General features: G+C 42.5%; 55 protein-coding genes and 3 pseudogenes. 25 read left to right on the top strand and 33 right to left on the bottom strand.

The window, feature by feature from the left end:
• Positions 1-372: 372 nt before the first annotated feature.
• From VXP95_RS12570 to ftsY, 4 genes are all read right to left on the bottom strand, one after another.
• A complete protein-coding gene (locus VXP95_RS12570; RefSeq protein WP_064102653.1) occupies positions 373-1,035 on the bottom strand; it encodes a DUF2057 domain-containing protein in 663 nt (220 codons plus the stop codon).
• Between the two features lie 210 nt (positions 1,036-1,245).
• Entirely contained in the window at positions 1,246-1,839 is a 594-nt protein-coding gene (locus tag VXP95_RS12565) for a nitroreductase family protein (protein ID WP_416680501.1), read from the bottom strand.
• Positions 1,840-2,034: 195 nt separating this feature from the next.
• On the bottom strand, positions 2,035-2,724 hold the full coding sequence (locus VXP95_RS12560) for a nitroreductase family protein (RefSeq protein WP_064102655.1): 690 nt from the start codon (positions 2,722-2,724) through the stop codon (positions 2,035-2,037).
• Between the two features lie 176 nt (positions 2,725-2,900).
• Positions 2,901-4,004 (bottom strand): signal recognition particle-docking protein FtsY, encoded by a 1,104-nt coding sequence (gene ftsY, locus VXP95_RS12555; protein ID WP_064095325.1) that lies wholly within the window; start codon positions 4,002-4,004, stop codon positions 2,901-2,903.
• A 177-nt stretch (positions 4,005-4,181) separates the two neighbouring features.
• On the opposite strand from ftsY, the gene VXP95_RS12550 reads away from it, so the two are divergent.
• Together VXP95_RS12550 and VXP95_RS12545 are read left to right on the top strand one after the other, a co-directional pair.
• Entirely contained in the window at positions 4,182-5,579 is a 1,398-nt protein-coding gene (locus VXP95_RS12550; protein ID WP_416712130.1) for a M16 family metallopeptidase, read from the top strand.
• 12 nt (positions 5,580-5,591) lie between these two features.
• A pseudogene (locus tag VXP95_RS12545) lies at positions 5,592-6,200 on the top strand (insulinase family protein); the annotation flags it as partial.
• Here the strand turns inward: VXP95_RS12545 and VXP95_RS12540 are convergent.
• A pseudogene (locus VXP95_RS12540) lies at positions 6,163-6,243 on the bottom strand (hypothetical protein); the annotation flags it as partial. The pseudogenes VXP95_RS12545 and VXP95_RS12540 sit on opposite strands and share 38 nt — an antisense overlap.
• A gap of 89 nt (positions 6,244-6,332) precedes the next feature.
• Here VXP95_RS12540 and VXP95_RS12535 point away from each other — a divergent pair.
• On the top strand, positions 6,333-7,166 hold the full coding sequence (locus VXP95_RS12535; RefSeq protein ID WP_404793632.1) for a M16 family metallopeptidase: 834 nt from the start codon (positions 6,333-6,335) through the stop codon (positions 7,164-7,166).
• Here the strand turns inward: VXP95_RS12535 and VXP95_RS12530 are convergent.
• Both VXP95_RS12530 and VXP95_RS12525 read right to left on the bottom strand, forming a co-directional pair.
• Positions 7,090-7,413, bottom strand: coding sequence for a hypothetical protein (locus tag VXP95_RS12530; RefSeq protein WP_191730609.1), 324 nt, complete (start codon positions 7,411-7,413; stop codon positions 7,090-7,092). The genes VXP95_RS12535 and VXP95_RS12530 overlap by 77 nt on opposite strands.
• A 99-nt stretch (positions 7,414-7,512) precedes the next feature.
• Positions 7,513-7,875 carry a hypothetical protein gene (locus VXP95_RS12525; protein WP_064095323.1) on the bottom strand — a complete coding sequence of 121 codons (363 nt, stop codon included), beginning with the start codon at positions 7,873-7,875 and terminating at the stop codon, positions 7,513-7,515.
• A 221-nt stretch (positions 7,876-8,096) separates the two neighbouring features.
• Between VXP95_RS12525 and VXP95_RS12520 the strand changes: the two genes are divergently transcribed.
• The 3 genes from VXP95_RS12520 (at position 8,097) to VXP95_RS12510 (ending at position 9,398) form a co-directional block, all read left to right on the top strand.
• Complete coding sequence (locus VXP95_RS12520; protein WP_064095322.1) at positions 8,097-8,330, top strand: hypothetical protein; 234 nt, start codon at positions 8,097-8,099, stop codon at positions 8,328-8,330.
• A gap of 151 nt (positions 8,331-8,481) precedes the next feature.
• The gene (locus VXP95_RS12515) at positions 8,482-8,862 is read left to right on the top strand and encodes a DUF2750 domain-containing protein (protein WP_064095321.1); all 381 of its coding nucleotides are present in this window, start codon (positions 8,482-8,484) and stop codon (positions 8,860-8,862) included.
• A gap of 104 nt (positions 8,863-8,966) precedes the next feature.
• On the top strand, positions 8,967-9,398 hold the full coding sequence (locus tag VXP95_RS12510; protein WP_064095320.1) for a CBS domain-containing protein: 432 nt from the start codon (positions 8,967-8,969) through the stop codon (positions 9,396-9,398).
• A gap of 143 nt (positions 9,399-9,541) precedes the next feature.
• Here VXP95_RS12510 and trpB read toward each other — a convergent pair whose 3' ends face one another.
• From trpB to VXP95_RS12465, 9 genes are all read right to left on the bottom strand, one after another.
• Positions 9,542-10,750: a tryptophan synthase subunit beta gene (trpB, locus tag VXP95_RS12505; RefSeq protein ID WP_416705748.1), complete on the bottom strand. Its 1,209-nt coding sequence runs from the start codon at positions 10,748-10,750 to the stop codon at positions 9,542-9,544.
• Positions 10,751-10,857: 107 nt separating this feature from the next.
• Entirely contained in the window at positions 10,858-12,045 is a 1,188-nt protein-coding gene (locus tag VXP95_RS12500) for a vWA domain-containing protein (RefSeq protein ID WP_416712129.1), read from the bottom strand.
• A 13-nt stretch (positions 12,046-12,058) separates the two neighbouring features.
• A complete protein-coding gene (locus tag VXP95_RS12495) occupies positions 12,059-12,910 on the bottom strand; it encodes an AAA family ATPase (protein ID WP_064102657.1) in 852 nt (283 codons plus the stop codon).
• A 20-nt stretch (positions 12,911-12,930) separates the two neighbouring features.
• Positions 12,931-13,314: a hypothetical protein gene (locus tag VXP95_RS12490; RefSeq protein ID WP_064102658.1), complete on the bottom strand. Its 384-nt coding sequence runs from the start codon at positions 13,312-13,314 to the stop codon at positions 12,931-12,933.
• Positions 13,315-13,335: 21 nt separating this feature from the next.
• Positions 13,336-13,641, bottom strand: coding sequence for a YcgL domain-containing protein (locus VXP95_RS12485; RefSeq protein ID WP_064095315.1), 306 nt, complete (start codon positions 13,639-13,641; stop codon positions 13,336-13,338).
• 130 nt (positions 13,642-13,771) lie between these two features.
• Positions 13,772-14,914: a ribonuclease D gene (locus VXP95_RS12480; protein WP_416680511.1), complete on the bottom strand. Its 1,143-nt coding sequence runs from the start codon at positions 14,912-14,914 to the stop codon at positions 13,772-13,774.
• 178 nt (positions 14,915-15,092) lie between these two features.
• The gene (gene recR, locus VXP95_RS12475) at positions 15,093-15,689 is read right to left on the bottom strand and encodes a recombination mediator RecR (protein WP_416680512.1); all 597 of its coding nucleotides are present in this window, start codon (positions 15,687-15,689) and stop codon (positions 15,093-15,095) included.
• 13 nt (positions 15,690-15,702) lie between these two features.
• Positions 15,703-16,032: a YbaB/EbfC family nucleoid-associated protein gene (locus tag VXP95_RS12470; protein WP_004731251.1), complete on the bottom strand. Its 330-nt coding sequence runs from the start codon at positions 16,030-16,032 to the stop codon at positions 15,703-15,705.
• Between the two features lie 28 nt (positions 16,033-16,060).
• Positions 16,061-17,248 carry an O-succinylhomoserine sulfhydrylase gene (locus VXP95_RS12465; protein ID WP_416712128.1) on the bottom strand — a complete coding sequence of 396 codons (1,188 nt, stop codon included), beginning with the start codon at positions 17,246-17,248 and terminating at the stop codon, positions 16,061-16,063.
• A 142-nt stretch (positions 17,249-17,390) separates the two neighbouring features.
• Here VXP95_RS12465 and VXP95_RS12460 point away from each other — a divergent pair, with 142 nt between their 5' ends.
• The 10 genes from VXP95_RS12460 to VXP95_RS12415 all read left to right on the top strand — a co-directional run bounded on the left by VXP95_RS12460 (position 17,391) and on the right by VXP95_RS12415 (position 25,388).
• Positions 17,391-18,488 carry an alpha/beta fold hydrolase gene (locus tag VXP95_RS12460; protein WP_416712127.1) on the top strand — a complete coding sequence of 366 codons (1,098 nt, stop codon included), beginning with the start codon at positions 17,391-17,393 and terminating at the stop codon, positions 18,486-18,488.
• A 69-nt stretch (positions 18,489-18,557) separates the two neighbouring features.
• Positions 18,558-19,430, top strand: coding sequence for an NAD(P)-dependent oxidoreductase (locus VXP95_RS12455; RefSeq protein WP_064095310.1), 873 nt, complete (start codon positions 18,558-18,560; stop codon positions 19,428-19,430).
• 86 nt (positions 19,431-19,516) lie between these two features.
• A complete protein-coding gene (locus tag VXP95_RS12450; RefSeq protein WP_064095309.1) occupies positions 19,517-19,786 on the top strand; it encodes a YARHG domain-containing protein in 270 nt (89 codons plus the stop codon).
• Positions 19,787-19,817: 31 nt separating this feature from the next.
• Positions 19,818-20,231, top strand: coding sequence for an HIT family protein (locus tag VXP95_RS12445; protein WP_064095308.1), 414 nt, complete (start codon positions 19,818-19,820; stop codon positions 20,229-20,231).
• A 314-nt stretch (positions 20,232-20,545) separates the two neighbouring features.
• Positions 20,546-21,598: a porin gene (locus tag VXP95_RS12440; protein ID WP_064095307.1), complete on the top strand. Its 1,053-nt coding sequence runs from the start codon at positions 20,546-20,548 to the stop codon at positions 21,596-21,598.
• Positions 21,599-22,035: 437 nt separating this feature from the next.
• Positions 22,036-22,227 (top strand): cytochrome oxidase putative small subunit CydP, encoded by a 192-nt coding sequence (gene cydP / locus VXP95_RS12435; protein ID WP_004645265.1) that lies wholly within the window; start codon positions 22,036-22,038, stop codon positions 22,225-22,227.
• Positions 22,227-23,813 carry a cytochrome ubiquinol oxidase subunit I gene (locus tag VXP95_RS12430; protein WP_416712132.1) on the top strand — a complete coding sequence of 529 codons (1,587 nt, stop codon included), beginning with the start codon at positions 22,227-22,229 and terminating at the stop codon, positions 23,811-23,813. The genes cydP and VXP95_RS12430 overlap by 1 nt, the downstream gene beginning before the upstream one ends.
• Positions 23,810-24,955 (top strand): cytochrome d ubiquinol oxidase subunit II, encoded by a 1,146-nt coding sequence (gene cydB / locus VXP95_RS12425; RefSeq protein WP_004645267.1) that lies wholly within the window; start codon positions 23,810-23,812, stop codon positions 24,953-24,955. Before VXP95_RS12430 ends, cydB begins: the two co-directional genes overlap by 4 nt.
• 25 nt (positions 24,956-24,980) lie before the next feature.
• Positions 24,981-25,082 (top strand): cytochrome bd-I oxidase subunit CydX, encoded by a 102-nt coding sequence (gene cydX, locus VXP95_RS12420; RefSeq protein ID WP_004278713.1) that lies wholly within the window; start codon positions 24,981-24,983, stop codon positions 25,080-25,082.
• 3 nt (positions 25,083-25,085) lie between these two features.
• Positions 25,086-25,388 carry a cyd operon YbgE family protein gene (locus VXP95_RS12415; protein ID WP_004278714.1) on the top strand — a complete coding sequence of 101 codons (303 nt, stop codon included), beginning with the start codon at positions 25,086-25,088 and terminating at the stop codon, positions 25,386-25,388.
• 152 nt (positions 25,389-25,540) lie between these two features.
• Here VXP95_RS12415 and rodA read toward each other — a convergent pair whose 3' ends face one another.
• The 6 genes from rodA to VXP95_RS12385 all read right to left on the bottom strand — a co-directional run bounded on the left by rodA (position 25,541) and on the right by VXP95_RS12385 (position 31,743).
• Complete coding sequence (rodA, locus tag VXP95_RS12410) at positions 25,541-26,680, bottom strand: rod shape-determining protein RodA (protein WP_064095303.1); 1,140 nt, start codon at positions 26,678-26,680, stop codon at positions 25,541-25,543.
• A gap of 113 nt (positions 26,681-26,793) precedes the next feature.
• Entirely contained in the window at positions 26,794-27,507 is a 714-nt protein-coding gene (gene ispD, locus VXP95_RS12405; protein ID WP_416680520.1) for a 2-C-methyl-D-erythritol 4-phosphate cytidylyltransferase, read from the bottom strand.
• Positions 27,476-27,871, bottom strand: coding sequence for a cell division protein FtsB (ftsB, locus tag VXP95_RS12400; protein WP_081406324.1), 396 nt, complete (start codon positions 27,869-27,871; stop codon positions 27,476-27,478). Before ftsB ends, ispD begins: the two co-directional genes overlap by 32 nt.
• 7 nt (positions 27,872-27,878) lie before the next feature.
• A complete protein-coding gene (eno, locus tag VXP95_RS12395) occupies positions 27,879-29,168 on the bottom strand; it encodes a phosphopyruvate hydratase (protein ID WP_416680521.1) in 1,290 nt (429 codons plus the stop codon).
• A 45-nt stretch (positions 29,169-29,213) separates the two neighbouring features.
• Entirely contained in the window at positions 29,214-30,071 is an 858-nt protein-coding gene (gene kdsA, locus VXP95_RS12390; RefSeq protein ID WP_064102662.1) for a 3-deoxy-8-phosphooctulonate synthase, read from the bottom strand.
• Between the two features lie 31 nt (positions 30,072-30,102).
• The gene (locus tag VXP95_RS12385; protein ID WP_416712126.1) at positions 30,103-31,743 is read right to left on the bottom strand and encodes a CTP synthase; all 1,641 of its coding nucleotides are present in this window, start codon (positions 31,741-31,743) and stop codon (positions 30,103-30,105) included.
• A gap of 228 nt (positions 31,744-31,971) precedes the next feature.
• Here VXP95_RS12385 and VXP95_RS12380 point away from each other — a divergent pair, with 228 nt between their 5' ends.
• The gene (locus VXP95_RS12380) at positions 31,972-32,397 is read left to right on the top strand and encodes a hypothetical protein (RefSeq protein ID WP_416705751.1); all 426 of its coding nucleotides are present in this window, start codon (positions 31,972-31,974) and stop codon (positions 32,395-32,397) included.
• 57 nt (positions 32,398-32,454) lie between these two features.
• Here the strand turns inward: VXP95_RS12380 and VXP95_RS12375 are convergent, their stop codons facing one another.
• The 3 genes from VXP95_RS12375 to VXP95_RS12365 form a co-directional block, all read right to left on the bottom strand.
• On the bottom strand, positions 32,455-33,567 hold the full coding sequence (locus tag VXP95_RS12375; protein WP_416712125.1) for a YheT family hydrolase: 1,113 nt from the start codon (positions 33,565-33,567) through the stop codon (positions 32,455-32,457).
• A gap of 70 nt (positions 33,568-33,637) precedes the next feature.
• Complete coding sequence (locus VXP95_RS12370) at positions 33,638-34,048, bottom strand: nuclear transport factor 2 family protein (RefSeq protein ID WP_416712124.1); 411 nt, start codon at positions 34,046-34,048, stop codon at positions 33,638-33,640.
• Between the two features lie 180 nt (positions 34,049-34,228).
• Positions 34,229-36,253: an FAD-dependent oxidoreductase gene (locus VXP95_RS12365; protein ID WP_416680530.1), complete on the bottom strand. Its 2,025-nt coding sequence runs from the start codon at positions 36,251-36,253 to the stop codon at positions 34,229-34,231.
• A gap of 165 nt (positions 36,254-36,418) precedes the next feature.
• Here VXP95_RS12365 and VXP95_RS12360 point away from each other — a divergent pair, with 165 nt between their 5' ends.
• The 4 genes from VXP95_RS12360 (at position 36,419) to VXP95_RS12345 (ending at position 39,637) form a co-directional block, all read left to right on the top strand.
• Positions 36,419-36,961: a PadR family transcriptional regulator gene (locus VXP95_RS12360; protein ID WP_416712123.1), complete on the top strand. Its 543-nt coding sequence runs from the start codon at positions 36,419-36,421 to the stop codon at positions 36,959-36,961.
• A gap of 20 nt (positions 36,962-36,981) precedes the next feature.
• A complete protein-coding gene (locus VXP95_RS12355; protein WP_144725217.1) occupies positions 36,982-37,914 on the top strand; it encodes an alpha/beta fold hydrolase in 933 nt (310 codons plus the stop codon).
• A gap of 19 nt (positions 37,915-37,933) precedes the next feature.
• The gene (locus VXP95_RS12350; protein ID WP_064095291.1) at positions 37,934-38,638 is read left to right on the top strand and encodes an SIR2 family NAD-dependent protein deacylase; all 705 of its coding nucleotides are present in this window, start codon (positions 37,934-37,936) and stop codon (positions 38,636-38,638) included.
• Between the two features lie 87 nt (positions 38,639-38,725).
• Positions 38,726-39,637: a LysR substrate-binding domain-containing protein gene (locus VXP95_RS12345; RefSeq protein WP_064095290.1), complete on the top strand. Its 912-nt coding sequence runs from the start codon at positions 38,726-38,728 to the stop codon at positions 39,635-39,637.
• 267 nt (positions 39,638-39,904) lie between these two features.
• On the opposite strand, the gene map is transcribed toward VXP95_RS12345, so the two are convergent.
• Complete coding sequence (gene map, locus VXP95_RS12340) at positions 39,905-40,699, bottom strand: type I methionyl aminopeptidase (RefSeq protein WP_064095289.1); 795 nt, start codon at positions 40,697-40,699, stop codon at positions 39,905-39,907.
• A 350-nt stretch (positions 40,700-41,049) separates the two neighbouring features.
• Here map and brnQ point away from each other — a divergent pair, with 350 nt between their 5' ends.
• Positions 41,050-42,336, top strand: a complete 1,287-nt coding sequence (gene brnQ, locus VXP95_RS12335; protein WP_064095288.1) for a branched-chain amino acid transport system II carrier protein — start codon at positions 41,050-41,052, stop codon at positions 42,334-42,336.
• A 587-nt stretch (positions 42,337-42,923) separates the two neighbouring features.
• Positions 42,924-43,142, top strand: coding sequence for a hypothetical protein (locus VXP95_RS12330; RefSeq protein WP_004645284.1), 219 nt, complete (start codon positions 42,924-42,926; stop codon positions 43,140-43,142).
• Between the two features lie 113 nt (positions 43,143-43,255).
• On the opposite strand, the gene VXP95_RS12325 is transcribed toward VXP95_RS12330, so the two are convergent.
• Complete coding sequence (locus VXP95_RS12325) at positions 43,256-43,714, bottom strand: hypothetical protein (RefSeq protein ID WP_064095287.1); 459 nt, start codon at positions 43,712-43,714, stop codon at positions 43,256-43,258.
• Positions 43,715-43,831: 117 nt separating this feature from the next.
• Between VXP95_RS12325 and VXP95_RS12320 the strand changes: the two genes are divergently transcribed.
• Together VXP95_RS12320 and VXP95_RS12315 are read left to right on the top strand one after the other, a co-directional pair.
• Positions 43,832-44,695 carry an alpha/beta fold hydrolase gene (locus tag VXP95_RS12320; protein WP_191730602.1) on the top strand — a complete coding sequence of 288 codons (864 nt, stop codon included), beginning with the start codon at positions 43,832-43,834 and terminating at the stop codon, positions 44,693-44,695.
• 366 nt (positions 44,696-45,061) lie between these two features.
• Complete coding sequence (locus VXP95_RS12315; RefSeq protein ID WP_416712122.1) at positions 45,062-45,877, top strand: hypothetical protein; 816 nt, start codon at positions 45,062-45,064, stop codon at positions 45,875-45,877.
• A gap of 217 nt (positions 45,878-46,094) precedes the next feature.
• Here VXP95_RS12315 and VXP95_RS12310 read toward each other — a convergent pair whose 3' ends face one another.
• From VXP95_RS12310 to VXP95_RS12285, 6 genes and pseudogenes are all read right to left on the bottom strand, one after another.
• Positions 46,095-46,466, bottom strand: coding sequence for a hypothetical protein (locus VXP95_RS12310; RefSeq protein WP_416712121.1), 372 nt, complete (start codon positions 46,464-46,466; stop codon positions 46,095-46,097).
• Positions 46,466-47,011, bottom strand: coding sequence for a glycoside hydrolase family 108 protein (locus VXP95_RS12305; RefSeq protein ID WP_416712131.1), 546 nt, complete (start codon positions 47,009-47,011; stop codon positions 46,466-46,468). Before VXP95_RS12305 ends, VXP95_RS12310 begins: the two co-directional genes overlap by 1 nt.
• Complete coding sequence (locus VXP95_RS12300; RefSeq protein ID WP_164543244.1) at positions 47,001-47,294, bottom strand: hypothetical protein; 294 nt, start codon at positions 47,292-47,294, stop codon at positions 47,001-47,003. Before VXP95_RS12300 ends, VXP95_RS12305 begins: the two co-directional genes overlap by 11 nt.
• A complete protein-coding gene (locus VXP95_RS12295; protein ID WP_004646469.1) occupies positions 47,275-47,601 on the bottom strand; it encodes a hypothetical protein in 327 nt (108 codons plus the stop codon). The genes VXP95_RS12300 and VXP95_RS12295 overlap by 20 nt, the downstream gene beginning before the upstream one ends.
• Before the next feature lie 80 nt (positions 47,602-47,681).
• Entirely contained in the window at positions 47,682-47,915 is a 234-nt protein-coding gene (locus VXP95_RS12290; RefSeq protein ID WP_416712120.1) for a hypothetical protein, read from the bottom strand.
• A pseudogene (locus VXP95_RS12285) lies at positions 47,896-48,726 on the bottom strand (hypothetical protein); the annotation flags it as partial. The gene VXP95_RS12290 and the pseudogene VXP95_RS12285, both read right to left, overlap by 20 nt.

Raw genomic sequence — 48,726 nt, 5'->3', positions numbered from 1 at the left:
CAATGAAAATAATTTCGATCAATCAACCAGTAAAAATCCACACAAGTTGTTCTTCATAATCTCTTAATGATCTTCTTAAAACTTCGTCAGCTTTAAGCTCCAACCCAATCACTTAACGTTTCGTTTCATGCATTGCGTTGGTGTGTTGCGTATTCTATACAGTTTCAAAACAAGCGCAAGAGCTTTTCTTGAAAATATTCAGAAAAAACCATCGTACGTTTATTTTTTAACCTGAAACTCTATTTTTAACACTTTTTTTGAGTTTTTCTACCTATTTCAGCATGCAAATTTTAAGGAAATGTTAATTTTACTCTTCTGCCTTCATAAAAAAAGATCACCTAAGAGTGATCTTTTTGATTCTTGAAAGATTATTTAATTTGCCTGTTCAACAAGCCAAGTCATGAATTTTTGACGCTCAACTTTAGATGCTTTCTGCCATACCTGAATCAATTGCTGATCAAGCTGATTGCCTGTCATATTTTCCGCTATTTTCACATTTACAGTCTTCGGCGCTACCGTTACCTGAGTATAAACTGCTGCAGACTGATTGACGGGAGTCACAGCTTTACTAGTTAAATCTACAGACCTGGTTAAAATACTTTTTCCAAATAATGGCCTGGCTGTCTCTTTTGCTCCCATCTGCTGAACCAGCAGCTGATTTTTTGCATCATAAAGCCCAATAATCGGCTGGTCTTTATAATTTTTTGCTTCCTCAAAATCTTTAGGAGCGTTCATCAAAGTTAACCTATAAGTTTCACCCTCGATCAGCTCAGGTGTTTTTACAGTAACTACGCCAGATTTCAAGATGTCATGTGAATTATCTGAGTGCTGGAAAAATTCGTTATAACGTACGCTAATCGCATTTACCCCCGCATTCAAGGTATAAGCCTGATTTGAACGCAAGAAACCTGATTTTACCTCCTGATCATTTACGGCAACAATTTTTATTTCTTCAGGTACTGTAACGGTTACAGCTGAAAAAGCCGATGTACTAAATAAAAACACTGCTGCTGTTGCCGCAATACCTAAATCCATATCCATTACTCGTTATTGGTTGTTTATTAAAAATAAGCACTATCTGCCTTTTAAATGACAATCCAATGACAAAAGTTGAAAATAATACAGCCTGAACTTCTAGAATTTATTCAGCTAGATATATTAGATAGTAGGTAAACACAACTCCAATATATAAAAAAAGAAGCATTACTCTGCTTCTTTTAATCTGGTTTTTTTAATTAAAGCTGATTAGGTAAAGGTCTTGAATCGCTCCGCATCATCTATAAAGGTTTTCTCACCTGCAGGTGCTTCTATTGAACCAAATACTAGTTGAGCGCGAAGTTTCCAGGAAGGCGGTATATCGAAAGTTCGTGCGACCTCTTCATCAATAATTGGGTTGTAATGCTGTAACGAAGCACCAATATTTACTTCTGCCAAAGCAGTCCAGGTTGCAAACTGTGCAATCGCAGAAGAATGCTCTGACCAGACCGGAAAATTATCGGCATAGAGTGCGAACTGCTCCTGCATCGACTTCACTACATCCTGGTCTTCATAGAATAGCGCAGTACCGTAACCTGCAGCAAACGCATTGATCTTGTTATTGGTTGCCTCAAATGCATCTGCTGACACGAGGTCACGCAAAGTTTCGCGTACAATATGCCAGAAGGTATCATGTGATTGACCAAATAAAATGACCACACGTGAGGTTTGCGAATTAAAAGCTGAAGGACTGAATTTCACTGCATCTTTAATAATTTGTTCGATTTCTGCCTGATCCAGTTTTACATTTTTTCCAATCGAATAAATGCTACGGCGTTTCTTCATCTGATCTAAAAATGTCATGAATTCACCTCTGTATACCTTGATTATTAATAAATCGATCAAGTCATACTACGTGTTTTAAGCACCCATAACAGGTGCATTTCGATAACATTGTGTTTCATTTATATAACGCTTGGATTTATATCTGAGTAGCAGGTATGGATCTGACTTCATCACAGCCACCATGCTATTCACTACCACTCTATTCACAGTGTTTTAATTCAATATTTTAAAACGGTACTGATCCAACTGTTGCAATTTTTCTTCTACCGTTTGCTCAATTGATCCAAAGCACAGCTGGGCACGCAACAACCAATTCTTGTCGATGTCAAAATGCTCAGCGACTTTTTCATCAATTAGGGGATTATAATGCTGCAAGGAGGCTCCCAAGCCAGAATCTGCCAATGTCGCCCATACAGCAAATTGTGCCATACCGGAAGTTTGTTCAGACCATGCTGGAAAATCTTCACTATTTAATGGCATTTTCTTTTGCAATTGTTGAATCACGGACTGATCTTCATAAAATAAAATCGTGCCATAGGCTTCAGCACACTGATTCAGTTTCAGCTCCACTCCTTCATAAATATGCTCTGGTACATGCTGGCGCTGAACCTGTTTCACAATTTCCCAGAATTGATGATGAGAATCTGCAAATAACACGGCAATGCGCGTACTTTGGGAATCGTAGGCGGAAGGACAACTGCGCACTGCTTCCTGAATGATTTCGCAAAGATAGGCCTGACTATAATGCACCCGTTTACCCAACGCATAAATACTACGGCGCTTTTTTAACTGATCAATAAAGGTCAGCTCCAGATCATCATTCAGTTTGTTTTTTTTTGAAAACTTAAAGTCCTTGGTTATATCGCTTGTTAATACCTGACCAATCTTATCTAGCAATGCCATTTTCTACCCCACAAAACCAAGCTAAAACAGCCTGAATAATCCCGTAGAATTATAATGGTTTTATTAAGCTAAATAACTTTGCTTAATTTTTTCAAGCTGCTTTTTAGAGCATTCAAACCCGCTAAAAACAACAAACTCCGCACTTGGCGAAGTTTGTGTGAACTATAACGCATTATTTATTTTTCAGTTTCAAACAATGCAGCGACAAATGACTTAGCGGAAAATGGACGCAAATCATCAATTTTTTCACCGACACCAATAAACCGGATCGGCACATGGGTACGACTGGCGATATTAAACAGCACACCACCTTTGGCAGTCCCATCCAGTTTGGTAATGGTCAAACCTGTCAAGCCGACTGCCTCATCAAACATTTCAACCTGATTAATGGCATTCTGGCCAGTACCGGCATCCACCACCAACATGACTTCATGCGGTGCAGTTGCATCAATTTTCTGCATGACACGTTTTACTTTGGTCAATTCCTGCATCAAATGACCTTTATTATGCAAACGACCCGCTGTATCTGCAATCAATACATCTACACCCTTGGCCCGGGCACTTTCAAAAGCATCGAAAATGACCGAAGCCGAGTCAGCACCATGACCTTGAGCCACGACTGCAATATTATTACGCTCACCCCAGATCTGTAGCTGTTCCGTTGCAGCTGCACGGAAAGTATCACCTGCTGCCAGCATAACAGTCTTGCCTTCACCTTGTAGGCGTTTGGCCAGTTTGCCAATCGTCGTGGTTTTACCGACACCATTTACACCCACCACCAGAATTACATAAGGTGATTTGTTTGGATCAATATGCAGCGGTTTTACCCGTGGTGCCAATAAAGCCACCAACTCTTCCTGAAGTGCTTTATAGAGTGAATGCGAATAGATCAAATCACCACGTGCCGTACGTTCAGTCAGGTTAGTAATAATGGTCTTGGTTGCATCGACACCAATATCAGCCACCAGAAGCTGTTCTTCAACTTCTTCTAATAATTCATCATCAATTTCTTTACCACCGATCAGGATATTGACCATCCCATCGGCAAGGTTCTTACGGGTTTTGGTTAAACCCTCTTTCATACGGCTAAAGAAGCCACCTTTTGCCGCAGAATCTTCATTTTCAGTTTCTGTGGTAACAGGTGCAGAAACTACAGCTGCTTCGCTTGGCGTTTCTACGATAGGCACATTGACCGCAGGTAAGCTCGGTAATGTGACATCATCATCTCCGATATCAGCATCAATCAAAAATTTGTTTTGCCCATTAGATTGCTGTTGCATGCCGAATCCTTGAAAAGCATTGCGTTAAAAACCCAGATTCTACCATAACTTGCCTGCTTTGCAGCTAGCAATGCAATTACTGGACAAACATACCAAAAAGCTACAGCTCTCGGTTGCTTTCAAGCACGCATTTATTAAAAATAAGTCTAAATACAAATGCCTATTTTGGGAGATCTAGTGTTCACTACCTTTTTTACTGTCTCCTCTTTCTCTCAAATGATCCAACAGATGATCTATCCATTCGGTGCAGCGGTCTTGTTTAGCCTGAGCTTTAACCCGGCTCAGGCACAAACCCGAAGTGAATTGTCACGAACTACTTTTGAAACCACGTTAAGTAACGGTTTAAAAGTCATTATTCGGGAAGACCATCGTGCGCCCATGGTAATGACACAAATCTGGTATAAAGTCGGTAGTAGTGATGAGTCCGGAAATATTCTAGGGGTTTCTCACGCACTTGAACATATGATGTTCAAAGGCACCCATAAAGTGCCGAATGACGAATTTACCCGCCTGAGTCGGATTTATGGCGGCAGCATCAATGCCGCTACCTTTACCAATTACACCAATTATTATCAGCTCTATCCTAAGGCCTATTTTCCTATGGCACTGGAACTTGAGTCTGACCGTATGAGCAATTTACTACTGCGGCAGCAGGACTTCGAGCCAGAAATTAAAGTCGTCATGGAAGAACGGCGCCAGCGCACAGATGACAATCCGCGGGCGCAAGCCTTTGAACGGTTTAAATGGATCAGTTATCCGACCAGTCACTACCGTCAGCCAGTGATTGGACATATGAAAACCCTAAATAATATTCAGTTGAATGATGTCAAAAAATGGTACCGGGACTGGTACAGCCCGAATAATGCTATTTTGGTGATTGTCGGAAATATCGAATCTGAAGCTGCTTTGGCTCAGGTACAAAAATATTTTGCTGACATTCCCGCACGCCTAACCCCAGCACGCAATGATGTACTGGAGTTTGAACGCCTAGGCTATCGGCATATGGAGATCAACAGCAATGTTCAAGTACCCAATCTTTATATGACCTGGAACGTAAAATCATTAACCACAGCTAAAAACCCGCAAGATGCCTATGCATTGAGTATTATTCGCAGCCTTTTGGACAGTGGGATTTCTTCCCGCCTGCAAGATCGCCTGATAAGAGATCGTAAAATTCTAACCTCTGTCAGCGTGTCTTATGATCCTTATAATCGTGGTGACAGCCTGTTTGGTATTTCAGCACTTCCTGTTTCAGGTGTTAGCCTGGCAGAAGCACAAGCTGCAATTCAGGATGAAATTGATTTACTAAAAACTGAATCTATTTCCGAGCGAGAACTGGAGCGCATCAGCACACGTTTTATTTCAAGTCTGATTTATAGTCAGGATGATCTGGCTGGACAGGCCAGAATGATTGGAAATCTGGAGGTCAATGGCTTGAGTTATCGCCTGATGGATGAGTTACCAAAACACTTTGAAAGCGTCAGTACTCAAGATATCCAGCGCGTCGCCAATGCCTATTTTGTCAGAGAAAATCTCAGTACACTTTATCTCTCACCCGAACAAAACACCCAGTAACGGGGATTATAAATGCTTCAAGTTTATCCAATTTTGCTTATGTATGTTTTAAGTTTGAGTACGGCTATTCATGCAGAAAACTATCTGGACCATCAGCCTGACCAAAATGATAATCCGAGTCAGTTACAGTCTATTCCTCTGTTACAAAGTCTTAAAAATATCAATCCGCAACGTGAATTTCAGGCCCCTTATATTCACGATCTGAATAATCGCTACAAGGTACGTACGCTATTTGTTGAAACTCAAGATCTTCCAATGGTAGATATCCAGCTGACCTTCAATGCTGGCTCGGCCCGTGATCAGGAAATTGCTAAAGGACTGTATGGTCTGTCAAATATGGCAGCCAAACTGATGCGTGAAGGCACAGATAAATATAGCGCAAATCAGGTAGCGGCTGTTTTTGACCAAACTGGTGCACAATTCAGCGTACAAGCATATCGGGACATGTTCGTAATTCGTCTACGTACGCTCTCAGACCCAAAAAAATTAGAACCCGCCTTAGCAATGATGATGGAAGTTATAAAGAATGCGTCATTTAAACCGTCCAGCATCAATTTAGCCTTAAGTAATACCCAAGTAGGGCAAAAGCAACTACAGGAAAACCCCAGCCGGCTGATGGATATCCGTTTTTATCGCACCCTTTATGGTCAACATCCTTATGCAGAACCAGTCACTGGCACCCAAGGCAGTACCAAAAAAATTAACGCAGAGTTATTAAAAAAATTCCGTGATCAATTTCTGGTAGCACAAAATATGAATATTGCCATTACCGGAAAACTTAGTCCTAAACAGGCACTCGAGCTATCTGAACGAATTGCCGGCAATTTACCTCAAGGACAAAAAGCAGCAGCATTACCAATGCCTGAGATTAAATCTGGTTTTGAAGTAGTACATTTACCCTATAAATCGTCTCAGGCACATGTCATCTTTGGACATCTAGGACCGACCCGCTTTACTACGGATAAACTGGCTTTAGAGATCGCTAATCGAATATTTGGGGGGGGTGGTTTTAATTCAGTACTCATGCAGGAGCTTCGGGTAAAACGAGGTTTTACCTACGGAGCTTATAGTTCAATCAGCTTTACTCAGTCGCCCGGAGTATTCAGCTTCAAATATGCTACACGTCAGGATCAACTGCTAGACAGCATTCAGGTCGCACATCGGGCATTTATCAACTTCGTTAGCCAACCCATCGATGGTCAGCGTCTGGAAGAAACCAAAGCCGGCATGCTGCGTGCCTTCCCTAACGTTTACAGCAGTAATGCCACTATCAATGCCCAGTTAGGCAATATGGGCTTTTATAGCGAGCAAAGTAATTATCTATCCAGTTATTCAGAACGTTTGGCTCAAGTCACGGCTACAGATGTACAAAATGCCATACGCAAGCACTTCCATCCTGATCGCTTAATACTAATCGTGGTCAGTAAAGAACTGGATAAAACTGCATTGGAAATGCGTTTAGAACAAAATTTGATTGATGCAAATTTTTACTTGCCCGCTCGTCCTCTACCTAGCGCATCTCCACAGAGACCGGTGGAAGCTGACGTACCCGTAACGACTCCTGCTGATAAGCCTGCATCAATTTAAGATATTGCCCACGACGGATATGCTGCTGCTCTAACAGAGCGAGTGCCATATCCTGAGTTTGGGGAAGATTTTGCTGCTTAGACAATTGCTGAATTTGAGTAACTTGCGACATGCTCAACGGACGATATAAAGCAAATGCGGCTAAAAACAGGATCACCGCAACAATAAAGATAACAACACTATTATAAATCTGTTCCAGATTAATTCTGCTGAAAATTTGATTTAGTTTTTCTGACTCTATAGACATACACTACCTCAGGTTAAAGGTAGTGTATGATTGCCATTGCACAAGTTCAAGTCAGCACACCGAATATTCATAAGGACTGAAAATCTGCTTATGCCAAGCTTAATTCATTGCTTTGGTTAAAATTGTAGAATAGAGTACCGCCGCTACCACTGCCAGTACGAGTAGAATCGCAAATTTACTTAAACCTGCTTCTGCTTCAGGTGGATGCAAGCGGTCTTCATCTGCAATACGGACTAATTCGCCATTATAGAGTTTATAAAACTGCTCACGCTGGTTTTCGTCCAGCTCACGAGTAAAATCATATACTTCTTTGCGCTGTGCCAGACCATATTCACCCAAATGGGTGTATTTACTAAATATAGCAGCATCAAGCTTTTTGCGATGCAAATCTGCAAGCTCCATAATTTGTCCTGCAGTCGGCGGCATATCAAATTTCACACCATCTAAAGTTCTTGTCGTCATGGCTTTCTCCTTGTTGTTTGCTATCCATTTACAATGTAGCTTAATAATATTTATAATTGTGTATAGTTTAATCAGTTAAACTATAACTGAAGTAAACAGACAAATTCGAATAGTTGACTTTTCCATTATTTTGTAATATTAGTTTAACAATACTAATTTATATTTGTATTTAGACTCATAAGTCTATCCTGAAATCATAATTAAAATTAAGGAGTTTATATATGATTCAACAATTCTCTCAGCATGACCTGGAACATCTGTATGCAGATGCCGTGAATACCATTCAATCACAAATGAACTTTGTCGATGCGGTAAAACAGCTTGAAGAAGCAGCTCGCGCCGGCCATGGTAAAGCAGCACTTTTTTTAGCAGAACTTTACTATCAAGGTTTCCGTGTAGAACGAGATTCACTCAAAGCCCAGTACTGGCAAAACATGGCCACGATGAAAGCATAAAAGAACGTCACCTAGGTGGCGTTTTTTTCAGCCATATTTTCAATAAACCGCAATCAATACATATTTTCTTACGATTACTTGCAAAGCTGAAACAGTAATTACTTATAAAGTTTCTAGAATAGGGGCTGTCATCCAATAGCACTTAATTCCAATGAAACCACGAACAATTATTCAAATTGATCCGATCTGCAAAGAATTTCTTCTGAAGATTACAATGCTGAAATCCATGATGAATTGTGGCGAGCTATGGGGCGCATATCATAAAGGTTGGGCAATGATGCGCGACCACGAAGACTGCATCTTTCCATTTTGGCTTAATCCACTCGATGCCCAAAATTACGCTCAACAACATTGGCCACATTACATTCCACGTAAAATCAATTCTGAAGATTTTGAAAATGCATTATTACCAACCTTATCACGACTGAATGTTACACCCGCCCTATGCAATACCAATGGCACCAGACTTAAACTAACTGCTGCACAAATGCGTCACCTATTTTTTTCGCAACAAAGACTGCACATTGCTTAAATAACATGCTATTTATAAAGAGTAAAACTTAAAAACCTAGAGATGTTCAGGTTGAATACATACTCAAGGATTAATAATAAATTGACCGATAAGGATGATTAAGCATGACCAATGTGGCACAGGTGCTCAGTGAAAAAATGCATCAAGCTATTTATACCATCCGTCCAGATTCTACAGTTTTAGAGGCCATCACCTTGATGGCCGAAAAAGGAATCGGGGCGCTGGTAGTCACCCATGAAGACAGCGTGGTGGGGATTTTGTCAGAACGGGATTACACCCGTAAGATTGCCCTGATGCAAAGAACCTCATTTGATACTACAGTCAATGAGATCATGACTTCTAAAGTGATTACCGTGACATCAGCCACTACGGTAGAAGACTGTTTATCGCTGATGACTGATCGTCACCTGCGTCACTTACCTGTGGTCGAACATGAAAAACTGATCGGTTTGATTTCAATTGGAGATTTGGTCAAAGCGGCTATGGAGGACCAACGCAAACTGATTGAGCAATTACAGCAATATATCTCAGGTTAAAATAATATCACCACTCCCCCCAACATAGAAAGACCATGTAAATATCCAAAATTTAAACAACACAAAGATAAACCATCATATTTGAGATATAAAAAATCCCGGCACATGTACCGGGATTTTTTATATCAACATTTTGAATACAATCAGTTTAAACCGAGTTTTTCTGCTACATAATCTGAGTCTTTATCACCACGGCCCGATAAGTTCACCACAATCTTGGTATCTTTTGGCAGTTTCCCTGCTTCACGAATGGCCCAAGCCACCGCATGCGAACTTTCCAGTGCAGGTACAATACCTTCTACGCGTGACAGTGTCATAAATGCATCCAGACATTCCTGGTCGGTCGCAGTCGTATACTCGACCCGCCCCAAATCTTTCAGCAAACTATGCTGTGGTCCCACACCTGGGTAATCCAGACCAGAAGCAATTGAATGCACTGGCAATGGCTCGCCTTGTTCATCTTCCAGAACATAACAGGCCATACCATGTAACTGGCTCGGCTTACCTAGAGTTAAAGTAGCTGAATGCATATCGGTATCTAAACCATGACCTGCTGGCTCAACGCCAACCAGCTTCACATCCGGTTCATTTAAAAATGCAGTGAATGCGCCGACTGCATTAGAACCACCACCAACACAAGCAACGATATAATCAGGATTTGCACCAAAACGTTCATTGGTCTGAACTTTAATTTCATCGCCAATAATCGACTGAAAATCACGTACCATCATCGGGAATGGGTGCGGTCCAACCACTGAACCGATAGCATAGATGTAATTTTTCGGATCTTTCAAATATTCTTCAAAAGCGCTATCGACTGCATCTTTAAGCGTAGCTGTACCGCGAGTCACAGAAATCAGTTTGGCACCCAGAATTTTCATCTTGACGACGTTTGGATGTTCTTTTTCGATATCCACTTGCCCCATATGAATTTCACATGGGATACCCACCAAGGCACATGCAGTTGCCAAAGCAACACCATGCTGGCCGGCACCAGTTTCTGCGATGACTTTGGTCTTGCCCATATATTTGGCCAGTAAAGCTTCACCCAGACAGTGATTGATCTTGTGCGCGCCGGTATGATTCAGATCTTCACGTTTCAGATAAATCTGCGCCCCGCCAAGCTGTTCAGAAAGGCGTTTGGCATGAAATAGTGGACTTGGACGACCGACATAATGAGCAAACAGGTCTTTCAGTTCATTCTGAAATTCTTCAGTCTGATGAATTTCCTGATAGGCCACATTAATATCATCCATGGCCTGTTTCAGATCGGGTGGAATAAACTGACCGCCATATCGACCAAAAAAACCCTCTTCATTGGGTAATGCAATACCATTAATTTGATGAGTCATAATCATGCCTGAAATTTTAAATAAGAGATAATGAGTGACTTTATACTAGAATAATTTATTTTAAATCACTAATAACTCTAACTAAAGTCACTTATAGATAAATGGAATTAACGCGCCAGATATTTGGTCATGTCTTCAATGCCTTTCAGTGTCATTGGAAACATATGATTTTCAAATATTTGCTGGATCAGACCAATGGTATGGGTGTAATGCCAGTATTTTTCTTCTTCCGGATTCAGCCAGGCAGTTTTATCAAAATGCTGACGCAGACGCTGTAACCAAACCTGTCCAGCTTCATCATTCATATATTCAACAGAACCACCGACAGAATTCAGCTCATACGGTGCCATACTGGCATCACCGACCACAATCACGCGGTAATCACGGCCATAGGTATTGAACAAATCCCAAGTATTCATGCGTGAACTGGAACGACGGACATTATCTTTCCAGACATAGTCGTACAGACAGTTATGGAAATAAAAATATTCCAAGGTTTTGAATTCGGTTTTCGCAGCACTGAACAGCTTTTCACACTGGGCAATATGCGCATCCATCGAACCACCGACATCGAACAGCATTAAAACTTTAATACGGTTACGACGCTCGGGCACCAGTTGTACATCCAGAATACCCTGCTTGGCCGTTTCACGAATCGTACCATCAATATCCAGCTCTTCGGCTGCACCCTGACGGGCAAACTTACGCAAACGGCGCAATGCCATCTGCATCTGGCGGCTACCCAAAATCTGTTCATCATCCAGATTGCGGTATTGACGCTGCTCCCAGACTTTCACCGCAGAACGCTTACGCCCCGGCCCACCAATACGCACACCCTCAGGATGATCGCCATAGGCACCAAAGGGTGAAGTGCCACCGGTACCAATCATCTTGTTGCCGCCCTGATGTTTTTTATGCTGTTCGCGCAGACGCTCTTCCAGCATTTTCATCAGTTCTTCTAGCGATTCGGCTTTTTTCAGCTCTTCGCGCTGCTCCGGGGTCAGATGCTTCTCGAGTAATTCGAGATCGAACCAGTCTTTGGGCAGCTTATGCACCTGATTTAGCAGTTCATCCAGATCAAAGGTCGCGATACCATCAAAATAATCTTTCATGGCGCGATCGAACTTGTCGAAATAGCGCTCGTCCTTGACCATTACGGTTTTGGCCAGCTGATAGAACTCGTCCTGATCGGCAAACACCAGACCTGCAGAAACTGCCTGATTCAGGTCAATCAATTCGCGAGTCGATACCGGTACACCATATTTGCGTAAGGTATAAAACAGTCGCACAAACATGCGTGTTTCTCCCTTAACGACGTGACATAAATGCTAGACGTTCAAGCAACTGCACATCTTGCTCATTTTTAATCAAGGCGCCGTATAGAGGTGGAATTGCTTTGGATTTATCAGTATTGCGCAGAATATCTTCCGGCATATCATCTGCCATGAGCAGGCTGAGCCAGTCGATCAGTTCAGAAGTTGAAGGTGGTTTTTTTAAACCCGGAACTTTACGAAGTTGGAAGAATACCTGTAAGGCTTCATTCACCAATGTTGCAGAGATATTAGCAAAATGCACATCGATGATTTCACGCATAGTGGCTTCATCCGGGAATTCGATGTAATGGAAGAAGCAACGGCGCAGGAAAGCATCTGGCAATTCTTTTTCATTATTTGAGGTAATGATTACGATTGGACGCTGTGTTGCCGTAATGGTTTCGCCTGTCTCGTATACATAGAACGACATTTTATCAAGTTCATGCAGCAAGTCATTTGGAAACTCGATGTCTGCCTTGTCAATTTCATCAATCAGCAGGACACAGCGCTCTTCACTGGTAAAGGCTTCCCACAATTTGCCAGGCTTAATGTAGTTCTTGATGTCATAGACACGATCATCACCCAACTGACTATCGCGCAGGCGCGATACTGCATCGTATTCATACAGGCCTTGCTGTGCTTTGGTGGTGGATTTAATGTGCCAGGTGATCAATTTTAAACCCAGACTTTGTGCGACTTGCTCGGCCAGTAAAGTTTTACCTGTACCCGGCTCACCTTTGACCAACAACGGTTTTTGCAAACTGCGTGCAGCTTTCACCGCAAGTTTTAAACTGTCAGTCGCAATGTACTGATCGGTACCTGAAAATTGTTGAATATCAGCAGACATGATTGAACCTTATTTTTTACTTACAGCGGTGAACTTTTCTCGTGAACACGAATATTGCTTTTGTTCGACACATAAGTCGACCAGCAATAGCCAATCACAGAACCGATCCCAATGACAAATAAAATAAGTGACGCATTAATCCAAACTAAAGGCTGCTCTTTGGTCAGCATCCCGAATAACAGCCCAAAAATCGCGGGTGCAATGGAAGCATTCGGTCCCTCAGACACAGTAGGTGTCAGCAAAACAGCGAAGGCCATAATCCACAAAAAACCACCCATAGGTTTAGGCAAGCGTTTGGTCACACCATACCAGCACCATAAAGCAATCAAGCTGCCGAGCAGGTAAACTGCTACGGCAATGCTCTGTTCAGGAATTGAGTCTAATACAGCGACATAACCATTCATTTCACAACTCCTGAATTAACATTAAGCACCACGAAGCCCTTCTGGCTCTACAGCATTCGGGTCAATTAAACCTTCGGGCGGCATTTGCAGAAAGAAACCGCGGGTTTCAATAGAATCCATCACATGCAGAACATTGGCACGTGCCAGTTTACGTGATTCGCTTAATTCAAGATGCATGACAAAAGTCGCACGCCCAAATGCTGCCTGTACCGCTTCAGTTAATACACTTAAAGGCTCGAATGTTTCAGCTTCGCTTTCATTCGCAGGACGCGCCACATACAGATACATTTCACTTTTTTTGCTGGATTTGTAGATAGACACTTGCATATTTCAAACGACTTTTCTGGAAAAACAACCGCAAGGATACATCAAAAAAAAGACAGAAACATTAGCCACGTCTCATGCATCAGTCGTGATTTTGTATAATTGCTTTTTCTTTAACCAATCTTGCAGCCAATCACTCGCTGGCTTTCATCTGTGTAGACAGATAAGATTCATCCTGATGCAATACCTCAATCAGGGGCCGAGTTAATAACTCATAGCGCCACCCAAGCAGATAATCCGGCAGATCCTGTTCATCCTTGTGAAAGACTACATGCTGATACAATGCATTCAACCATTTCTTGCGCATCAACACTTCTTTGGGAATTGAGGTTTCATTGACCACATGTTGAATAATTGCATCAATTCTGTCGCCGATATCTCTGGAAGAGTGGCGGATTGGACGTGCCAGGCGTAAGGGCCATTCGGCCTGGTCAGGCAGGAATTTCAATAGATCTAAAATCGTTTTGCCATGTTCGCGTAAAATATTGCCCCGAATATCTTTAACATGGCTAAGCTGAAAATTATTGCGCGGAAACTTTTCGACCAGATCAATCATGCTCGAATTTTTCAGGATAAAACTGCGTGGCTGATTCAATGCTTTGGCAATCTGATCACGCCAGACCATCAATTGCTGCAATTGCATCAGTTGACGGCGTGAATGCCGGTAATTTCCGACATCCTGATACAACAAGGCCGTAGGTGTATCTTTACCAATTTCCCGTGTCAGGAAACGACAATCCTGTAAGGCAAAATCCAGCAGATCTTTCGCATCTAGCTCGTGTTTGATTTTTTCCGACAGTTGTACCAGATAATGCACATCATTGGCCGCATACAGTAATTGGTCGGAGCTGAGTGGACGTGCCAGCCAGTCAGAACGGGTCTGGTCTTTTTCAATATCCACTTCCAGCATCTGCTTGAGTGCATTTTGATAGCTAACTTGCAAACCATGTCCCAGAAATGACATACCGATCTGGGTATCAAATACATTACTCAGCGATTTTTTCTGGGTATAGTGGTAGATCAGGTCGATATCTTCACTACAGGCATGAAAAATATTTTGCTGTGCGTCAAAAATTTTATTGAGGAACTCAGTCAGATCCAGTGTGGTGCCATCCAGCAAATAAACCTGGTTGTCTACATTAATCTGGAACACACCCAGCTTAGGCCACAAGGTGTCGACCTTGATAAACTCGGTATCCAGCCCGTAAACTGAATTCTGGTCCATTAGTTTCAGTACAGGAGTTAAGTCGTGCTGGTGTTGAATAAATTGGAACATAGAACTGAGTCTAAGATTAGATTCTTGATATATCTATATTAACTGATCTATAGAATTTTTGTATAAAAAATAACGTCTATTCCACCCTATTTCTTAAGAAACAACCCTTATCCATATGATTTTTTATTTCAATTAATATCTTTTTTATATTAAAACTAACAAGATTTTTAAGTAAAACTTACTTCATGCGCATCCGGTTATGTACCGCCTGACTCAAGGTATGACTATCGACATATTCCAGCTCACCACCTTGCGGTACCCCTTGGGCAATTCGGGTCATCTGGATTGGCAAATGTTTACTGGCTTCTACCAGATAATGTGCCGTGGCCTGCCCTTCAACTGTCGCATTGGTGGCCAGAATCACTTCTTTGACCTGCCCCTGACTCAAGCGTTGCAACAAAAACGGAATACCAATTTCTTCCGGACCGATCCCGTCAAGTGGAGACAGATGTCCGCCCAATACATGATATTTACCACGGAAACTGCCACTTTGTTCAATCGCCATCACATCTGCCGGAGATTCCACCACGCACAGCAGTTCATCATCACGATCAAGAGACGTACAGATATTGCAGACTTCATCTTCAGTAAGTGAATGACAGACCGAGCATTCATGAATGTGGTTGGTCGCCTCAGTCAAGGCATGTGCCAGACCCACTGCACCCTCACGATTTTTCATGATCAAGTGCAATGCCATGCGCTGGGCCGATTTCGGCCCCACGCTTGGCAGTATGCGTAATGCTTGAACCAGTTGATCAAAACGATCACTAAACATTGCGCATTCTTCCTTAGAACATACCAGCCAGGCCAGGTGGTAAACCCATGCCCGAATTTGCTGCTTTCATTCTTTCATCAGAAACCAGTTCTGCCTGACGCGCTGCATCATTCATTGCAGCTGCAATTAAGTCTTCGATCATGTCTGGATCATCCTGAAGTAATTCTGGATTGATTTCGATACGCTTTACTACATTACGGCAAGTCATGGTCACTTTCACCAGACCACCACCCGCTTCCGCATGCACTTCAGTTTGCGCCAGCTCTTCCTTGGCTTTTTTTACGTTATTTTCAACTTCTTTTTGCATACGCTGAGCTTGCTGCATCAACATGTTAATGTTCATAAATATCTCCGAACATAAATTTATAAAATTAAATAAGATCTAAACCGCGAGTAATATCACGAATAATATCACCAATCTCTTCCAAACCGACAGAAACGCGAATTAAACCTTCACGGATGCCTGCTGCTGCCTTGGCTTCTGGAGACAATTTGCCATGAGTCGTGGTTGCCGGATGAGTAATTGTTGATTTCACATCACCCAGGTTACCAGTAATTGAAATGAACTTAGTATTGTCAATTACTGTCCAGGCGCCTTCACGACCACCTTTCACTTCAAAAGACACAATACCACCAAAACCGGTTTGCTGTTTTGCTGCCAGTGCATGCCCAACATGCTCAGGCAAACCTGCGTAATACACTTTTTCAACTTTCGGATGCGCATTCAGAAATTCCGCCAGTTTTTGAGCACTGGCAGAATGTTCACGCATACGTAAGCGTAGCGTTTCCAAGCCTTTTAGGAACACCCAGGCATTGAACGGACTCATTGACGGGCCGGTAGTACGCACATAACCAAAGATTTCTTCCAGTAGCTTGTGATTACCTACGACTGCACCGCCTAATGCACGACCCTGACCATCAAGGTACTTCGTAGCTGAATATACAACGAGGTCAGCACCAAATTTGATTGGTTGTTGTAATACTGGGGTACAGAAGCTGTTATCAATGGCCAGCAAAGCATTATTGGCATGGGCAATATCTGCCAGGGCTTGAATGTCTGCCACTTCTGCCAGCGGATTGGATGGAGACTCTACAAAAAGTAATTTGGTTTCTGGCTTGATGGCATTTTTCCAGGCATCCAGATCAGTCAAGTCGACAAAATCAACTGCTACACCGAATTTAGCAACATATTTTTCAAATAAAGAAACGGTGGAACCAAATACTGCACGTGAACAGATTACATGATCGCCTGCTTTCAAAAATGCCATTGCTACTGCCATAATCGCTGCCATACCTGAACTGGTGGCAACGGCGCGCTCTGCACCTTCTAAAGCAGCCAGACGCTTTTCAAACATGGCAACGGTCGGGTTAGTAAAGCGAGAGTAGATATTACCCGGCTCTTGGCCTGAAAATTTTGCGGCAGCTTCTGCGGCATTTTCATAAACAAATGACGATGTTAGAAAAATCGGTTCGCCATGCTCACCCTCAAAGCTACGGGTGTGACCAGTACGGATGGCTAAAGTTTCTAATTGGTAGTTAATATCGTCTTGCTGGCTCATCACTTTACTTCAGCCCTACGGCTGCCTTTTGTAAAAAATTGCCAACATTTTGAGCGCCTAAGCTATTTCAGGTCAAGGCATAATAAGCGATTATTGCTTAGACTTCGATCAATCCTTCCGCGGATACGGATATTTTATTTACATGATTCAGTTAAAACAAAATTTTCAGCGTCAGCAAAAAAAATTGAAACACCTCAAGACCCGGGTGTTTAATGCCCCCTCACTGATTCTGTCGCAAAAAACCCTTTTTGAATATATTGCTGGCACCCAGTTTTACAAAATCCGATATTACGCCTCACCCGACAAAAAATATAAGGAACCATTGGTCTTTATTGCTCCCCTGGCCGTTAATATGGATATCTATGACCTGTATCCCTATCGTTCACTGGTCAAGCATTTTCAGCATAGCGGTTTTGATGTCTATCTGGTGGAGTGGAAACGTTTTGACTTTAAGCATCGTCATCTGAACTTTTTATCTTTTATCGATTCTGCTATTCCCCAGTCTATTGAAACGATCTGCAATCATTCAGGTAGTCAGCTGATTTCCCTACATGGCTGGAGTATGGCAGGCGTATTTGTCACGCTTTATACCGCCCTGCATTCGCCGGAACATGTCAAGAATCTGATCGTAGTCGGCAGTCCGATTGACAGTTATGCTTCAGGACGTGTCGGCAAACTGTTTTCTACAACCAATAAACTGATTTCTAAAAATAAAAATCTAAAACAGGCCATTCATCAAGGGCTGATTCCAAAACAGTATATTCATACACCGGGTATTTTAAATGCCTTGGGCTTTAAATTACTTGACCCGATTGGCTGGTTCAAAAGCCAAAAGCGGTTTTTGCTAAATCTTGATCGTGCCGAAGATGTCTATGAACACGCAACTATGGGAAATTTCCTGAATAAAATGATCGATTATCCAGGTGGGATTAATCAGGACATGATGCTGCATTTGTGGCTACAAAATCCATTAAAGCAGGGTTCTATTACTTTGAATGGTCGTACCATTGAGCTCAAGAATATTAGCTGCTCCCTTTTGGTAGGTGCAGGTCAAACTGACCAGATTGTGACAGAATCATCCGCCAGACCATTGCTGGATTTGACAAGTAGCCAGGATAAGACGTTTACTCTGATTCCAGGCGGTCATCTCGGCCTGATGTCCAATCAGAAAACAGCCAATACATTCTGGCCAAAAATGACGACCTGGCTGGTGCAACGCTCAAAACGTCTCGACGCTTAAAGCAGATTTAAGTACCAGTAAAAATATTCAAACTTATCAATATATTTATACATATGCAGAGGGTACAGCATGATTCAGTCAGTCGCATTTATCGGCTTAGGTGCAATGGGTTATCGTATGGCAGCACATTTACCCAAGCATTTTGATACGGTCTATGTCTGGAACCGTACTTTCAACAAGGCAGAAGAGCATGCTGCTGAATATGGCACCCAGGCTGTTAGCCTTGAACAGGCTGTTCAGGCAGATGTGATTTTTTCCTGCCTGCCAACCAGTACCGATGTAGAGCAACTTCTGGAAGATTTACCGCTTAAATCCGGCTCAGTCTGGGTCGACTGTACCAGTGGCGTACCGGATTCAGCGCAAAAACTGGCAGTACAACTGGCTGAACGTGGGGTGATTTTTCTGGATGCACCTGTCAGTGGCCAGACCATTGGTGCTGAAAATGGTACTTTAACTGTGATGGTGGGTGGCAATGTACAGGGTTATGAACATGCTCTCCCTGCGATGCGGGCTTTTGGCAAACTGATCAAGCATGTGGGTGAATCTGGTGCGGGTTTTGCTGTGAAGGCGGTAAATAATATGTTAATGGCTGTAAACCTGTGTGCCGTTGCTGAGGGCTTTACTACCCTGAAAGCACATGGAGTAAATCTGCATGAAGCACTAGATTGCATTAATGCTTCAAGTGGGAAAAGCATGGTGACCGAAACCGTATTGCCACAGCGGATTTTAAATCGAAGTTTTCCTGTAACCTTTGCCCTGCCACTTCTGGCCAAAGACACCGGGATTGCAATCGATCTCGCCCGCGAAGCCAAACTTTCTGCACCTGTGTTATCTTTAACCCAGAACCTGATTCAGGCAGCTAGCGATCTATCGGATAAAAACAGTGATTTTTCCAGTGCTGTAAAAATGTATGAATCATGGAGTAATATTACCATTGAGTAATATCTCGCCATTGAATAATGATAACGAAACCTCATATTGTGACTGTTAAGCAGGTACAAATAGTGGATAACCCAGAGGAAACTCTCATGAAGAAATTTTCTGTTGCAGCATTGATTGGCTTTGCAACTTTGTTCGGGGCTTCAACATCGGTTCTTGCATCTGAACAAGAGTGCAAAAAATTAAAAAATGATCACGACGTAATTTACGCGTCTAAAGGTTTCTGTTTCAAAGATCCTGAAGCAAAAGCCAAGTTCGGTAATGATAATTGTTATACAACCAAGCCAAAATTCTCGGAAAAAGAGCAACAACGTCTTGACGCGATCAAAGAACGTCAGAAAGAATTGAACTGTAAATAATTCAGTTTAATGACGCTCAAGGAATGTACTTATGACTTATGATGATCAGAATATTTTTGCACGAATTCTACGCGGTGAACTTCCTGCGATAAAAGTGTATGAAGATGACCAAGTTCTTGCATTTATGGACATCATGCCTCAGGCAGACGGTCATACACTGGTAGTTCCGAAGACTCCTGCAATCACTTTACTGGATTTGCCACCTGAAGCGGCTGCTTATACGATTCAGATCGTACAGAAAGTTGCAAAAGCCATTGAAAAAGGTTTAGGGGTAGATGGCATCGTACTGATGCAGTTATCTGGCGCTGCAGCGGGTCAGACGGTACCGCATATACATTTTCATCTGGTGCCAACCTCTTTACACAATCTTGGCAAACATGCTGTGCAGATGGGCGATCAGGAAAAAATCAAAGCCTTGGCCGAGAAAATCAAAGCTGCCCTTTAAGAAATTCTTAACATCCAAAAATGGAGCTTCGGCTCCATTTTTTTCGCCCTCATCGTGCATTTTAATTTACGCTTTAGAAAAGCTGATAAAAAATACCAAGACAAAATTTTGAATAGTAATAATTTTTTAGAACACAAATTCGCCCACACCCAATATTTTTACAAAACGAAACATTTAATAGATTTGAAATATTTCCTTAATCTTACTGTCTTATTTGTAATTAATACTTAGCACCAATACAGGACGGTAGCAAAATTTAACAAAGCTACCACAACACCTTTGTTAGGACCAAAAAAGTCTTATTGGAGCTACACATGAAAAAAACTCTTTGCGCATTAGCAGTTGGGGCAACAATTTTAACACCGGTCATGGCAGCTGCTGCTGATGTTAAAGTGTATGGTCGCGCACACGTTTCTTTAGATTATCTGGATGATGGTGCAGATTATAATGAAGTGGGGCTTTCTTCAAATTCTTCACGCTTAGGCTTTAAAGCTGAACAAGAATTAGAAAACGGAATGACTGTTTTTGCTCAAATTGAACAAGAAATTAACTTTTCTAGTGGTTCTGCAAATGATGATCTCGAATTTGCAACCCGCGATACTTTTGTCGGTTTAAAAGGTGACTTTGGTCAAGCACGTGTAGGTCGCTTTGACAGCCCGTTTAAAGTTGCACGTGGCCCGGTCAATTTTTTTGGTGACATGGTTGGTGATATTCGTAATGTCACCCGCGCTGGCAACTTACGTTTTGATGAACGTAATGCCAATACGATTGAATATAAATCACCTAAATTTGCTGGCGGTTTCAATGTGTTGGGGGCTTTGTCACTTCATGAAGCAAATAGCCCGGACGCCACTAAAGATGGCGCTAAAGACAAAGACAAGGCATACGACCTCGCTTTAACCTATAAAGAAGGTAAAGTTGATTTCGCCGCTGCATATGAACATTACGAAGAAGAAGCTGCCCGTGGTGAGCGCGATGGTTTCCGTATCGCAGGTGCTTACAAAATCACACCTGAATTCAACCTGGGTGGTTTATACCAATTCCTTCAACACGATAACTCTGAAGCAAACCCAGATGCACAAGTATTTGGTGTAGCCGGTGAATATAAATTTGCACCAAAAACCTCATTCCGTGGTGAAGTATTCCACCGCGATGTCGATGCTGATGATGCGAATGCAACTTTGCTGGCAATCGGACTTGAGCACCGTTTAGATCCAACAGTTCGCATTTATGGCAACATAGCAACTGTACTAAATGATGAAAACTCAAACCTTACCCCTTGGGCACAAGGTCGTACCAATACTGTAGGTGGAGTACGCGGTGAAGACAGTTTAGGACTTTCCCTAGGCATGCGTTACGACTTCTAAGTCCAGCCTCCCTCACAAAGCTTAAAAAGAACATGCCTCCAGCATGTTCTTTCTTTTGCGTGTTTTTTATCAAAATAAATAAGATGAGAAAGATTGTGACACTGATATTCAACCCTTATAAAACCAACCAATTTAGTTTGATTAATTTTATTCTTTATTTTAAAACCAAGCATTTTAATCAGATTTAAAAATAGGAGAATATTATTCCAACCAAAATAATCTACATTAAAATATATAAATATAAGCATTTTAGTCGGATTTAAAAACCAATAAAATTACATAAAAAAATATTTAGAATAAATTTTAACTCATATAAATATATATTTATTATTTTCAAATACTTATAAATATATATTTATTTAAACTGTATCGTCTATTTATTTTTTAGTTACAATAGATTAATAATATACAACAAGTCATATAACAGGCTTAGTCGAATGAGCTTAGTTCCCAAAAATCTAAACCAGAGAGTGGTTAGAGAAATAACCGCCATTTTAATTATCAAGGTTATTTTACTAATGATAATTAAAAATATCTGGTTTGATGCGCCTACGATTCCTAAAAATTTTGATAACCAAGTCGCCGAGCGTATCGCCGGTAATCCTTCCCAAATCCAGGAGACACGTTGATGATTTCTGAAAGCGTGGTCGATCTCTCGCGGTTCCAGTTCGCCATGACCGCGATGTATCACTTTATTTTTGTTCCACTGACTTTAGGCCTGGCTTTTCTGCTTGCCATTATGGAAACCACCTATGTGATTTCCGGCAAAGAAATCTATAAAGACATGACCAAGTTCTGGGGAAAACTGTTTGGTATTAACTTTGCCTTAGGGGTAACCACCGGCCTGACCATGGAGTTCCAGTTCGGAACCAACTGGGCGTATTACTCGCATTATGTCGGTGATATTTTCGGTGCACCGCTAGCAATTGAAGGTTTGATGGCCTTCTTCCTTGAGTCGACGTTTATTGGCTTATTTTTCTTTGGCTGGGATCGCCTGTCCAAAGTACAACATCTGGCCGTAACCTGGCTGGTCGCTTTAGGTTCAAATATGTCCGCACTCTGGATTCTGGTCGCTAATGGCTGGATGCAAAACCCGGTCGGTTCGGCATTTAACTACGAAACCATGCGTATGGAAATGGTGGACTTTGCTGCACTCATTTTTAACCCAGTCGCTCAGGTTAAATTTGTGCATACCGTATCTGCGGGTTATGTCACAGGTGCCATTTTCGTACTGGCAATTTCAAGTTTCTATATGCTGAAAAAACGTGACCTGCCTTTTGCACGCCGTTCTTTTGCCATTGCAGCTATCTTTGGGCTTGCTTCTACACTTTCAGTGATTTTACTGGGTGATGAATCAGGTTATGAGCTGGGCGATGTACAAAAAACCAAACTGGCAGCAATTGAAGCAGAATGGGATACTCATCCTGCACCTGCGCCATTTACTTTGTTCGGTATCCCGAATAAGGAAACCATGACTACAGATTATGCAGTAAAAATTCCTTATGTGATGGGTCTGATTGCCACACGTTCTACTACAGAACAAGTCACAGGTATTAAGGACCTGCTGGTTCAGCATGAAGCGCGTATCCGCAATGGTATGGTGGCCTATTCGCAACTGGAAAAATTACGTGCTGGTGATCAGTCTCCAGAACTAAAAACCGCTTTTGAAGAAAGCCAAAAAGACTTAGGTTACGGTCTGCTTCTGAAAAAATACACGCCAAATGTCGTTGATGCCTCTGAAGAGCAAATCAAAGCAGCCGCTAAAGATACCATTCCACACGTACCAAGCCTGTTCTGGGCATTCCGTGCCATGGTGGCTTCTGGCTTCTTGATGCTACTTCTATTTGCACTGGCAACTTTTGCGGTAGCAAAACGTAATGCTGAAAACAAACCATGGTTATTGAAATTTGCATTATTTGCACTTCCTCTGCCTTGGATTGCTGCGCAAACCGGCTGGTATGTAGCAGAAGTAGGTCGTCAACCTTGGACCATTGGTGAGGTATTACCGACGCATCTTTCAGCATCAAGCTTAAGCACAGGCGATGTATGGGGTTCGATCCTTGCATTGGCAGCGTTCTATACCGTGTTACTGATTATCGAGATGTATCTGATGATCAAGTTCTCACGTCTTGGCCCAAGCTCACTGCATACTGGTAAATACCATTTTGAAAAGCTTGCAGCTGCAGAAAAGTCAAATGGGGAGACTCAAGCATGATCGAATATGAATTATTAAAAATCATTTGGTGGGTGCTGGTCGGCGTATTGCTGATTGGCTTTGCCCTCACCGACGGCTTCGATATGGGCTCCATGGCGATCATGCCATTTGTGGGCAAAAATGATAGCGAGCGCCGTGCAGCGATCAATACCATTGCGCCGCACTGGGACGGTAATCAGGTCTGGTTTATTACTGCCGGCGGTGCGTTATTCGCTGCCTGGCCAATGGTCTATGCAACTGCCTTCTCCGGCATGTACTGGGCCCTGCTACTGGTCCTGTTTGCCCTGTTTCTGCGTCCGGTTGGCTTTGACTATCGCTCAAAGCTGGAAAATACCAAATGGCGCAATTCATGGGACTGGGGTCTAGCCATTGGCGGTGCAGTACCTGCCTTGGTTTTCGGTGTGGCATTCGGCAACATGTTCCTCGGTGTACCATTTACTTTAGATGAAACTGTACGTTCTACTTATACTGGTAGCTTCTTTGCCCTGCTTAATCCGTTTGCAATTGTCTGTGGTCTGGTCAGCTTATCGATGCTGTGTGCACATGGTGGTGCATGGTTAATGCTGCGTACAGATGGTGACCTACGTCAGCGTTCTGCCAAAGCAACACAAATCATGGGTCTGGTTTATCTGGTTACCTTCCTGGCTGCAGGCGCTTGGCTGTACTTTGGTGGTATTCAAGGCTATACCCTAGTTACACCTTTTGATACCAATGGTGTTGCTAATCCGCTCGCAAAAGAAGTATTGACCAATGCCAATCCAGGCTGGATGAACAACTATTCGACTTATCCAATCACGATGGCAGCGCCTATTGCCGGCATTTTGGGTGGCTTGATCATTGTCTTGGCAGCAGGTAAAAACAAAGCAGGCCTGAGCTTCCTGGGTTCATCTCTGGCTGTCATCGGTGCCATCCTGACTGCCGGTTTTGCCCTGTTCCCTTTCCTGATGCCTTCAAGCATTAACCCGGTTGCAAGTCTGACTATGTGGGATGCGGTATCCAGTAAAAATACCCTGACTGTAATGACCGTTGCTGCCTGTATCTTTGTTCCACTGATCCTCATCTATACCACCTGGTGTTATTACAAGATGTGGGGCGTGATTACCAACAAACACATTGAAGATAATTCACATAGCCTGTACTAAGGCTATGTCTTAAGGAGAGACAACTATGTGGTATTTTGCTTGGATTCTGGGTGTACTGATGGCGTGTTTTGCCAGTGTAATTGCTGCCATTTACATGGAACAACATCAAGACCTGGATGAGGAATAAAACATGACCGAAGCTGCGCTTGAGAAAACCGTTGTAGACAAGAAACCAAACAAATTTGCGATGATGATTTCCTGCCTCCTGGCTTTTCCTCTCGCAGCCGTGTTATTGGTTCATCCTTCCGCAATGCTGGATGCCAATGGTGAATATAGCCATAGTGCCATGATGTATATTATGATTGGTATTTCTGGAGGCTTTGTCCATGGTGTGGGCTTTATGCCGCGCCACTGGTTCTGGAAATGGCTGTTTAGTCCATTTTTAGCCTGGCCTTTAATGATCTGGGGCTATTACACCTGGTTTCTCAGTTAAAGTATTAAATTAAAAAAGCCCTCAAATGAGGGCTTTTTTAATTTAATACGAGTTCTAGAATATTCTTTTTTTCTTCTGGCCCAACTGGATTTTTAAAACAACTTATCTTAAGTCTATAAGAAAGCCGGAAAAAGTCCAACTTTTAGAATAATTTATCGATGGGTATGAATCGACATCACAATGCCCATCCCGGCCAGCATGGAAATCACTGCCGTTCCACCATAACTCATCAGCGGCAATGGATCTCCAGTTACAGGTAAAATCCCGCTCACCATGCCTGAGTTTAAAAATACAAAGAAGAAGAAAGTCAGTCCCATGGCTCCAGCATATAAACGGCCAAAGTTATGAAAGCTGTTTAAACCAATCATCAAACAGCGAATAATAATGGCAGTGAATAAACTGAACAGCAGGAAAACACCAATAAAACCGAATTCTTCGGCATAGGTCGACATAATAAAGTCAGTATGATGTTCAGGGAGATAACCCAAATGCGATTGCGTACCTTCAGTATAGCCTTTACCTGTGGAACCGCCTGAACCAATGGCGATTTTGGACTGGATAATATTCCAGCCCGCGCCCAAGGCATCTGACTCCGGATCGAACAACGTGGTGATACGTTTTTTTTGATATTCCTGTAGTACGAACATCCATGCAGCCGGAGCTGCCACGGCTACTGCCGCCGCTGCACCACCAATCAGACGCCACGACATCCCACTTAAAAATAGAACAAAAATACCGGGAATCACCAAACCAATATTCAAATCAGGCTGAAGTGCCACTAAAACAAATGGTATCCCCAATAAAATCAAAGCCCCGACAATATGCAAAAATTTGGGAGGAAACGGCTTGCGTGCAAAATACCAGGCCATCATCAAAGGCATCGCAAATTTCATCACCTCACTCGGTTGCATACTTCCTACCCCTGGCAAGGTAATCCAGCGGGTTGCACCTAAACGTTTTTCACCAATCACAAAGACCAGAAGCAGCATGAATATTCCGAAGGCATACAGGTATGGACTAATCGCCTGATAGACTTTCGGTGGAATCTGCGCACAGATAAACAGCAGCACAAAGCCAATTCCGAAACTGATCGCCTGACGCACCACCATGCCAGAGTCTTCGGAGGTCGCGCTATACACCACCATTAAACCCAGGATTGCATTCAGAATCAGAAAGCACAATAACCACGGATCAAGGTGCAACTTGGTCCATCGAGATGAATCTTGCGGGTTAATACTACGTCCATCACGCAAAGAATGACGTAAAAACCGATACTGCTGTGAAGGTATCATTGGCCAGAAGGTGAAAAAAGAATGATGGCAAAATTATAAGTGAAAGCCATAGGGAATAGATCGCCATAGCCAGATTTATTCTGCTTTTATTTAAATTTTATTTGAATACATTTTTACGCCTGAGCTTGTAAAATCAGCCTGGCGAGTTCCAGATCATCCGGATAAGTAATTTTAATATTATCAGAACGCCCTTGAACTACACTCACCTGCTCACCAATATGCTCCAGTGCGCTGGCTTCATCGGTAATGGTTGCACCATTTTTCAACGCCTGTTGAATGGCGCGCTTCAAGACTCCCAGTTTCGCCATTTGTGGGGTTTGTGCTTGCCAGAGCATCGAGCGATCGACCGTTTCCTCAATATCAGAACCCGTCATGACCCGTTTCAGGGTATCTCGTACCGGAATCGCCAAAATTGCAGCCTGATCCTTGGTCATCGCCGCATTGACCAACTGCTGAAGACAATCCTGACTAACACACGGACGCGCCGCATCATGTACCAGCACCCAGTCATCTTCAGAAGTGATTTGAGATAAATAAGTCAATGCATTCAACACGGAATTCACCCGCTCGGCACCACCCTGACAAAAATGGGCCTTCTCCAGACTGGAAAACGGTAGCGTTTTTGCGACATTATCCTGTTCACCAATCGCCAGAACATAACCCGCCAAAGGCAGTTGATTTAGACGTGCCACCGTATGTTCAAGAACAGTCTGCTCTTGAATCATCTGGTATTGTTTCAGTTCTGTTTTAGAGAAACGGCTACCGGAACCTGCAGCTGGAAGAATGGCCCAAAGTTTAGGGTGTAGTTGGTACTTCAGCTGACTCATTGGTTCGCAGGTCTACTTTAGAATTAGGATTAAGATAGATCGGTTTATATTGGGTACTGATGGTACTCATTTGCACAAAAGTTTCATGAGGCTTAATCAGGCCAAGATCTAAACGTGCATGCTCTTCGATGGCTTCAATACCATTCTTCAAATCATAGACTTCTGCTGCGAGAACGCGATTACGTTCTTTTAGCTCTTCATTTAATTCTACTTGTTGCTGGATTTTCTGGGTCAGTTGCTGATGATCATGATAACCACCTTCACCAAACCAGTATAAATATTGAAACCCTGCGATCAGAACGATCGCAAGGCCCAACAGTACTTTACTCATCAAAGAGTCGAATACATTTAATAACATTGACATAAGTCGCTTAGTTCAAACCCTTGAACTCAGCTTTACCGCGATATGCAGCATGAGTCAATTCTTCAATGCGAAGTAATTGATTATATTTTGCTACACGGTCAGAACGGCAAAGTGAACCTGTCTTGATTTGACCCGCTGCTGTACCCACTGCAAGATCTGCAATCGTTGAATCTTCAGTTTCGCCTGAACGGTGAGAAATCACTGTAGAATAACCATTTGCTTTCGCAAGATAGATTGCATCTAGAGTTTCAGTCAAGGTACCGATCTGGTTGTATTTGATCAGAATCGAGTTAGCGACTTTCTCATTGATACCACGTTGCAGGATTTTCGGATTCGTTACAAACAAATCATCACCCACCAACTGGATCTTGTCGCCAAGGATAGAAGTCAGGTAAGACCAACCTTCCCAGTCAGATTCGTCCAAACCATCTTCGATTGAAATGATTGGGTACTGGTTCACCAGACCAGCAAGGTAATCAGAGAACTGGTTGCTTGTGAATGCTTTGTTGCCTTCACCTGCAAGGATATACTGACCATCTTTGTAGAATTCTGAAGATGCACAGTCAAGTGCAAGCATGATGTCAGAACCTGCTTTGTAGCCAGTCTTTTCAATTGCTTCTAGAATAACAGTAATTGCTTCCTCGTTTGAACGAAGGTTCGGCGCGAAACCACCTTCATCACCTACAGCAGTGTTCAAACCTTGTTTCTTTAAAACCGATTTCAAAGAATGGAAGATTTCAGCACCTGCACGTAACGCTTCAGAGAATGAAGTGAAGCCTACAGGCTCAATCATGAACTCTTGAATATCAACGTTGTTGTCTGCGTGTGAACCACCGTTCAGGATGTTCATCATTGGAACAGGCATGGTTAAAATGCTGTTGTTACGAAGATCTGCGATGTATTGGAAAAGTGGAACTTTCTTTTCTTCAGCAGCAGCACGCGCAGCAGCAAGAGAAACTGCCAAAGTTGCGTTTGCACCTAGTTTTTCTTTATTTTCAGTACCATCAAGCGCGATCATCGTATGATCGATGTCTTGTTGCTCGAATACTGACTTACCAATTAACGCTTCACGAATCAATGTGTTTACGTTGTTCACCGCAGTTTTAACGCCTTTACCCAAGTAACGCGCTTTATCGCCATCACGAAGTTCTAAAGCTTCACGAGAACCAGTTGAAGCACCAGATGGTGCACATGCACGGCCAACTACGCCAGATGCTAAGATAACGTCTGCTTCGATGGTTGGGTTACCACGAGAGTCCAAAATTTCACGTGCACGAATGTCAACGATTTGACTCATGAACAATTCCTCAGTTGATTGAATAACAGGATGCTTAAAACTGCATCAATGGGTATCTAATTTTTCAAATCCTTTCACTAAAGTATCCAGCTCTTTGAGTTGAGCGAGGAATGGCTCTAGTTGAGATAAACGCAAGGCACAAGGACCATCACATTTTGCCACATCCGGATTTGGATGGGCTTCCAGGAACAAACCTGCAAGACCTGTTGCCATACCGGCACGTGCCAGTGTAGTAATCTGGGCACGACGACCGCCGGCAGAGTCAGCACGACCGCCTGGCGTCTGTAAGGCATGGGTGACATCAAAGAATACTGGCACATTCATTTCTTTCATGACGTCGAAGCCCAACATGTCTACAACCAGATTGTTATAGCCAAATGATGAACCGCGTTCACAAAGAATCAGCTTGTCATTTCCCGCTTCCAGACACTTATGCAGAATATGGCGCATTTCGTGCGGAGCCAGGAACTGGGCTTTTTTGATGTTGATGATGGCATCCGTTTTTGCCATCGCTTCAACCAGGTCAGTCTGACGACTTAAGAATGCAGGAAGCTGGATAATGTCAGCAACTTCCGCCACAGGAGCCGCCTGATACGGCTCATGTACATCGGTAATGATCGGCACATTAAAGTGTTTTTTAATGTCTGCTAACCACTCGAGACCTTTTTCCAGGCCAGGCCCACGGAATGAGTTCAGGCTTGAACGGTTGGCTTTATCAAAACTTGCTTTAAAGACATATGGAATATCTAGACGTTTGCAGATATCAACATAAGTCTCTGCAATTTCAAAAGCCAGGTCTTTAGACTCGAGTACGTTCATGCCGCCGAATAGTACAAATGGCAAGTGGTTTGCCATTTGTATATCGCCTAAACGTACAATTTCTTGTGGTTTTAATTGTGACATTTAAACTTCCTAGTTGTGTCTTAAACTCGCATTATTTGGTTTTTTGGTACTGCTTTTTTGCAGCATCAATGAAACTGGCAAATAATGGATGTCCATCACGTGGCGAGCTGGTAAATTCCGGGTGGAATTGTACTGCAATAAACCAAGGATGTGCAGGAATTTCAACAGTTTCTACCAGATGTTGTACCGGAGAATAACCAGAAATCTTCATGCCTTTTTCTTCCAGCACAGGAATATAACGGTTATTCATCTCGTAACGGTGACGGTGACGCTCGATGATTTCTTCAGAACCATAAACTTCTGCAGTTTTAGTTCCTGCAATCAGTTCAGATTTTTGCGCACCTAAACGCATCGTGCCACCCAGATCCGAGTCAGCAGAACGTTGCTGAACTTCACCGCGCTCATCTAGCCATTCAGTAATCAGACCAATCAATGGAGATTTGGTTGAACGGTTAAATTCAGTCGAAGTCGCATCTGCAATACCCGCAACATTACGTGCGTATTCGATTACAGCCAACTGCATACCCAAGCAAATACCAAGGAATGGCACACCGTTCTCACGTGCGAATTGAATCGCCTTCATTTTACCTTCAGTACCGCGCTCACCGAAACCACCTGGAACCAGAATCGCATCAGCATCTTTCAATACTTCTGCTACATCTTGGCTTTCAAGCTCTTCAGCGTTTACGTAGTCAATCTGAACTTTCACACGGTTTTGAATACCCGCATGTAGAAGTGCCTCATTTACCGACTTATAGGCATCTGGAAGTTCAACATATTTACCAACCATTGCCACACGAACCGTGTATTCAGGGTTTAGTAAGGCTTCTACCACGTTATCCCAATCTGTTAAATCAGCTTCAGGAAGATCGTTAAAGCCAAAACGTTCACAGATTAAATCATCAACATTTTGTTCGTAGAATGTACGTGGAATCTGGTAGATCGAACGTGCATCTTTACATACCACAACGGCACGTGCTTCAACGTTGGTAAATAATGCAATCTTACGCGTTGTATCGGCATCTACATCATACTCTGTACGACAGATGAGAATGTCTGGCTGAATACCAATCGACAGGAGTTCTTTAACAGAGTGCTGTGTTGGTTTGGTTTTTAATTCTGCTGCAGACTTAATGTATGGGAGTAACGTTAAGTGCATTAACATGGTACGTTTATGACCAAGTTCAACCATCAACTGACGTACAGATTCCATGAATGGGAGAGATTCAATGTCACCTACAGTACCGCCGATCTCTACGATCGCAACGTCATAACCTTCGCCTGCACGAAGTACACGCTCTTTGATATTGTCAGTAATGTGTGGAATAACTTGCACAGTACCGCCTAGATAGTCACCACGGCGTTCTTTGTTCAGAACATCCTGGTAAACACGGCCTGATGTGAAGTTATTTAGTTTGGTCATTTTCGCACGACGCAAGAAACGTTCGTAGTAACCCAAGTCTAAGTCTGTTTCAGCACCATCTTCTGTAACAAAAACTTCACCATGCTGGAATGGGCTCATTGTCCCTGGATCGACATTAATGTATGGATCCATTTTTACCATGGTCACTTTTAAACCACGAGCTTCTAAAAGTGCAGCAACAGAAGCAGCTGAAATACCTTTACCTAGTGATGAAACTACACCACCAGTAACGAAAATAAAATGGGTCATTGGGTTTCTCGTACAATCGAGCCTAAATCGGCCTGCAATGTTGCGCAATTTTACTTTACCTTGTACCTAGAAAGCAAAGTCAATCCGCATCAATTCAAAGAACAATAAACAATTGACTATTCTAACAGCAATTCCCCTAAAAAATTACAGTAAGTTCATATGATTTCTATCTTGCATTTTGCTGCTATAATGGTGTATCCCCTCCACACTTTTATGTTTGATGCAATGATGATGAAGAAACTTTTAATCTCCACCCTAATCCTGACTGGCCTGACATTAACTGCGTGTGTAAAAAAAGAAGCACCAAAAGAAGAAGAACAAGTAGAAGTTGCTCCAGCATCAGAAATCTCAACTCCAGAACCGGTACAATTTGAACCGCTTGAGCCGGTAGTAGAAGAAGAAGTCATTGAAGAAGCGGTGCCAACGGTTGAAATTCAACGTGAGCAAACTGAAAACACAACGACTGAAATCCGCCGTGAAATCAAAAAGCCGGAAACGAGCGAGCCAACACCAGTGAAGGAAACCAGTGAAGAGCCTGTTTCAAAACCTGCTTCACCTGCACCTGCACCTAAAACCAATTCTGACCCAGAAAACAAGTCTGAAGATGATGCAGTTGCTGATGCGATTGCTGCAGCAATGCCAGCACTTAACTAATTACAAGATCATTCATCAAAAAAACCCAGCATCTGCTGGGTTTTTTATTAAGACTTTTTAGGCAGATGCCTGTACTTGCGTACGAGATAAATGAATCAGGTAATCTGCCATCAGACGAGTGGCCCATGATTCGGTTTGCATCAAGCCTTGATAAAAACCGCAATGACTGCCTCTTTTAGTGGTAATCACGACAATATTCGGCATGGCTCTGATTTTATCCTTATGAGGCTCCAGATTCCGGATATTACAAACCGGATCATCCTCGGAATTCAAAATCATCAATGGAATTTTGACATTTTCAAAGACGTAGATAGGATTGGTGGCTTGCGTATAACTCACATAATCTTTAAATCCGGCCAGCTCAAAATAGAGTCGTTCAAACTCGGATAGATCTTTAACTTCCAGTAATCTTTTCCAGCTCGGACAGACTTGCCAGGTTTCCTGATAAGGCTGGATAAAACGCTTAATCAGTTTTTTGGTCATGACCTTACTATAAAATGGATGGACATAATCGAATCCCGTTTCCATGTCATAGCCTGGACACAAGGCAAATGCGGCTTTTAATGATGTCTGTTCGCCTTCTTCGCCGAGATAACGGACAAGCAAACCTGTACCGGCAGATGAGCCAACCCCATAAAGATCGGATTGAGGAAATTTATCCTGGATATAAAGCAACTGTTCCCGCAAGTCCTGGGTCGAACCAAAAAGATTCATTTTAGGGACAGGCATTGGCAGGTGGGCATGGCCACGGCGTAAGCATAAAGCCACGCGCCAACCGGTATATTTATGCAGATCCCGTACCAGTTCCCGCATTGACTCAGGAGAACCGGTTATCGTATGCAATAAAACAATGGTAGGTGTATTTGCAGGAAGATCCAGACCATACCATGCAATACCGGTAATACCGCCATCTGACATTTTTAGCTGCTCAAGCAAATCATATCTCAGCTTGATGGTCCGTTTTTTTATCAGATCCAGATACAGAATATGTGCATGTGCATTGGCTAGCCACGGCGTAGGACGGTATTTCTGTTTAAGTTGTGGTAAATATTCAATTAATCCTGAAAAAATACCATTCGGATTGTAATAGAGGGTCGGCTGATCTGCTCCACTGAAGCGGTCCAGATATTCACTGGAAAGCTGACCCATTTTTTTAAGCAACATTTTCATCTGTCATCCCCTCTAGCGTTACTAGCTGTGATTTACAAATTTCATGCCGACTTGATATCAATAATTCGAATTAAGTTTTAGCTTGGAATGACTGCATCCGTTGGCCCATATGTAAGGCTAAAGCTTTTAGTCCGGATTTAGGTCTAAGCATGACTTCAAAGTCAGTGATCTGACCTTCATCATCAAAATGAATCATGTCAACTCCTTTCAGTTTCTTATCGCCCACTTGAGCAGAAAACTCAAGTACGACATTGTTACCATCTTCACTGAAGAATTCACGGTGATAAGTGAAATTTTCAAAGACCTGAATTACATTGGATAGGATAAAGAATACCATCTGTTTTCCAGAATAAGGCTGAAAAGCCACTGGCGAACGAAATACCACATTTTCAGCAAGCAGCTCATTCAAGATCGACAGATCACCCTTTTCCAGCATCTCATGCCAGCGCGCAATGGACTTTCTTGTAGTTTCGATGGTCATTTTGGAGTCCTTTTTTTTGATCTTTTTTAATAAACGCTTAAATGCTTTTTTAATAGACAGGATTCCCCCCTTTATTAAAGGTGAGAAGTACTGCTTCGCAAGGGGGATTTTTTATTCTAAATCATCTCCCTAACCCTCTCCTTTATTAAAGGAGAGGGAGGAAAGCAGGTTTTAATATTTTCAGATCACCGCAGCCAATTCAGCACCCTGACGGATTGCGCGCTTGGCATCCAGCTCACCTGCCTCTTTCGCACCACCAATCAGATGAACACTTTTACCTGCCGCTTTCAATTCATCAAACATAGCAGTATGAGATTCCTGACCGGCGCAAATGATAATTTGATCGACCTCCAGCAATGCAGGTTTGTCATTTACGACAATATGTAAACCTTGATCATCAATTTTTTCATAACTTGCCCCTGCAATCATTTTTACATGACGGTGTTTCAAGCCTGTACGATGAATCCAGCCGGTGGTTTTACCCAGACTGGAACCCACAGAAGCTGGTTTACGTTGCAACAAATAAATTTCACGCTGCGGTTGTTCTACATGGGCAGGTTTAAGTCCACCGACATTTTCATAGTCGGTATCGATACCCCATTCATCATAGAATTTTTCCGGATTGACGCTACCACTTTCGGCACCATGGCTGAGAAGCTCGGCTGTATCAAAACCAATACCGCCTGCACCAATAATCGCGACACGCTGACCCACTGGTTTACGCTCTCTCAGTACGTCAAGATAAGACAGCACCTTAGGATGATCAATACCTGGGATATTAAGCTGGCGCGGTGTTACCCCTGTTGCCACCACAATATCGTCGAATTCTGCAGAAACTAGCTGCTCAAAAGTCGCCTTACGATTCAGCAATAACTTGATACGTGGTTGCAATTCAATCTGACGCTTAAAATAACGTAAAGTTTCATAAAATTCTTCCTTGCCTGGAATGGTTTTAGCGATATTGAACTGCCCACCGATCTGCGCAGCGGCTTCGAATATAGTGACATGATGACCACGATTCGCTGCATAGATAGCAAAACTTAAACCGGCCGGCCCTGCACCAATCACGGCAATATTTTTTGCTACATTGGTTTCTTTAAAAATTAGCTCGGTTTCATAACAGGCCCGCGGATTGACCAGACAGGTGGCAATTTTCATCGAGAAAATATGATCCAGACAGGCCTGGTTACAGCCGATACAGGTATTGATTTCATCGCTACGGCCCTGTTCAGCTTTTAATACAAACTCTGAGTCGGCCAGCATTGGACGAGCCATGGAGATCATATCCGCATCACCCGAAGCCAATACATACTCAGCCATTTCCGGTGTATTAATCCGGTTAGAGGTGATGAGCGGGACGCTTACCTGCCCTTTCAGCTTGCGTGTTACCCAGGTAAAGGCTGCCCGTGGTACTTTGGTGGCGATGGTCGGAATACGCGCTTCATGCCAGCCGATGCCGGTGTTGATAATGGTAGCACCCGCTTTTTCAATTGCCTTGGCCAGCTGAATCACTTCTTCTAATGTTGAACCGCCTTCTACCAGATCCAGCATTGAAAGACGGTAAATGATAATAAAGTTCTCACCTACCATTTCACGGGTACGGCGCACGATTTCAATCGGGAAGCGAATCCGGTTTTCATAGCTGCCGCCCCATTCATCATCACGGTGGTTAGTACGTGCTGCGATAAATTCATTGATCAGGTAGCCTTCCGAACCCATGATTTCCACACCGTCATAACCAGCATACTGAGCCAGCTTGGCACAATTTGCGAAATCATCAATGGTCTGTTGCACTTCTGCAGAAGTCAAAGCATGCGGTTTAACCGGATTAATCGGTGCCTGAATCGGTGACGGCGCGACATTTTCTGCCTGATAGGAATATCGTCCGGTATGCAGGATCTGCATGGCAATTTTACCGCCAGCTTCATGCACTGCCTGCGTAATCACCTTATGCTTTTCAGCTTCTTCAACTGTATCAAGCTTGGATCCACCCTGAAAAGTCACTCCATGATCGTTCGGAGAAATTCCGCCGGTGACAATTAATGCTACTCCACCTTTGGCACGCTCTGCATAAAAAGCAGCCATCCGATCATAACCACCCGGTGCTTCTTCCAAGCCCACATGCATAGAGCCCATTAGGACACGGTTTTTAAGCGTAGTAAAACCCAGATCCAGTGGGGCAAGTAAATTCGGATATTTAGACATTTCAACTCCCTAGCGTGCAAACGTGCTGGCTATTTTTATTCAGGCTGACTGATTACTTCTATCAGATATCAGCCTTATGCAACTTGTTGCACTAATTTATAGTGCAGAATTGATTTTTATGCAACATGTTGCATAATAATCCAGAGTCATTTTTTTGAGACGTTTATGTCTTTATCGCATGTTCTACTCACCAGCCTGATCGAAAAGCCCAGTACCGGCATTGAACTGGCACGTCGTTTTGACCGTTCCATGGGTTTTTTCTGGAATGCTACCCATCAGCAGATCTATCGTGAACTAAATGCCATGCTGCAAAAAGGCTGGATTTCGACGATAGAAGAGGAAGATTCAAATAGCCGTAAAAAAACCTATCAGGTAGAACGCCTCGGTCGGGAAGAACTGACCAACTGGATGCTAGAACACAGTTCACCAGCACAACTGCGCGAAGAACTGATGGTGCGTCTGCGTGCCGAAGCCCAGCTTGGCGGGAACAGTACTCTGCCTGAACTGGAACGCCATCTGGAACTGCATAAAGAAAAGCTCATGACCTATCAGCAAATTTTTGCCAAAGACTTTGCCCAAGCTGACGAAAATGACCGCACCCTGTATATTCATAAAATGATCCTCCAATTAGGTATTGATCAGGAACTGGGCTGGATTGCCTGGCTGGAACAGGTTATTCCCCGGCTCAAACAGTTTGATGAAAAATAACCTTTAATACGGAGATACACATGCCTTTTTATCGCATGCCAGATGGTGAACAGCTGTTTGTTCGTGAATACGGTCAAGGACAACCGGTACTGGTCCTCTCCGGTCTTGGCATGCTGAGCTGGCAATGGAAAGCTTTTCTCTATCCGCATCAGAAAAATTTCCGTTTTATTATTCCGGAATGGCGCGGCTTTGGGGCTTCCAGTCGCTGTAAAATTCCGCCAGATCTGGATGCGATTTCCAGTCACTGGCTGGATATTCAATCAGTGGTCCAGCAGCTCAATTTAGATAAATTCATTGTGATTGCTTACTCTATGGGCGCGACGACAACCATGCATGGGCTGCACTATGGTAACTTTGCCAAACATATAACAGCTTATTTGCATATTGATCAAACCCCTAAAATACCAGTCGATGATGCCTGGGCTTTTGGCCTTTTTGGTCCACGCCATCAGGAATTTATCGACATCCTGCAGCAGCTCTCTGCCCTACTTGCGCAATACCAGCAAGTTGAATTGATCCGCAACCTTGACGTTTCTGTGCGTAAACACATTGCCACCCTATGGTTAAAGTTTATTCAGCTACAAAATGAACAAAAATATAGTCTGAAAGCTTTCGAATTCATTTTGAATCAACCACGACTGCAAAGTCTGTTATTACCTTCCAGCCGGGTGGACTATATGGCATGGTATATTAATAATTATTTGTACCATCGCGAGGACTACCGCGAAGCTCTGGCTCAACTTAGCTGCCCGGTGACTTTCTTTAGCGGTGTACAATCCAAGCTTTATCCGATTGAGGGACAGCATCTGATTGCCCAAAGCCTGCCTCAGGCCAAACAAGTACTTTTCAGCAAGTCGGGCCATACCCCTTTACTGACTGAGCCCTTAAAATTTGCAAAGGAACTTGGCGTATTTTTAAAGGAAAATACTCAGTTTAGCCCTGTAGTCGCCTAAAAACTCAGGAGACAGAATAATGAAAAAAATGGTGATCTTTTCAGGTGCAGGCATGAGTGCCGAAAGTGGTATCAACACTTTTCGCGACAGTAATGGCCTTTGGGAACAGTATCGTATAGAAGATGTGGCCACACCTAAGGCTTGGGCCAAAAATCCGGAACTGGTGCAACGCTTTTATAACGCACGTCGTAAAAATATTCTGGAAGCACAGCCAAATGCAGCCCACCAGCTGATCGCCAATCTTGAAGATAACTTTGATGTGCATATAATTACTCAGAATATTGATGATTTACATGAACGTGCCGGCAGCTCCAAAGTCATTCATCTGCATGGCAATATCCGCTTGACCAAAACTTCAGGACCAAATTGCCAGTACACCACCGAATTTTACCCCATTGAAGGTACTGAGCTAGATTTAAACAAGCACTTCTGTAAGGCGGGATATCCACTGCGCCCGCATGTGGTCTGGTTTGGCGAGGCTGTGCCTGCTTATACCGATGCGCAAGCCTGTATACAAGATGCCGATATTTTAGTCGTCATTGGCACCAGTTTACAGGTTTATCCGGTGGCGGGTTTAATCCATGAAATTCCGCCTGAATGCGCTGCCTACTATATTGATCCCAAAGCAGATCAACAGTACTTACCAGCCCAGTTTCATAAGATTTCCCAGACTGCGACAGAAGGCATGAAAACATTGCTTAGCCTATTTGATCCTAAAGTTTAAATGTCTTTCAGTAATTGCATTCTATAGTTGACACGGCGCAACAATCTCTTTTTAATCAGCCTATTGTTGCAGAAATGGAATTAAACGATGCTGACGGATCTGGATGATTTTTACTGTTTTGCTCAAGTGGTTGAACATGGCGGCTTTAGTGCAGCCGAAAGAGCCACTGATATTCCCAAATCCAAGCTCAGCCGCCGCGTCTATAATCTTGAAGAACGACTTGGAGTACGCCTGATCCAGCGCAGTTCACGGCATTTTGCTGTGACTGATATCGGCATGAATATTTACCGGCATGCACAGGTGATGCTTAATGCTGCGCAAGCCGCCCATGATCTGGTCGATCATCTCAGCACTGAACCGCGTGGAACCATTAAAGTCAGCCTTCCGGTATCGATCGCCCAGAACGAAATGGCAAAAATTCTGCCAAATTTCCTGAAAAAATATCCCGAAATTAAAGTCCAGATGATGATCACCAATCGCCGGGTCGATATTATCAATGAAGGTTTTGATCTGGCTTTACGCGTGCGCTCTAGCCTGGATGACGATCCAAATCTAGTGATTCGACAGTTTGAAAAAATTGAACAGCATTTATTTGCCAGTCAGGGTTATCTGAATGAATTTGGTGACCTGAAAAACCCAGAACAACTGTCTGAACATAAAATCCTGAGTATGGCAGAAGACCATCCCGAACAGTTTCTGACCCTACAAAACGGACAGCAAGAGCAGAAAAAAATCCGTGTCAATCCAACCGTTATGGGTTCTGACCTGAATATGCTGGCACAACTGGCCGCCTCAGGCTCAGGAGTGACCTTATTACCAGATAACGTGGTCGAACACTATATTTCAAGTGGTGAACTGGTTCGGGTACTTCCCGACTGGAAAGCGCCGCATGGTATTTTTCATGCAGTATATCCTTCACGTCGCGGCTTATTGCCCGCTGTCCGGGTCTTCATTGATTATCTGGTTGCCGAATTAAATCACGATAACTTAAATACTTAACTATAGTTAAGTAATATATTTTGAATAAAATAGAACGCCCAGACAAAAAAATAGCTCATTCTTGGGGAAAAATGAGCCAGAGAAACTTTCACTACAGCCTAGTGATCAAAAACAAGGGAATCTATGTATCTGACTCTTACTTTAAACAGATACATGATCTTAAACCACTGTTTTTTTGTAGTGTTTTGTATGTTCTCGTCAGCAAGAACAATGGATTTGTAATTGCTGTAAGTAAGTGAATCCTAATAAAATCATCTAATTGATATTTTAAATTTCAGGATACTCGCCCGTGCCTTCAGGCCAAGGCGACAAGACTTCAAAACCGGTTTCAGTCACATAGACCATATGTTCCCATTGTGCAGACCATGACTTATCTGTAGTAACCACAGTCCAGCCATCTTTCAGTTCTTTTACCCGCGCTTTGCCCATGTTCACCATTGGCTCAATGGTAAAGACCATGCCCGGAACCAGTTTAATGCCCTGACCGGGCTGACCATAATGCAGAATATTTGGCTGTTCATGATAGACTTTTCCAATACCATGACCGCAGTATTCACGCACAATGGAATAACCTTCACGATGAGCAACGGTTTGAATGGCATGACCAATATCGCCCAAGGTTGCGCCCGGCTTTACAGCATGGATTCCCGCCACCATGGCTTCATAGGTGGTATTGACCAGTCGCTTGGCTTCTGGAGATGGCGTTCCGACATAGTACATCCGGCTGGTATCACCAAAATAACCATCCTTAATAATCGCGACATCAATATTGATAATATCGCCATCTTGTAAAACGATTTTCGATGATGGAATACCGTGACAGACCACTTCATTCGGTGAAATACAGGTGGTTTTGGTATAGCCATAATAACCAATATTGGCTGGCGTCACTTTCAAGGTGTTTACAATAAAATCATGGCAGAGATCATCCAGATATTCAGTCGTGACCCCAGGCTTGACATGCTCCCCGATCATTGCTAAAACTTCTGCAGCCAGACGACCGGATATCCGCAGTTTTTCAATATCTTGCTCAGTTTTAAGACCAATCGCTGGAGCGCGCATATACCTATCCTCACTATGAATCCGTGAATTATAATCCCTTTTTTACGCAATATGTCGCGCCTCTTGCCCTTTAATACAGCAATTTTCTTAGGGCTCGGCATTTCTCCTGTTGAATATTTATACAAACAATAAATAACCCATTTTAAATGCATCGACCGAAATCTTATAAATTTACCTAGAAAAATCTATTTTCCAAAGAATTATCAATTATATATTTCTACCAAGTTTTAAATGTATAGTGATGTAATTTGCAAACTCAATAAAATCAAGGCTTCCCGCCTTAAAATAAGCTCCCAAAAACTCGACATATACACTAAAATTGCTTTCTTTTGTTCTATTGATCTCCCTTTATGACAAGTCTGCGTACCCGGGATATTGTCGCCTTAGGTTTTATGACCTTTGCATTATTTATTGGTGCGGGCAACATTATCTTTCCACCGATTGTGGCTCAACAGGCCGGTGAACACGTATGGCTCGCTGCTTTAGGTTTCCTTATTACAGCAGTGGGCTTACCCGTGATCACCATTATTGCCCTGTCTCGCGTTGAAGGTTCCATTCAGGCCCTAAGTTCACCTCTTGGTAAAGCAGCCAGTATTTTGCTGACTGTCGTGTGTTACTTGGCTGTTGGCCCTTTATTTGCAACCCCACGTACTGCAACCGTTTCTTATGAAATCGGTTTTTCATCTTACTTTGGCAATGAATCTGGCAGCCTGCTCATATATAGCATTATCTATTTTGCCATAGTGACAGTGGTGTCTTTATATCCAAACAAGATTCTGGATACCGTCGGCTATTTCCTTTCGCCAATTAAAATTATCGCTCTGGTGATTTTGGGTGTAGCAGCCGTGATGATTCCTGCCAGCAATCCGCCTGCTGCGATTGATAATTACATTACCAGTCCGGTGACTGAAGGCATCGTGAATGGTTATTTAACCATGGATACTTTAGGCGCTTTAGTTTTCGGTATTGTCATTGTCAAAGCCATTACTTCACGTGGTGTAACGGATAAAAAACTAATTACCAAATATGCGGTCAATGCCGGCATTATCTCTGGTATTGGTTTAACTCTGGTGTATTTAAGCCTGTTTAAACTTGGGCTTGGTAGCCATGATATTGCGCCAAATGCAGCCAATGGTGCCATTATCCTACATGCCTATGTACAACATGCCTTTGGCGATATGGGCGCTTACTTCCTGTCGGGCATGATTTTTATTGCCTGTATGGTGACTGCAATTGGCCTGACCTGTGCCTGTGCCGAGTATTTCTCCAGTTTAACCAAAATTCCGTACAAGATTTTTGTCTTTATTCTGGTCGGCTTCTCACTGGTTATCTCAAATCTGGGTTTAACCAAACTGATCGCCGTTTCAGTGCCCGTATTGAGTGCGATTTATCCGCCTGCGATTAGTGTCATTATGCTGAGTTTCTGTGCAAGTTTCTTCAAGAAACCCTCGCATGTAATTGCTCCTGTAACCCTGGTTGCCTTTATTTTTGGTATTTTTGACGGAATAAAAGTTGCCGGTTTTGAATTGCCCGTATTGTTACAAAATCTACCACTTTCAGAGCAGAATCTGGCTTGGTTTATTCCATCCATGATTGTATTGCTGATTACAGCTGTGATTGACCGTATTAGAAACTAAAATTTCTAGGACGTCTGATAAATCGTATTTTTACCCAAAATCCGGTTTGAGCATGATCAATAATTGTCAGGTTTTACCCAAACGGACATTTATTGTTTCTACACAATGACATCAAATCACGGCTATAATTTTCCTATTTAGACCTTCTATAAAATTCTTTTTATAAAATAAGGTTCTGCTTAAATTATTTTATTTTTTATATAAATATAAACAAAACTTTTAATTTCCTAATTTTAGATACCTATTGTTGCCAACCTATACCAAGTTCCCCAGCGAGTGATACGTAGTCTTACATAGTTCTGATTAATGCTACATATATTTGGCGTAGAATTTGCATTTTCTATCTTGTCGTAGTGAATTTCGACGCAGCTTGTATGACAAACTATCTGGAGGTGAAACCATTAAAAATAAATACTCACATAATCAATCAATTATGTAGTTATTCGACTAAAGATGGCCATTTTGACTGGAAAAGCCTGTTAGGGCAGTTGCAAAGGTCTGAATTAAACAGTACAACTGTATGTTCAATTCTGACTAATTAAATCTGCTTTAATCTTCAATAACATAAATAAATGGGAGGGATGGAGATGTTATCATTACATTTCAACAAGCAAGTCTTCATTGACGCTCTTAAAGCCAACAACACCAATCTGGTGACATTTATATGCACCACTTTTGCTCTCATGCTGACTTTAACCGTCCATTGTTTAATTCAAGGTAATTTAAAACTTGAATACTTTGGTTATGCACTGATTGTCTCAGCCGCCTTTTTCCTTTGGGCGGCCATCGACCAGAAATACAGATAATCAAATTTTAAATTAGCCCAGATGGATGATTGGCCAGTCATCCATCTGGTGAAAAAAGAGTCTTAATATTTCAATTATTCTCACATTTTCAGAATACTTATTAAAAATAATCATTAAAACAATCCAGCAAATCCCCCATAAAGCAATATTCCTGTCCCGCCTAATTCTGCAACAATTAATCCCAGCATAGCTAAAGTCATTAAACTACCAGGTAAATGAAACTTACCTAATTGATGAGGCTGCTTAAACTGATTGGTCGTGTCTTGCAGGAAACCATGCAGCATATAAGCCGCAATAGAAAAGCTGAAAAACACGATATTGATGAGTACGCAAATTAAGTTCACGACACTTGGCAACGCTGAACAATATGCCAGCACTGCTAAAATTAATGTGGCTGGTGCATAAAGCAGGCTGCTACGATGAGCAATATCGACATAATAATGTGCGCGTGACTGAGGTGATTGACGAATCTGCCAATATTTCCAGACGCCGGTAAACATTCCCACCCACAAGAATATTCCACTAAAAATAATGGCTATTTTAACGGCCAGCTCAAGCTCCATTAGCTGCATAAGTTCATTCCCTCTCTATTATTTTACTGACTTTTAAGTCATGTTTTAGCCAAGCTACCCTGCTAAAAATCTGTAGAGTAAAAGCTTGATCAGGACTCTAAAATTATAGTGTAACGTATGTCTGAATTTGAAACATTGACTCTGCAGTGCCAGGATGGCTATAACTTAAGTGCACGTTTTTATGCAGCTATTTCTGAATCTAAAGAACTGCCTGTATTAGTGTGTCCAGCCACCGGCATTACCAAGCAGTTTTATCATCAATTCTGTGTCTGGTTGCAGGCTCAAGGCTATGCAGTCATGGTCTTTGATTTTCGGGGAATTGGTGATTCACTGGCAGGTCCGTTGAAAAATTCAAAAGCCAGTATTGTACAATGGGGGCAACTGGATATTCCGGCCGCGATTGATACTTTATTGGCGCGAACCCATGCAGAAAAAGTGACGTTACTGGGACATAGTGCTGGCGGTCAACTTTTAGGCATTGTGCCAAATTATTCTAAAGTCGCTAAAGTAGTGGCAGTGTCTGGTTCAACCGGACATTTGAAAGGACTTAAAGGTAAAACCAAACTGCTGGCACCAGTCATGTTTAATATTATTTTCCCTCTGGCCCGGATCACGAAAGGCTATGGCCCGACCCAAGCAATTGGCATGGGGGAAAACCTGCCGAAAGATGTAGCACAACAATGGGCACAATTTTGCAGCAAACCGGGTTATGTCATCAATGCGATCGGTAAACTTGTTTCACCTGACTCAAATTTTCATACTCAAATCACCTGCCCGATTACTGCGATCTGGTCCTCGGATGACGAAATTGCCACGGAAGAGAATGTAAAGGATTTACTACGACTATATCCTCAGGCATCAACCCAGATGATTGAGCTCAAACCTGAAAATTATGCGCATAAAACCATTGGCCATATGCTGATGTTCAAGAAATCGCATCAGAATTTATGGCCAGTAATTGAACAACAACTAGCGGTCTAGAGCAGATTCAAGTGGTTATTTCACGATGACTGTGTTCTAATACACCCAGTTTGAGATGAGCCTCTTACAGTATATGGGCTTGACCTGTATACGACTAGCCCCTAACCATGGGGCTTTTTAATGTCTGAAAACAAATACTTATAAATAACTGGCGAAAAACTGGCGTAATCCTAAAGTTATCCACAGCTAACAACTTCTTGTTTATGCTTATTATATCACTCATCTTGAAATAAAAAGAATGGATGGAAAAATGAAAACATGGACCTACTTTTATATAGAGCACACGATAAAGAATGGAAGGATTTTTAGGAAGGAATCTGGGTGGGCTTTAAATTTGCAGAGTAATTATGTGGTTTTGAGTGAGGTATGGAGTTAGTGAAGAAGGAAACATTTACTGTATTACTTGGTACTGCTGTAGGTATAGCGATCACAACCATACTTTCATTTTTTATTGTATGGATAGGTTTTCCTGTTGATACTCCGAGAGAATCATTTAAAGATGCATTGGGGTTTTCAGGTGGCCTTTTTGGCGGATTGACGACATTTGGTGCTGCAATAGTTGCAGCTCATCTATTTAATGACTGGAGGGATGAAAAAAATTATGATCTTGAAGCCTCCTTGCTTTACGGTGTGCTTGCAGACCTAAAACCTATATTTATAGAGCTCCATAAGATTAGATCAAACTCTGAAAACCTTAAAAAAATAGATTCGCATTTAATAATTAAAACTGACTACCTTGATCACACAAAAATTAATCTCTATGAAGCGGTAATTGGCTTGTATGCAAATATAAATGCCTACAGTAAGATAAAAAAAGACCCCACACTTATAGATTTTTATAACCTTTTCGATAAGCACCTATTTATATTGAATGACTTTTATATCGACTTATTTCATAAAAAATACAAACGCTATTATACAAATGCGATTGCTGCACTTACTCAACATGATAACTCCAAACAATTGAGCTATTACGATATTTTTAGACCGTACAGCGGCACTTTGTCAGAAATTCAAATAGATATAATGGAGATTCAAAATGTATTTAAATCAAATGCCCTTAGGGCATCTATTGGGGGTCAAAGTCGCACAGTCACTTATGGTTGTTTTTTGGAAGAAACTATTAATTTACATAACAAAATTGAGAATTATTGTATTGATAGACTTTCAGTATCTAGCTAAATTAAATATAAAAACACCCTCACATAAAGAGCCTTCACACATATCCCAACATTCACATTCGTCGTAATTGAATGAGCTGTGCAGCCCTCACTTGAGGGCCTTCACAATTGCACCATGACGTGCCTTACAATCGTTATATTTAGCAACCACATCGATAGACCAGACCAAAGCAACCTTACCCTGCCCTGATTCCAGTTTTTGCAAATCAGGACAAGGCTCAAGGAGGTTTGCTGACACCACTGGCGATAAGTGAGTTGAGTTGCTGCAGGCCGTCATCATCAAAGCAATGGTTGAGATACACAGGACGATCAATGATCTTTTGCACTTCACGTGTAACTGCTTCGACCTGCACACGCTGCTTTGATTTTGTTGATTCATAATCCGCACTCATCTGGTTAATTTGATTTTGTTTTTCAGTTAGAGCCTTGAGATGCTTCTGTTCAATTTCTTGAATTTTGGCTGTGCATTGCTCACTGGCTTTGCGTAGCTTCCCGCTTAAGTGGTTGGTATAGACAATTTGCCCGAGCCATAAAACAAAAAAGACCGCAATTGCGATCCAGTATTTGTATTTCCAGATTAGTATTGGCATCAAATCACCACTCGATTAGTAATCCAGCCGAAGAAGAACTGTTCCTGGCTTGGATTGCGCTCAGTGATTTCAATGTAGCGCTGGCCTTGCAAAATATTTAACACCTTAAGTAGAGTCTTTTCGCCCTCTTTGCCACGTTTAGATAAATATATTTTTAAGGCGTTAAGGGTTGCTGGCCCATAGATGCCATCAACTGCCAAATCTGGCCAACCACCTTTACCCTGATTGTTCAGCAGGTTTAAAGCACGTTGTAAGGTGGGCTTGGCAAAACCAACACCACAGTTCACGCCCGTATCAAGCAATTCTTCTGCAATCAGTGGGCTAATTGCATTCACCTGATTAAAACGCGGCACTATCCAATATTGTTTGCGGTAAATATCTCGTGCAAGTGATTCAGGTAGGTCCTTCATGTGACCTTTATAACCGTTTTGACGTGCTACAGCCTCGGTAATGCCGTACTTTGTTGCACCGCCTCGATCCGCAGGGATATTTACATAGCCGCCTTCGCGTCGGATCAGCTCATTTAAAAATTGCTCAATGTTCATCATCTTTATCCGTGTTAAAAAATTTAGGACGTGCACCACCCTTACCCCAGATATAAAGCTGTCGGGTAAAGAGGGCGAATAAAATACTTACCGTGGTATAAAAAAGTGTTCCGGCCGGACTGGGCGAATACTCATCTTTAACAAAAAGTGCTGCCCCAAAAAGGATCGACAACACCAATAGAAAATCGATGTGTTTTGGGAGTTGAATTTTTGGATGAAATGCCATGATTGCAAACGAAACTATAAATAATACCAATGCTGTTTTACTTATGATTAGCAGCATCTTCATTCTCCTTTTTGACTAAACCAAGAACTCTTGATCGAGCCAAACTCAGCAATGCTTCAGCTGTACTCTTACCAGCAGCGCCCAGAATGAAACCAAATAGCTCTGGATAGTTACCACTAGCAAGAAATAAACTTGCCGGTTTAGCAAAGACCACACATAAAATGAAGCCAGCAAAGAATCCTATCCAGCGATCCCGAGTCGGCTCCTTGCTTAATAGAAAGCCAAAAGTCGCACCCAGCACACCCGTAAAAAGGATGTGTGAATGGTTCTTTATGCTTTCCAATACTTGACTAAGAAAGTCCATATACATCCCCTTTAGCCATACATCCCCCTAAATTATGGACATTAAAAAAGCACCCGAAGGTGCTGTTATTTTGTTGATCGTTAAACTTCCACTTGTGAATGCTGCCCTGTTGGTGCTGGTCGCAGGATCACTTGATTGGAAACAAATACTCTGGCACCCAGGTTATAAGCTGTGCCAGATGTGCATAATACTGGACCAGATCCACCATCAATCTGTACCCGATACTCTGGATGCTTTACTGAAGTAATGGTGCCGATATATTCCGCATGGGTTGGATTAAGCAGCTTACGTAATTCAAATAGAGGATTCGTCACGGCTGATACGCTCCACAGTAATGGTTTCATTCACCTTTTCATGCGAAAAGCTGCCACTCACTCCATCAATTACACCCCACCACTGACCATTAAAGGCAATGGTTTTACCTGGTAGCATCTCGCCAATTTCCTGACTGACAGGAATATCAGAAAAGGTGTGCAGCTCCTGAATATTGGCTTTGACCAGTTCATTTTTGCCATAACTCGCACCCGATACCACATTAAATAGTGGACCCGTGACTGTCTCTAACGGCACATCACCCGAGGTTCCTCGCTGCTGTACTTTTAGGCTCTCACCGCTGCGACTATTCACCACGGTAATGGCATTAAAATCCGCGACATATTCATCGTTCTGCTTAATGTTCTGCTGCATCACCAGGCTTTGAGATAACAGAATGTCGTAATCATCAACGGTCATCGCATCCCAATAGCCTTTCTGGTAGCGGGGTAAAATGGTCAGTGTATTACCTGCTTTCTGGCTATAGATAAAGCCACCACCTGCATCAACTACTTGCTTTATTGCATCGATGGGTGCCAGTTCTGCATAACTCAGGCTTTCAATCGGTACGATCCAGCCCAGATCATCAATCAGTTTCCAGTCCAGAGTTGTGCCACTATTTGCTCGATCTAGTTCAGCTTGAACCAGTTGCACAGAGGTTCGCTCGTTATCCTGAATAAATGAGCGTGAAGGCGCATATTTATCAGAGTTCAGAGCTGTGACACTTCGCCCTGGGTAAGTGTAAAGAACACTGGCAAAACGTCGGGTTTCTTCTGGATCTTCCAATAAAATATGATGCTCAAAACCATTGAT

This window comes from Acinetobacter sp. 226, from assembly GCF_048147925.1.
GTDB lineage: Bacteria > Pseudomonadota > Gammaproteobacteria > Pseudomonadales > Moraxellaceae > Acinetobacter > Acinetobacter pecorum.
Note: the sequence above shows the minus strand (reverse complement) of the source record. Positions and strands in the feature narration are given on the sequence as shown.

Coding starts and splice junctions, on each gene's coding strand:
- VXP95_RS12320 (WP_191730602.1), top strand. CDS start 43,832: ATGTCTGAATTTGAAACATTGACTCTGCAGTGCCAGGATGGCTATAAC.
- VXP95_RS12500 (WP_416712129.1), bottom strand. CDS start 12,045: ATGTTTGTGCGACTGTTTTATACCTTACGCAAATATGGTGTACCGGTA.
- ispD (WP_416680520.1), bottom strand. CDS start 27,507: ATGAGTCAGCTGAAGTACCAACTACACCCTAAACTTTGGGCCATTCTT.
- VXP95_RS12530 (WP_191730609.1), bottom strand. CDS start 7,413: ATGTCTATAGAGTCAGAAAAACTAAATCAAATTTTCAGCAGAATTAAT.
- VXP95_RS12445 (WP_064095308.1), top strand. CDS start 19,818: ATGACTTATGATGATCAGAATATTTTTGCACGAATTCTACGCGGTGAA.
- recR (WP_416680512.1), bottom strand. CDS start 15,689: ATGTTTAGTGATCGTTTTGATCAACTGGTTCAAGCATTACGCATACTG.
- VXP95_RS12450 (WP_064095309.1), top strand. CDS start 19,517: ATGAAGAAATTTTCTGTTGCAGCATTGATTGGCTTTGCAACTTTGTTC.
- cydP (WP_004645265.1), top strand. CDS start 22,036: ATGAGCTTAGTTCCCAAAAATCTAAACCAGAGAGTGGTTAGAGAAATA.
- brnQ (WP_064095288.1), top strand. CDS start 41,050: ATGACAAGTCTGCGTACCCGGGATATTGTCGCCTTAGGTTTTATGACC.
- VXP95_RS12370 (WP_416712124.1), bottom strand. CDS start 34,048: ATGACCATCGAAACTACAAGAAAGTCCATTGCGCGCTGGCATGAGATG.
- VXP95_RS12515 (WP_064095321.1), top strand. CDS start 8,482: ATGAAACCACGAACAATTATTCAAATTGATCCGATCTGCAAAGAATTT.
- VXP95_RS12560 (WP_064102655.1), bottom strand. CDS start 2,724: ATGGCATTGCTAGATAAGATTGGTCAGGTATTAACAAGCGATATAACC.
- VXP95_RS12510 (WP_064095320.1), top strand. CDS start 8,967: ATGACCAATGTGGCACAGGTGCTCAGTGAAAAAATGCATCAAGCTATT.
- VXP95_RS12360 (WP_416712123.1), top strand. CDS start 36,419: ATGTCTTTATCGCATGTTCTACTCACCAGCCTGATCGAAAAGCCCAGT.
- VXP95_RS12440 (WP_064095307.1), top strand. CDS start 20,546: ATGAAAAAAACTCTTTGCGCATTAGCAGTTGGGGCAACAATTTTAACA.
- rodA (WP_064095303.1), bottom strand. CDS start 26,680: ATGATACCTTCACAGCAGTATCGGTTTTTACGTCATTCTTTGCGTGAT.
- VXP95_RS12495 (WP_064102657.1), bottom strand. CDS start 12,910: ATGTCTGCTGATATTCAACAATTTTCAGGTACCGATCAGTACATTGCG.
- VXP95_RS12490 (WP_064102658.1), bottom strand. CDS start 13,314: ATGAATGGTTATGTCGCTGTATTAGACTCAATTCCTGAACAGAGCATT.
- kdsA (WP_064102662.1), bottom strand. CDS start 30,071: ATGTCACAATTAAAACCACAAGAAATTGTACGTTTAGGCGATATACAA.
- VXP95_RS12485 (WP_064095315.1), bottom strand. CDS start 13,641: ATGCAAGTGTCTATCTACAAATCCAGCAAAAAAAGTGAAATGTATCTG.
- VXP95_RS12570 (WP_064102653.1), bottom strand. CDS start 1,035: ATGGATTTAGGTATTGCGGCAACAGCAGCAGTGTTTTTATTTAGTACA.
- map (WP_064095289.1), bottom strand. CDS start 40,699: ATGCGCGCTCCAGCGATTGGTCTTAAAACTGAGCAAGATATTGAAAAA.
- VXP95_RS12535 (WP_404793632.1), top strand. CDS start 6,333: ATGAATATTGCCATTACCGGAAAACTTAGTCCTAAACAGGCACTCGAG.
- cydB (WP_004645267.1), top strand. CDS start 23,810: ATGATCGAATATGAATTATTAAAAATCATTTGGTGGGTGCTGGTCGGC.
- VXP95_RS12295 (WP_004646469.1), bottom strand. CDS start 47,601: ATGGACTTTCTTAGTCAAGTATTGGAAAGCATAAAGAACCATTCACAC.
- VXP95_RS12330 (WP_004645284.1), top strand. CDS start 42,924: ATGTTATCATTACATTTCAACAAGCAAGTCTTCATTGACGCTCTTAAA.
- VXP95_RS12480 (WP_416680511.1), bottom strand. CDS start 14,914: ATGTTCCAATTTATTCAACACCAGCACGACTTAACTCCTGTACTGAAA.
- VXP95_RS12325 (WP_064095287.1), bottom strand. CDS start 43,714: ATGCAGCTAATGGAGCTTGAGCTGGCCGTTAAAATAGCCATTATTTTT.
- VXP95_RS12310 (WP_416712121.1), bottom strand. CDS start 46,466: ATGCCAATACTAATCTGGAAATACAAATACTGGATCGCAATTGCGGTC.
- ftsY (WP_064095325.1), bottom strand. CDS start 4,004: ATGCAACAGCAATCTAATGGGCAAAACAAATTTTTGATTGATGCTGAT.
- VXP95_RS12470 (WP_004731251.1), bottom strand. CDS start 16,032: ATGAACATTAACATGTTGATGCAGCAAGCTCAGCGTATGCAAAAAGAA.
- VXP95_RS12315 (WP_416712122.1), top strand. CDS start 45,062: ATGGAGTTAGTGAAGAAGGAAACATTTACTGTATTACTTGGTACTGCT.
- VXP95_RS12350 (WP_064095291.1), top strand. CDS start 37,934: ATGAAAAAAATGGTGATCTTTTCAGGTGCAGGCATGAGTGCCGAAAGT.
- trpB (WP_416705748.1), bottom strand. CDS start 10,750: ATGACTCATCAAATTAATGGTATTGCATTACCCAATGAAGAGGGTTTT.
- ftsB (WP_081406324.1), bottom strand. CDS start 27,871: ATGTCAATGTTATTAAATGTATTCGACTCTTTGATGAGTAAAGTACTG.
- VXP95_RS12365 (WP_416680530.1), bottom strand. CDS start 36,253: ATGTCTAAATATCCGAATTTACTTGCCCCACTGGATCTGGGTTTTACT.
- cydX (WP_004278713.1), top strand. CDS start 24,981: ATGTGGTATTTTGCTTGGATTCTGGGTGTACTGATGGCGTGTTTTGCC.
- VXP95_RS12345 (WP_064095290.1), top strand. CDS start 38,726: ATGCTGACGGATCTGGATGATTTTTACTGTTTTGCTCAAGTGGTTGAA.
- VXP95_RS12300 (WP_164543244.1), bottom strand. CDS start 47,294: ATGCTGCTAATCATAAGTAAAACAGCATTGGTATTATTTATAGTTTCG.
- VXP95_RS12385 (WP_416712126.1), bottom strand. CDS start 31,743: ATGACCCATTTTATTTTCGTTACTGGTGGTGTAGTTTCATCACTAGGT.
- VXP95_RS12430 (WP_416712132.1), top strand. CDS start 22,227: ATGATTTCTGAAAGCGTGGTCGATCTCTCGCGGTTCCAGTTCGCCATG.
- VXP95_RS12380 (WP_416705751.1), top strand. CDS start 31,972: ATGATGAAGAAACTTTTAATCTCCACCCTAATCCTGACTGGCCTGACA.
- VXP95_RS12305 (WP_416712131.1), bottom strand. CDS start 47,011: ATGAACATTGAGCAATTTTTAAATGAGCTGATCCGACGCGAAGGCGGC.
- eno (WP_416680521.1), bottom strand. CDS start 29,168: ATGAGTCAAATCGTTGACATTCGTGCACGTGAAATTTTGGACTCTCGT.
- VXP95_RS12460 (WP_416712127.1), top strand. CDS start 17,391: ATGATTCAGTTAAAACAAAATTTTCAGCGTCAGCAAAAAAAATTGAAA.
- VXP95_RS12565 (WP_416680501.1), bottom strand. CDS start 1,839: ATGACATTTTTAGATCAGATGAAGAAACGCCGTAGCATTTATTCGATT.
- VXP95_RS12455 (WP_064095310.1), top strand. CDS start 18,558: ATGATTCAGTCAGTCGCATTTATCGGCTTAGGTGCAATGGGTTATCGT.
- VXP95_RS12375 (WP_416712125.1), bottom strand. CDS start 33,567: ATGAAAATGTTGCTTAAAAAAATGGGTCAGCTTTCCAGTGAATATCTG.
- VXP95_RS12525 (WP_064095323.1), bottom strand. CDS start 7,875: ATGACGACAAGAACTTTAGATGGTGTGAAATTTGATATGCCGCCGACT.
- VXP95_RS12355 (WP_144725217.1), top strand. CDS start 36,982: ATGCCTTTTTATCGCATGCCAGATGGTGAACAGCTGTTTGTTCGTGAA.
- VXP95_RS12520 (WP_064095322.1), top strand. CDS start 8,097: ATGATTCAACAATTCTCTCAGCATGACCTGGAACATCTGTATGCAGAT.
- VXP95_RS12415 (WP_004278714.1), top strand. CDS start 25,086: ATGACCGAAGCTGCGCTTGAGAAAACCGTTGTAGACAAGAAACCAAAC.
- VXP95_RS12465 (WP_416712128.1), bottom strand. CDS start 17,248: ATGAGCCAGCAAGACGATATTAACTACCAATTAGAAACTTTAGCCATC.